General features: G+C 45.7%; 58 protein-coding genes (1 of these 58 running past the window's edge). 31 read left to right on the top strand and 27 right to left on the bottom strand.

Features of this window, described 5'->3' with window-relative positions:
* The 4 genes from QUB37_RS19120 to QUB37_RS19105 form a co-directional block, all read left to right on the top strand.
* Positions 1-1,183 carry the 3' portion of a chloride channel protein gene (locus tag QUB37_RS19120; RefSeq protein WP_333164934.1) on the top strand. It extends 401 nt beyond the left edge of the window, so only the last 1,183 of its 1,584 coding nucleotides appear in the window; its start codon lies off the left edge, out of view; the stop codon is at positions 1,181-1,183.
* Between the two features lie 62 nt (positions 1,184-1,245).
* Positions 1,246-2,109, top strand: coding sequence for an Rpn family recombination-promoting nuclease/putative transposase (locus QUB37_RS19115; RefSeq protein ID WP_333164945.1), 864 nt, complete (start codon positions 1,246-1,248; stop codon positions 2,107-2,109).
* 131 nt (positions 2,110-2,240) lie between these two features.
* Positions 2,241-2,720 carry a J domain-containing protein gene (locus QUB37_RS19110; RefSeq protein WP_333164933.1) on the top strand — a complete coding sequence of 160 codons (480 nt, stop codon included), beginning with the start codon at positions 2,241-2,243 and terminating at the stop codon, positions 2,718-2,720.
* Between the two features lie 90 nt (positions 2,721-2,810).
* Positions 2,811-3,083 carry a DUF3143 domain-containing protein gene (locus tag QUB37_RS19105; RefSeq protein ID WP_333039717.1) on the top strand — a complete coding sequence of 91 codons (273 nt, stop codon included), beginning with the start codon at positions 2,811-2,813 and terminating at the stop codon, positions 3,081-3,083.
* A 138-nt stretch (positions 3,084-3,221) separates the two neighbouring features.
* Here QUB37_RS19105 and QUB37_RS19100 read toward each other — a convergent pair whose 3' ends face one another.
* From QUB37_RS19100 to lysA, 3 genes are all read right to left on the bottom strand, one after another.
* Positions 3,222-3,968, bottom strand: a complete 747-nt coding sequence (locus QUB37_RS19100; RefSeq protein WP_333164931.1) for an isoprenyl transferase — start codon at positions 3,966-3,968, stop codon at positions 3,222-3,224.
* A 20-nt stretch (positions 3,969-3,988) separates the two neighbouring features.
* Complete coding sequence (gene cdaA / locus QUB37_RS19095) at positions 3,989-4,882, bottom strand: diadenylate cyclase CdaA (RefSeq protein ID WP_333164929.1); 894 nt, start codon at positions 4,880-4,882, stop codon at positions 3,989-3,991.
* Positions 4,883-5,112: 230 nt separating this feature from the next.
* Positions 5,113-6,531, bottom strand: a complete 1,419-nt coding sequence (lysA, locus tag QUB37_RS19090; RefSeq protein ID WP_333164926.1) for a diaminopimelate decarboxylase — start codon at positions 6,529-6,531, stop codon at positions 5,113-5,115.
* Positions 6,532-6,689: 158 nt separating this feature from the next.
* On the opposite strand from lysA, the gene rimI reads away from it, so the two are divergent.
* The 4 genes from rimI (at position 6,690) to QUB37_RS19070 (ending at position 12,159) form a co-directional block, all read left to right on the top strand.
* Positions 6,690-7,331: a ribosomal protein S18-alanine N-acetyltransferase gene (rimI, locus tag QUB37_RS19085; RefSeq protein ID WP_333164923.1), complete on the top strand. Its 642-nt coding sequence runs from the start codon at positions 6,690-6,692 to the stop codon at positions 7,329-7,331.
* Positions 7,332-8,072: 741 nt separating this feature from the next.
* On the top strand, positions 8,073-10,550 hold the full coding sequence (locus QUB37_RS19080; RefSeq protein ID WP_006632591.1) for an ATP-dependent Clp protease ATP-binding subunit: 2,478 nt from the start codon (positions 8,073-8,075) through the stop codon (positions 10,548-10,550).
* 397 nt (positions 10,551-10,947) lie between these two features.
* Positions 10,948-11,541: a signal peptidase I gene (gene lepB, locus QUB37_RS19075; RefSeq protein WP_333164919.1), complete on the top strand. Its 594-nt coding sequence runs from the start codon at positions 10,948-10,950 to the stop codon at positions 11,539-11,541.
* Between the two features lie 294 nt (positions 11,542-11,835).
* Positions 11,836-12,159 carry a DUF1825 family protein gene (locus QUB37_RS19070; RefSeq protein WP_006632589.1) on the top strand — a complete coding sequence of 108 codons (324 nt, stop codon included), beginning with the start codon at positions 11,836-11,838 and terminating at the stop codon, positions 12,157-12,159.
* A 91-nt stretch (positions 12,160-12,250) separates the two neighbouring features.
* Here the strand turns inward: QUB37_RS19070 and QUB37_RS19065 are convergent, their stop codons facing one another.
* Positions 12,251-14,170 (bottom strand): transglycosylase domain-containing protein, encoded by a 1,920-nt coding sequence (locus tag QUB37_RS19065; protein ID WP_333164917.1) that lies wholly within the window; start codon positions 14,168-14,170, stop codon positions 12,251-12,253.
* 307 nt (positions 14,171-14,477) lie between these two features.
* On the opposite strand from QUB37_RS19065, the gene tyrS reads away from it, so the two are divergent.
* The 3 genes from tyrS to QUB37_RS19050 are packed head-to-tail and all read left to right on the top strand — an operon-like array spanning position 14,478 to position 17,082.
* Positions 14,478-15,710 carry a tyrosine--tRNA ligase gene (tyrS, locus tag QUB37_RS19060; protein ID WP_333164943.1) on the top strand — a complete coding sequence of 411 codons (1,233 nt, stop codon included), beginning with the start codon at positions 14,478-14,480 and terminating at the stop codon, positions 15,708-15,710.
* 42 nt (positions 15,711-15,752) lie between these two features.
* Complete coding sequence (gene pyrF, locus QUB37_RS19055; RefSeq protein WP_333164915.1) at positions 15,753-16,463, top strand: orotidine-5'-phosphate decarboxylase; 711 nt, start codon at positions 15,753-15,755, stop codon at positions 16,461-16,463.
* A 37-nt stretch (positions 16,464-16,500) separates the two neighbouring features.
* Positions 16,501-17,082, top strand: a complete 582-nt coding sequence (locus tag QUB37_RS19050) for a hypothetical protein (RefSeq protein ID WP_333164913.1) — start codon at positions 16,501-16,503, stop codon at positions 17,080-17,082.
* A gap of 31 nt (positions 17,083-17,113) precedes the next feature.
* Here the strand turns inward: QUB37_RS19050 and QUB37_RS19045 are convergent, their stop codons facing one another.
* The 3 genes from QUB37_RS19045 to QUB37_RS19035 form a co-directional block, all read right to left on the bottom strand.
* Positions 17,114-18,031, bottom strand: a complete 918-nt coding sequence (locus QUB37_RS19045) for a Bpu10I family restriction endonuclease (RefSeq protein ID WP_333164911.1) — start codon at positions 18,029-18,031, stop codon at positions 17,114-17,116.
* Complete coding sequence (locus QUB37_RS19040) at positions 18,024-19,292, bottom strand: DNA methyltransferase (protein WP_333164909.1); 1,269 nt, start codon at positions 19,290-19,292, stop codon at positions 18,024-18,026. Before QUB37_RS19040 ends, QUB37_RS19045 begins: the two co-directional genes overlap by 8 nt.
* A 231-nt stretch (positions 19,293-19,523) precedes the next feature.
* Entirely contained in the window at positions 19,524-20,201 is a 678-nt protein-coding gene (locus tag QUB37_RS19035) for a uracil-DNA glycosylase (protein ID WP_333164907.1), read from the bottom strand.
* Positions 20,202-20,394: 193 nt separating this feature from the next.
* Between QUB37_RS19035 and QUB37_RS19030 the strand changes: the two genes are divergently transcribed.
* Entirely contained in the window at positions 20,395-21,066 is a 672-nt protein-coding gene (locus tag QUB37_RS19030; RefSeq protein ID WP_333164904.1) for a phosphoribosyltransferase family protein, read from the top strand.
* A gap of 63 nt (positions 21,067-21,129) precedes the next feature.
* Complete coding sequence (locus QUB37_RS19025; protein ID WP_445251099.1) at positions 21,130-21,399, top strand: hypothetical protein; 270 nt, start codon at positions 21,130-21,132, stop codon at positions 21,397-21,399.
* Between the two features lie 172 nt (positions 21,400-21,571).
* Here the strand turns inward: QUB37_RS19025 and QUB37_RS19020 are convergent, their stop codons facing one another.
* On the bottom strand, positions 21,572-21,955 hold the full coding sequence (locus QUB37_RS19020) for a VOC family protein (RefSeq protein WP_333164900.1): 384 nt from the start codon (positions 21,953-21,955) through the stop codon (positions 21,572-21,574).
* A 60-nt stretch (positions 21,956-22,015) separates the two neighbouring features.
* Positions 22,016-22,636: a histidine phosphatase family protein gene (locus QUB37_RS19015; protein WP_333164897.1), complete on the bottom strand. Its 621-nt coding sequence runs from the start codon at positions 22,634-22,636 to the stop codon at positions 22,016-22,018.
* A gap of 55 nt (positions 22,637-22,691) precedes the next feature.
* On the opposite strand from QUB37_RS19015, the gene QUB37_RS19010 reads away from it, so the two are divergent.
* On the top strand, positions 22,692-23,159 hold the full coding sequence (locus tag QUB37_RS19010) for a hypothetical protein (RefSeq protein ID WP_333164894.1): 468 nt from the start codon (positions 22,692-22,694) through the stop codon (positions 23,157-23,159).
* Between the two features lie 146 nt (positions 23,160-23,305).
* On the opposite strand, the gene QUB37_RS19005 is transcribed toward QUB37_RS19010, so the two are convergent.
* The gene (locus QUB37_RS19005; RefSeq protein ID WP_333164891.1) at positions 23,306-23,632 is read right to left on the bottom strand and encodes a hypothetical protein; all 327 of its coding nucleotides are present in this window, start codon (positions 23,630-23,632) and stop codon (positions 23,306-23,308) included.
* Positions 23,633-23,786: 154 nt separating this feature from the next.
* Between QUB37_RS19005 and QUB37_RS19000 the strand changes: the two genes are divergently transcribed.
* The 7 genes from QUB37_RS19000 (at position 23,787) to QUB37_RS18970 (ending at position 31,952) form a co-directional block, all read left to right on the top strand.
* Entirely contained in the window at positions 23,787-24,065 is a 279-nt protein-coding gene (locus QUB37_RS19000; RefSeq protein ID WP_333164888.1) for a hypothetical protein, read from the top strand.
* Positions 24,066-24,103: 38 nt separating this feature from the next.
* Positions 24,104-24,385, top strand: a complete 282-nt coding sequence (locus tag QUB37_RS18995; protein WP_333164886.1) for a hypothetical protein — start codon at positions 24,104-24,106, stop codon at positions 24,383-24,385.
* Positions 24,386-24,732: 347 nt separating this feature from the next.
* Entirely contained in the window at positions 24,733-25,560 is an 828-nt protein-coding gene (locus QUB37_RS18990; protein ID WP_333164884.1) for a PHP domain-containing protein, read from the top strand.
* Positions 25,561-25,760: 200 nt separating this feature from the next.
* Positions 25,761-25,970, top strand: coding sequence for a CsbD family protein (locus QUB37_RS18985; protein WP_333164882.1), 210 nt, complete (start codon positions 25,761-25,763; stop codon positions 25,968-25,970).
* A gap of 294 nt (positions 25,971-26,264) precedes the next feature.
* The gene (locus QUB37_RS18980) at positions 26,265-27,233 is read left to right on the top strand and encodes a hypothetical protein (RefSeq protein WP_333164879.1); all 969 of its coding nucleotides are present in this window, start codon (positions 26,265-26,267) and stop codon (positions 27,231-27,233) included.
* Positions 27,233-28,096 (top strand): DUF1822 family protein, encoded by an 864-nt coding sequence (locus QUB37_RS18975; protein WP_333164877.1) that lies wholly within the window; start codon positions 27,233-27,235, stop codon positions 28,094-28,096. Before QUB37_RS18980 ends, QUB37_RS18975 begins: the two co-directional genes overlap by 1 nt.
* 319 nt (positions 28,097-28,415) lie before the next feature.
* On the top strand, positions 28,416-31,952 hold the full coding sequence (locus tag QUB37_RS18970) for a CHAT domain-containing protein (protein WP_333164875.1): 3,537 nt from the start codon (positions 28,416-28,418) through the stop codon (positions 31,950-31,952).
* 225 nt (positions 31,953-32,177) lie between these two features.
* Here the strand turns inward: QUB37_RS18970 and xseB are convergent, their stop codons facing one another.
* Both xseB and xseA read right to left on the bottom strand, forming a co-directional pair.
* Complete coding sequence (xseB, locus tag QUB37_RS18965) at positions 32,178-32,405, bottom strand: exodeoxyribonuclease VII small subunit (RefSeq protein WP_333046043.1); 228 nt, start codon at positions 32,403-32,405, stop codon at positions 32,178-32,180.
* Entirely contained in the window at positions 32,402-33,571 is a 1,170-nt protein-coding gene (xseA, locus tag QUB37_RS18960) for an exodeoxyribonuclease VII large subunit (RefSeq protein ID WP_333164873.1), read from the bottom strand. The genes xseB and xseA overlap by 4 nt, the downstream gene beginning before the upstream one ends.
* A 236-nt stretch (positions 33,572-33,807) precedes the next feature.
* Here xseA and QUB37_RS18955 point away from each other — a divergent pair, with 236 nt between their 5' ends.
* Positions 33,808-34,542, top strand: a complete 735-nt coding sequence (locus QUB37_RS18955) for a hypothetical protein (RefSeq protein ID WP_333164871.1) — start codon at positions 33,808-33,810, stop codon at positions 34,540-34,542.
* A gap of 45 nt (positions 34,543-34,587) precedes the next feature.
* On the opposite strand, the gene gmk is transcribed toward QUB37_RS18955, so the two are convergent.
* The 4 genes from gmk to QUB37_RS18935 form a co-directional block, all read right to left on the bottom strand.
* Positions 34,588-35,157, bottom strand: coding sequence for a guanylate kinase (gene gmk, locus QUB37_RS18950; RefSeq protein ID WP_333164868.1), 570 nt, complete (start codon positions 35,155-35,157; stop codon positions 34,588-34,590).
* A gap of 78 nt (positions 35,158-35,235) precedes the next feature.
* Complete coding sequence (remA, locus tag QUB37_RS18945; RefSeq protein ID WP_333046047.1) at positions 35,236-35,502, bottom strand: extracellular matrix/biofilm regulator RemA; 267 nt, start codon at positions 35,500-35,502, stop codon at positions 35,236-35,238.
* A gap of 1,017 nt (positions 35,503-36,519) precedes the next feature.
* Positions 36,520-38,622 carry a M3 family metallopeptidase gene (locus tag QUB37_RS18940; RefSeq protein WP_333164865.1) on the bottom strand — a complete coding sequence of 701 codons (2,103 nt, stop codon included), beginning with the start codon at positions 38,620-38,622 and terminating at the stop codon, positions 36,520-36,522.
* A gap of 534 nt (positions 38,623-39,156) precedes the next feature.
* Entirely contained in the window at positions 39,157-39,993 is an 837-nt protein-coding gene (locus tag QUB37_RS18935; protein WP_333164863.1) for a hypothetical protein, read from the bottom strand.
* Positions 39,994-40,136: 143 nt separating this feature from the next.
* Between QUB37_RS18935 and QUB37_RS18930 the strand changes: the two genes are divergently transcribed.
* The gene (locus QUB37_RS18930) at positions 40,137-40,304 is read left to right on the top strand and encodes a hypothetical protein (protein WP_333164860.1); all 168 of its coding nucleotides are present in this window, start codon (positions 40,137-40,139) and stop codon (positions 40,302-40,304) included.
* A gap of 488 nt (positions 40,305-40,792) precedes the next feature.
* Here QUB37_RS18930 and QUB37_RS18925 read toward each other — a convergent pair whose 3' ends face one another.
* Together QUB37_RS18925 and QUB37_RS18920 are read right to left on the bottom strand one after the other, a co-directional pair.
* On the bottom strand, positions 40,793-41,227 hold the full coding sequence (locus QUB37_RS18925; protein WP_333142406.1) for a hypothetical protein: 435 nt from the start codon (positions 41,225-41,227) through the stop codon (positions 40,793-40,795).
* Entirely contained in the window at positions 41,208-41,684 is a 477-nt protein-coding gene (locus QUB37_RS18920; RefSeq protein ID WP_333164858.1) for a type II toxin-antitoxin system antitoxin SocA domain-containing protein, read from the bottom strand. Before QUB37_RS18920 ends, QUB37_RS18925 begins: the two co-directional genes overlap by 20 nt.
* Before the next feature lie 114 nt (positions 41,685-41,798).
* Between QUB37_RS18920 and QUB37_RS18915 the strand changes: the two genes are divergently transcribed.
* Positions 41,799-42,179: a hypothetical protein gene (locus QUB37_RS18915; protein ID WP_333164855.1), complete on the top strand. Its 381-nt coding sequence runs from the start codon at positions 41,799-41,801 to the stop codon at positions 42,177-42,179.
* Complete coding sequence (locus QUB37_RS18910) at positions 42,176-42,502, top strand: hypothetical protein (protein WP_333164853.1); 327 nt, start codon at positions 42,176-42,178, stop codon at positions 42,500-42,502. Before QUB37_RS18915 ends, QUB37_RS18910 begins: the two co-directional genes overlap by 4 nt.
* A gap of 5 nt (positions 42,503-42,507) precedes the next feature.
* On the opposite strand, the gene QUB37_RS18905 is transcribed toward QUB37_RS18910, so the two are convergent.
* The 7 genes from QUB37_RS18905 to QUB37_RS18875 all read right to left on the bottom strand — a co-directional run bounded on the left by QUB37_RS18905 (position 42,508) and on the right by QUB37_RS18875 (position 49,363).
* Positions 42,508-42,855 (bottom strand): hypothetical protein, encoded by a 348-nt coding sequence (locus QUB37_RS18905; protein ID WP_333164850.1) that lies wholly within the window; start codon positions 42,853-42,855, stop codon positions 42,508-42,510.
* A 291-nt stretch (positions 42,856-43,146) separates the two neighbouring features.
* Positions 43,147-43,314, bottom strand: coding sequence for a hypothetical protein (locus QUB37_RS18900; RefSeq protein ID WP_333164847.1), 168 nt, complete (start codon positions 43,312-43,314; stop codon positions 43,147-43,149).
* 121 nt (positions 43,315-43,435) lie between these two features.
* Entirely contained in the window at positions 43,436-43,729 is a 294-nt protein-coding gene (locus QUB37_RS18895; RefSeq protein ID WP_333164845.1) for a TIGR03792 family protein, read from the bottom strand.
* Positions 43,730-43,755: 26 nt separating this feature from the next.
* Positions 43,756-45,966 carry a PAS domain S-box protein gene (locus QUB37_RS18890; RefSeq protein WP_333164842.1) on the bottom strand — a complete coding sequence of 737 codons (2,211 nt, stop codon included), beginning with the start codon at positions 45,964-45,966 and terminating at the stop codon, positions 43,756-43,758.
* A 566-nt stretch (positions 45,967-46,532) separates the two neighbouring features.
* Complete coding sequence (locus QUB37_RS18885) at positions 46,533-47,741, bottom strand: AAA family ATPase (RefSeq protein WP_333164839.1); 1,209 nt, start codon at positions 47,739-47,741, stop codon at positions 46,533-46,535.
* A 71-nt stretch (positions 47,742-47,812) separates the two neighbouring features.
* On the bottom strand, positions 47,813-48,358 hold the full coding sequence (locus QUB37_RS18880) for an RNA 2'-phosphotransferase (protein ID WP_333164836.1): 546 nt from the start codon (positions 48,356-48,358) through the stop codon (positions 47,813-47,815).
* Between the two features lie 321 nt (positions 48,359-48,679).
* Positions 48,680-49,363 carry a methyltransferase domain-containing protein gene (locus QUB37_RS18875; RefSeq protein WP_333164833.1) on the bottom strand — a complete coding sequence of 228 codons (684 nt, stop codon included), beginning with the start codon at positions 49,361-49,363 and terminating at the stop codon, positions 48,680-48,682.
* 613 nt (positions 49,364-49,976) lie between these two features.
* On the opposite strand from QUB37_RS18875, the gene QUB37_RS18870 reads away from it, so the two are divergent.
* The 3 genes from QUB37_RS18870 (at position 49,977) to QUB37_RS18860 (ending at position 55,383) form a co-directional block, all read left to right on the top strand.
* A complete protein-coding gene (locus QUB37_RS18870) occupies positions 49,977-52,751 on the top strand; it encodes a diguanylate cyclase (RefSeq protein ID WP_333164831.1) in 2,775 nt (924 codons plus the stop codon).
* 146 nt (positions 52,752-52,897) lie between these two features.
* Entirely contained in the window at positions 52,898-53,479 is a 582-nt protein-coding gene (locus QUB37_RS18865) for a Uma2 family endonuclease (RefSeq protein WP_333164828.1), read from the top strand.
* A gap of 188 nt (positions 53,480-53,667) precedes the next feature.
* Positions 53,668-55,383, top strand: coding sequence for a leucine-rich repeat domain-containing protein (locus QUB37_RS18860; protein ID WP_333164826.1), 1,716 nt, complete (start codon positions 53,668-53,670; stop codon positions 55,381-55,383).
* Positions 55,384-55,513: 130 nt separating this feature from the next.
* Here the strand turns inward: QUB37_RS18860 and QUB37_RS18855 are convergent, their stop codons facing one another.
* Together QUB37_RS18855 and QUB37_RS18850 are read right to left on the bottom strand one after the other, a co-directional pair.
* Entirely contained in the window at positions 55,514-55,720 is a 207-nt protein-coding gene (locus tag QUB37_RS18855; RefSeq protein WP_333164824.1) for a DUF6887 family protein, read from the bottom strand.
* Entirely contained in the window at positions 55,720-55,896 is a 177-nt protein-coding gene (locus tag QUB37_RS18850; protein WP_445300040.1) for a DUF6888 family protein, read from the bottom strand. Before QUB37_RS18850 ends, QUB37_RS18855 begins: the two co-directional genes overlap by 1 nt.
* Positions 55,897-56,093: 197 nt before the next feature.
* Between QUB37_RS18850 and QUB37_RS18845 the strand changes: the two genes are divergently transcribed.
* The 3 genes from QUB37_RS18845 to QUB37_RS18840 are packed head-to-tail and all read left to right on the top strand — an operon-like array spanning position 56,094 to position 57,166.
* A complete protein-coding gene (locus QUB37_RS18845) occupies positions 56,094-56,402 on the top strand; it encodes a hypothetical protein (protein WP_445251257.1) in 309 nt (102 codons plus the stop codon).
* Positions 56,389-56,598, top strand: coding sequence for a hypothetical protein (locus QUB37_RS29870; protein WP_445300039.1), 210 nt, complete (start codon positions 56,389-56,391; stop codon positions 56,596-56,598). The genes QUB37_RS18845 and QUB37_RS29870 overlap by 14 nt, the downstream gene beginning before the upstream one ends.
* A 28-nt stretch (positions 56,599-56,626) precedes the next feature.
* Entirely contained in the window at positions 56,627-57,166 is a 540-nt protein-coding gene (locus QUB37_RS18840; protein ID WP_445300038.1) for a DUF6745 domain-containing protein, read from the top strand.
* Positions 57,167-57,434 lie beyond the last annotated feature (268 nt).

The following is a 57,434-nucleotide window of genomic DNA, read 5'->3' as shown; positions in this document are numbered from 1 at the left end:
CTCAGTTTCCCTCGGCACCGGGGCCTCCCTCGGCCCGGAAGCCCCCAGCGTCGAAATCGGCGCTAACTTCGGAATGCTGCTGGCTCAAGTCTTACAGCTCTCCCCTGAACGGCAGCGCTTGCTCCTCGGCGCGGGAGCAGCAGCAGGTTTATCCGCCGGGTTTAACTCTCCCATCGCCGGAGTCTTCTTTGCCTTAGAAGTCGTGCTCGGCAGCACCTTCGCCACTTCGTCAGTCAGCGTTGTCTTGCTCTCCGCCGTAGTTTCCGCGCTCATCGCTCAAATCTGCTTGGGAGCTCAGCCGGCGTTTGCTTTGCCGATATACGATGTCCGCAGCCCCCTAGAACTGCCTCTGTACATGGGATTGGGACTTTTGGCGAGCGGAGTGTCTCTAGCTTACACAGAAGCAATTCAATTAGCCGAGGGCTGTTTTCAAGGAAAAGTCCGGGGATTTGCTTGGCTCGGACGACTGCCCCGGCCGCTTCACCCGATCATCGGCGGGGCCGGAGTCGGCTTAGTCGCCCTGCAATTTCCTCAAATTTTGGGTGTCGGCTACGAAACAGTCCAAGCAATGCTCCAAGATGTTAAATTTTCCTTGCCTTTGCTGTTGCTGCTGCTGTTTGTCAAACTGGCAATGACTGCAATCAGCCTCGGCAGCGGTTTAGTGGGCGGCATCTTCGCTCCGGCGATGTTTTTGGGAGCTTCCCTGGGTTCGGCTTACGGACTCTTTTTGGAAATGCTGCCGGCAATGAGCGATCGAGTCGCTGGCCCTGCCGCCTACGCAATGGTGGGAATGGCCGCCGTACTCGCCGGCAGCGCCAGAGCACCGCTGACAGCCATCCTGTTGATGTTTGAATTAACCCGCGATTATCGGATTGTCTTGCCTTTGATGGCAGCAGTCGGATTGAGCGTTTGGCTGGTGGAGTGGGTCAACCGCCGATCAACAGCCCACAGCCTCAACCTTCAGCAAATGGGCGTAGATGTGGCTGTCAATACACCGATTAAAGCCAGAGAACAGTTGCAAGATTGGGAAGATGTTCTGGGCGATCGCATCGTCACAGAGTTGATTTCTTGCCAACTTCCGATCGACGGCGAACACAGGGACGATGAGCCTGTGCTGGCGATCGCCAATGCACATTTGCCGGAAAATGTCAAACCCTTGCCTGAAACAAAATCAGCCGTTTGACCAATCTCAAATCCGGTTATTTCGCCACCAAACAGATCGCCTTAAAGCTAAATCTGACAACCATGATATTTATCAACCCTAAAACGGATTATGCCTTCAAAAAAATATTCGCTTCCTCAGAAAGCAAAGAGATTCTAATTAGCTTTCTCAACGCCTTGATTTATGAAGGAAATCCCACCATTCAAGACTTAGAAATTATCAACCAGAATCTGCCGAGGCAACTTGAAAGTTTAAAAGATACTTACCTCGATGTCACAGCCAAACTAGACGATGGCACTTTAGTCATTATTGAAATTCTAGTTCTCAACGTTCAATATTCTGGCAATCGGGTGTTGTACAATGCAGCCACAACCTACGCATTTCAATTGCAAAGAGGAGAAGGCTATCGAATGCTCAAGCCATTAATAGCTTTAACCATTACAGATTTTGAAATGTTTCGCAACAGCCCTAACTTAATTTCGAGATTTGTGTATAAAGAAGTTAAAAGCAATTTAAACTATCCCGAAGATGCCATGAATTTAGTCTTTATAGAATTACCTAAATTCCATAAAGAAGCAAGTCAACTAGAAACTTTGACAGATAAATGGATATATTTCATGAAATATGCCAGAATTCTCTCAGAAGTTCCCGAAACAATCGATAGCGTACCGGAAATCCACAAAGCATTCGATCTTGCCAATCAAGCCCGGTTAAGTCGGGAAGAAGTAGAAGTTTTGGAACGCAGGGAACAGTTTATTCACGATCAACAGGGGGTAATTATTAAAGCTGTTGAAGAAGCAAGACAGGCAGCAAGACAGGAAAGAATACGAAAAGAAACGCTAGCGATCGCCCGACAATTACTTTCACAGCTAGATAATGCCACGATCGCCCAAGTTACGGGGCTTAGCGTTGAAGATGTCCAAAATTTGCGATCGACCAATTCATAGTTTAAAGTGGGCGATCGTACCTTGAGCCGATCGCCCACCCTCAACCCCTCGACATCGCAGATAGTGGCGCTACCCTCAAATCTGCTCTAAAATAATCAAAAATTATAAACAACAAGCCCAGAGGCGCTGAGGTGACTCCTAACGAGGGAACGGCAAACAGCGAAAGTCAGAAAATACCCGGCAAAACCCCCTTGGGTTATAGTTACTACGGCTTGTTAGGGCTGCATCCTTCAGCCTCAGCGATCGAAATTCGGCGATCGTACCGGGAACTGAGCAAACTCTACCATCCCGATACCACCGACCTGCCACCCGCAGTCGCCACCGCCAAATTTCAGCAGCTCAACAACGCCTACGCCACCCTCAGCAACCCAGAACGTCGCCTCGCCTACGACCTCAAAATAGGCTATTCTCGCCTGAACGTGATTGCGCCACCCCCAGGCTTCAATACTCCGGTTTCGGGATCGGGCAAAAAAACTTCCAACTCCGCTTACCTAGATCCCACGGATCGACCTCTTTCCCCCGGAGAAATGTTCGCTCTGTTTATCATGGGAGCTAGCTTAATCGGATGTTTGGTACTGGCGATCGCGATCGGCTTAATTCGCGGCAATTAAAGCCTCAAATCCGACATCCCCAATCTAAAATCGGAAATCTCCAATCCGAGATCCCCAATCTAAAATCTAAAATCTAAAATCTAAAATCCCATGACTCTTCCTTCCGCTGACACTCCTTTGTACAACCATCCACTCCCGGAAATCGAGCAGTGGCTAAAAAGCCGCGGCTGCCAGCAAGATCGGCGAGAACTCCACTGCTGGCAGATCGAGCAACTTACATGGAAAGCAGAACTCTCCCTCGATATCGACCAACTCACCGTCCGCTACATCGATGCTGGAGCCGACGGCCAAGACATTCAGCGAGCATTCAAATACTCCCTCTCACGTCAGGACATTGAAGCGGCCGTTTTCTCCGGCCCCTAATTTGATTTTAGATTTTAGATTTTAGATTTTAGATTTGTCCTCCAATCTAAAATCTAAAATCGTTATGTTGAACAGGAGATGACCTACTTGGAAACTGAAAAATCAACCAAAAAATCTAAAATCCCAAATCCAAAATCGTTAGACTTTGCCAAATCGGCGGTTGCGTTGCTGATAAGTAGACAAAGCGCGGTGAAACTCCGATCGATCAAAATCCGGCCACAGCGTCTCAGTAATGTAAATTTCCGAATAAGCCATTTGCCATAGTAGAAAATTGCTCAACCGCATTTCCCCGCTCGTCCGGATCAGCAAATCCGGGTCACAAATATCAGCAGTATACAAATAGCGTTTAAATAAAACCTCATCAATCTCCTCCGGCTGCAACTTGCCCTCTTTCACCTGAGTGGCGATCGCCCGACAAGCTTGTACAATCTCCTGACGCCCCCCGTAATTTGTCGCCACCGTAAACAAAATGCCCTGATTATGCTGAGTGGCCGTCACAGAACGCTCGATTTCCGCCTGCAAAGACTTCGGCAAAGCCTGCAAATTCCCCATAAATTGAATTTGCACGTCCTCGTCCACCATCTCCCGCAATTCTTGCCGCAACTTTCCCTCAAACAAACTCATTAAAAAATCTACTTCCCCGGCCGGTCGCCCCCAATTCTCCGTCGAAAAAGCATAGGCCGTTAAAGCTGGAATCCCCCAATCTTTGCAGCAGCGCAGCAGTTCCTTCAGAGTGCTAGCTCCTCGGCGGTGCCCCGCAATCCGCGGCAACCCCTTCTTCTTCGCCCAGCGCCCGTTCCCGTCCATAATCACTGCTATGTGCTTAGGCAGTAGTTCCTGTTGCAGATCCTCCGGCAACTTTTCCAAGCAAATTCCTTGACTCATGGTTTCTCCCGATTACCCGACTAACGGCGCAGTATCCGTTTTAATAGCGTCACTCCCTTCAATCCTATCTGGCGTCCGAGATTGCCGATCGGAATTGGAGCCACAACTCTTTCTCCCTCGGACGGGAACAGCTTTGCTTCCAGCAATTCCTTAAGTTTGTTGCTAGTCAAAGGTCGATTTAAAAGTCCCATCTGGGCTAAAGAAATAGAACCCGTTTCCTCGGACACCACCACGCACACGCAAGCTTGCACCCGTTCCGTAATCCCCATTGCCGCCCGATGGCGGGTTCCCAACTGCCGCGACGCAGTGCGATCGGACAAAGGCAAAATTACCCCCGCCGACACGATCCGCGAACCTCGAATCAAAACAGCTCCGTCGTGCAGCAAAGTTTGCGGCTGAAAGATAGTCTGCAACAATTCTTTAGAAACTTCAGCATTTAGCTTTAATCCCGGCACAGAAAAATCCCGATCGTCGATCGGAGAATCTGTTTCTATAATTAGTAAAGCGCCCGTGCGGTTTTGCGAAAGTTCTTTTACGGCGTCCACAATTTCATCTATTACGCTGTCCGGTTCGGGAGTTGGTCGGCGATCGCGTCCAAACAATTGCCGAAATTCCCCCCGACCCAATTGTTCCAGAAATCGGCGAAACTCCGACTGCAATATTACCGCCATTGCCACAGCCGAACCAGTCACCAAGCTGTTGAGGGCAACGTGCAACAGCCTCAATCCAGCCCAGTTGCTCAGCGCCGCCGCCAGCATCAAAATAATAAATCCCCGTACCATCCACAGCGTTCTGCGCTCGCCAACAATGACGAGCACCAAATACGCAAGGGCAAAAACCAGTCCAATATCGATCCCTTGAATCAATAAGGACTGAACCAGGGCCAAGTCAAAGCCAGATTGTTGATTGTTCATGGTTCATCGAACGCTACCGCCTGTGAACCGCGAACCGTGATGCACTCGAACCCATGAACCATGAACAGTTGTTATAAGGAATATGCTGAAAATCCCCGTGTTTTTAGATCGGGAAGTGTCAATCCAATCGTGTGACTGAACAAGGCAAAAGTTAAAAGTGAAAAAACAATCATCACTAAGTAAACATGGATTGTTTTTCTTTTAACTTTTAACTTTTAACTTCTAAGTTTTTACTTTGGAGCTCCGAGTCGTTCAGGAAGGCGGTCAAGCCTCAGCAAATCCTGGTAAGTTTCCCGCTGTATAATCGTGTTAACTTCCCCATTTCTCACTAAAACCGCGGCCGGTCGGGGTACTCGGTTGTAGTTAGAAGCCATACTGTAATTGTATGCCCCTGTGGCCGTAACCGCGAGGACATCTCCGGCATGACACTCTGGCAATTTGGCATCTTTAATCAGAACATCGCCTGACTCGCAGTGTTTCCCAGCAATTGTCACTGTTTCCGTTAAGGCAGCAGACATTTTACCGGCTGCGAGAACTCGATAAACTGATTGGTAGGTAATTGGACGCGGATTGTCCGACATACCTCCATCCACAGCTAAATAAGTCCGCATTCCCGGAATGACTTTTTGAGAGCCAACGGTGTAAGCAGTGACACAGGCTGTACCGACGAGCGATCGACCCGGTTCGCAAAGCAATTTTGGTAATGGCAATTGCTGCCGCTCGCAAGCTGCTACCACTGCGGAGCAAATTGTACGAGCCCAATCTTCAATGCTAGGAGGATCGTCCGCTTCAGTATAGCGAATGCCTAACCCACCGCCAATATTAATTTCTGTTGCTGGCAAACCATAACTCTGTGCTTTTGTCAAGGCCTGAACAATGACTTCGGCTAAATCGTCATGGGGTTGCAGTTCAAAAATCTGAGAGCCGATGTGAGCGTGCACTCCGACGCAAAATAAGGACGGGTGTTGGCTGATGAATTTAAATACTCGATCGAGTGAGTTGGGATCAAAGCCAAATTTACTGTCGATTTGACCCGTCTGAATGTACTCGTGGGTGTGACACTCAATTCCCGGAGTAAACCGCACCATAACTCGTGTCGGCCCACCTGTGAGGCTGCGGACACCCAATTCTCCCAACTCTGCTAGAGTCTCTAAATCCCGCCAATTGTCGGCTACGGTAATGCAGCCGTTTTCGACAGCTAGCTGGAGTTCCTCGCGGGACTTGTTGTTACCGTGGAAGTAGATTTTGTCGGGGCCCACGCCGGCTTGCAGTGCAGTGTAGATTTCTCCGGCGGATACGACATCTATCCCTAAACCTTCGGAAGCTGCGATCGCGCAAACTGCCAAACAACTCCAAGCTTTAGAAGCATAGAGCACTTGAGATTCGCCCGGATAGTAACGCTTAAAAGCATCCCGGTACTGGGTGCAAGCCGCCCGCAGCGTTTCTTCGTCTAAAATATACAACGGCGAGCCAAATTGCTCCACCAAAGCTGTCACCTCGCAGCCTCCGATTTCCAACCGATCGCTGCTGTTAACACTGGCTGTCAGCGGTAACAGTTCTTGATTTGGCGATCGAGTTTGCAGGGCTTGTTGAGACTCAGACAGATACTTAAGTCCCGATTCCACCCCGAAAGATTGAGTTGATACCATCGCGCAATAACTATCCTAGGTTATTAGTCAGCAGTCATTAATCAGCAGTCAGCAGTCGGCAGTCATTAATCAGCAGTCATTGGTCGTTGGCAGTAGACTAATGTCTGGAGACTTGTGAGTCATGACTCAAAACTAGCAACAAACAGCTAATCGCTACTGTGTTTTCCAGTGTACAATTTACAGCCGTGCGTTTTCTACAAATTAAACATCTCGCCGCAGAACACCTCAACAGTGCAGTCGAACTCGATCGGCTCTGTTTTGGCGGACTTTGGACTTTAGAAGGCTATGGGCGTGAGTTAGGCAGTCCTAACAGCGATTTACTGGGTTTGTGGGCATCGGAAACCGAGGTCGGCGAATCAGCTCAAAACCTCGCGCGCACGGGGGCACCGCCCCTACAGATTCCCCCAACCCTGATCGGTTTGGGCTGCCTGTGGGCAATTTTAGAAGAAGCTCATATTACAATTTTGGCAATTCATCCTCGCTTTCAAGGTCAGGGTTTAGGACAAGCTCTGCTTTGGGTTTTACTAAACAAGGCTCACTATAGACAATTAGAACGGGCAACTTTAGAAGTGCGGGAGTCTAATTTAGCCGCCGTCTCACTGTACAAAAAATTTGGTTTTAAAGAGGCAGGGCGGCGGAAAAGGTACTACGAAGACACCCGAGAAGATGCTCTGGTAATGTGGCGCAGTGGCCTAGAGAAACCAGAATTTCAGCAATATTTGGCGGTTGAAAAAGTGCAAATTTGCGATCGACTGCATCAGAAAAACTGGCATTTGGCGATCGATATTTTTGAGTTTTAAATGTAATTTATTGAGTCTTTTACTTGCATTGACCAATAATGGGTCACTCAATATAAATTTAGTCCAAAATCCTCATAGGCAATCAACTTCAGCATGGGAAGAAACCTCTGCCTGCATGATCGTACTTACCGCTTTGCTTCGCGCTCGTTTGAACCGTGCAGAGTATAGTTTGAGCCAAACCCCTCGGAGTGTAGCAACACTCACTAATTGCTCAGGATCGATCGCACAACTGACAACAGGAAGAATAACCAAATCTTCAACGGATCTGAGACAAAATTTTAGATAAAAAAAGCCCAGCTCGCTCTTTCCCTCGCAAACCAAAAGATTCTTGAGATGGACAACAGCTTAAGAGCGAGTTTAGGGGATCGATCGTGCATCAAACTAATAAGTTTTGTGCAAAACCCGGCCTGTACTTCGAGAATTATCACTTTTGCACCTACATGACAGCCAAAAAGATTATGCTAGAATCCATCAATACGCAGTCGTAGGTTGGGCACGGGCCGAGAAGAGCAATCTTCTTGCAGTCTAGGGGAGGTTGTAGGTCAGCCACCATTTGGGTCTTCCCAGTTGAAAGCCACCCTGCAACATGAGCCTGGAATCTGCAACCGCAGCCGAGTGCGGCAGATAGGTTGGGAGTGTCGCGCTAGAATAAGCAGTACGAGTTAACACTCGAACACAAACGCTCGTTGTGCGAGCGTGACCTCGAAACGGGCACATAGCAGCAGGTGATGGGAATAAATCATGTTTGAACGCTTCACAGAAAAAGCAATAAAAGTAATCATGTTGGCCCAGGAAGAAGCTCGCCGCCTGGGTCACAACTTCGTAGGGACAGAACAGATCCTCCTGGGTCTGATCGGTGAAGGAACCGGGGTTGCAGCGAAAGTCCTCAAATCAATGGGCGTCAACCTGAAAGACGCTCGGATTGAGGTGGAAAAAATTATCGGGCGCGGTTCCGGCTTCGTAGCAGTCGAAATTCCGTTCACTCCCCGCGCCAAGCGGGTTCTAGAACTATCCCTAGAAGAAGCTCGCCAACTCGGACACAACTATATAGGTACTGAACACCTGCTGCTCGGTCTGATCCGCGAAGGTGAAGGAGTAGCGGCCAGAGTCTTAGAAAACCTGGGAGTAGACTTGTCGAAAGTCCGCACCCAAGTGATTCGGATGCTGGGAGAAACCGCAGAAGTCGCAGCCACTGGCGGCGGCGCCCGCACCAAAACCCCAACCCTCGATGAATTCGGCGCCAACCTCACTCAAATGGCGGTCGATGGCAAACTAGACCCAGTAGTCGGACGCCAAAAAGAAATCGAACGGGTAATTCAAATCCTCGGTCGCCGCACCAAAAATAACCCGGTGCTAATCGGCGAACCCGGAGTCGGTAAAACCGCCATCGCCGAAGGTCTCGCCCAGCGCATTGCTAACAACGATATCCCAGATATCCTTGAAGAAAAGCGCGTCGTTACCCTCGACATCGGCTTGCTGGTTGCCGGTACCAAATACCGGGGCGAATTTGAAGAACGCCTCAAAAAAATCATGGACGAAATCCGCACAGCGGGTAACGTGATTTTGGTGATTGACGAAGTTCACACCTTGATCGGTGCAGGTGCGGCTGAAGGGGCGATCGACGCGGCGAACATTCTCAAGCCGGCTTTGGCTAGAGGCGAGCTCCAGTGTATCGGTGCTACGACCCTCGACGAGTACCGCAAGCACATCGAGCGCGATGCAGCCCTAGAACGGCGCTTCCAGCCCGTGATGGTCGGCGAACCCACCGTTGACGAGACGATCGAGATTCTCTTCGGCTTGCGAGAACGCTACGAACAGCACCACAAGCTGAAAATCTTGGACACGGCCTTGGAAGCTGCAGCCAAACTCTCACATCGGTACATCTCCGATCGCTTCCTCCCAGACAAAGCAATTGACTTGGTAGACGAAGCTGGTTCTAGAGTTCGCCTGATCAACTCCCAACTGCCCCCCGCAGCCAAAGAACTTGACAAAGAACTGCGCCAAGTCCTCAAAGATAAAGACGAAGCGGTGCGTTCTCAAGACTTTGACAAAGCCGGCGAATTGCGCGATCGGGAAATGACCATCAAAGCCGAAATTCGCGCTATTTCCCAAGCCAAAAAAACCGACTCGGCCCGCACCGGCGAAACCGACCCATCGCCAGTTGTCACCGAAGAAGATATCGCTCAAATCGTGGCAAGCTGGACGGGCGTACCGGTCAACAAACTGACCGAATCCGAATCCGAAAAGCTGCTGCACATGGAAGATACCTTGCACCAGCGCTTGATCGGCCAGGAAGAAGCAGTGAAAGCCGTTTCCCGCGCCATCCGCCGCGCCCGCGTCGGTTTGAAAAATCCGAATCGCCCGATCGCCAGTTTCATCTTCTCCGGGCCCACAGGCGTCGGCAAAACCGAACTCACCAAAGCCCTAGCAGGCTACTTCTTCGGTTCCGAAGATGCGATGATTCGGCTGGATATGTCGGAGTACATGGAACGGCACACCGTCTCCAAACTCATCGGTTCTCCTCCAGGCTACGTCGGCTACAACGAAGGCGGTCAACTCACAGAAGCAGTCCGCCGCCGTCCTTACACCGTCGTGCTGTTCGACGAAATCGAAAAAGCCCACCCCGATGTCTTCAATATGCTGTTGCAAATATTGGAAGACGGTCGCTTAACAGATGCCAAAGGTCGCACCGTGGACTTCAAAAACACGCTGCTGATTATGACCTCAAACATCGGTTCTAAGGTGATTGAAAAAGGCGGCGGTGGCCTCGGCTTCGAGTTCAGCGACAACCAAGCCGATGCTAATTACAACCGCATTCGTTCTTTGGTTAACGAAGAACTCAAAAACTACTTCCGCCCTGAATTCCTCAACCGACTCGACGAAATTATCGTCTTCCGTCAGTTGAACAAGGAAGAAGTCAAGGAAATCGCGGTCATCATGCTCAAAGAAGTGTTCGGTCGTTTGACAGAACAGGGAATCACCCTGGAAGTGACCGAAAAATTCAAAGAACGGTTGGTAGAAGAAGGCTACAACCCCAGCTACGGAGCTCGACCCCTGCGCCGCGCCATTATGCGCTTGTTGGAAGACAGCTTGGCTGAGGAAATCCTTTCTGGCCGCATCAAAGACGGCGACACCGCTGTTGTGGATGTGGGCGAGGACGGAATTGTTAAGGTGCTGCAAGGTCAAAAGCGGGAATTGCTGCCCCAAGGCGCTGAGTAAGTTTGAGTAAGTGCGATCGCGAGTTAAGTTGGGAAATAACCAATCTCGCGATCGCAAAAAACTCAAAAACCTCACATAAAAAAGGTAGAGAATTTAAATTCTCTGCCTTTTTTATGAGTTAATATCAAGAGTAGACTTATTGCATAAATCTTTGATTGATAGGGAAACCGTAGATGCAACGCAGAAGCATTTGTAGATTTTTTGCCAATGCCTGCACTTCAAGTCTAGTAATTAACAGCAACCTTCTTCAAGGGTAAGCTAATCAGCATTTAAATTGTATATTTGGGGCGGGTTCGCGTGCCCAGCTCGCTCATTGTTGAATTATTTATTGAGATGCAATTTAAATGCTGATGAGCTTAATCAGATAATTAGTGGCAACTATATAGCGAGGATTTTCATGACATCTGAAAAAAATAATTTGGGTACAAAAGTAGCAGAAAATCCGCCTGAAAGCTGGTGGCAGAAAGCGTGGAAGTCGCAGCGAGAAAATCTTCAGATAGTGATTATTGCTTTGAGTTTAGCAATAGTGATTCGAGCGTTGGTCGCCGAACCGCGCTACATACCCTCAGATTCTATGGTACCAACTCTGCACGTGGGCGATCGCGTCGTAGTCGAAAAAATTTCCTACTACCTCGAACCTCCAAAAACTGGCGACATCGTAGTATTTGCTCCTCCCGAAAAGTTGCAAGAAGAAGGCTTTACCCAAGACCAAGCATTCATCAAGCGGATAATTGGCTTACCGGGTCAAACCGTCGCCGTTAAAAAAGGTTTAGTTTATCTCAACGACAAACCCCTCGTCGAAAAATATATTGCCGAACCTCCTAAGTACCAGTGGGGGCCTTACCGCGTCCCAGACAATGAATACTTTGTGATGGGAGACAACCGCAACAACAGCAACGACTCCAGCAGGTGGGGATTTTTACCTAAGCAGAATATCATCGGCCGCGCTGTAGTGCGGTTTTGGCCTCTAGAACGCATCGGGGAAGTTTGAAGAAGTCATTAGTCATTAGTCATCAGTCATTAGTTATTGGTTATTGGTTGGTTGTTAGTTTTAATAACCAATAACCAATGCTTTTAGGGCCCGATGCCCGATGCCCGATGCCCGATGCCCGATGCCGAATGTCCAATGCCCAATGCCCATGCCTTATCCTGTACGGAAATTTCTACTTATTCTTGCGCCTTAAGGGGTAGGGACTTCCTCCGGCAACTGATAAAATAGTAGAAAAAGCAGCGGGATTTCTCGCCTAGATCAAAATTAGTAGAATATTAAAAAATTAGGAAAGCTATGGGATTTTTTGATTCAGAAATTGTTCAGCAAGAAGCCAAGCTGTTGTTTGAAGACTATCAATCTCTCATCAAACTAGGCGGGAATTACGGCAAATTCGATCGCGAAGGCAAGAAAATGTTCATCGCTCAGATGGAATCAATGATGGAGCGCTACCGTATTTTTATGAAGCGCTTCGAGCTGTCTGAAGACTTCATGGCTCAGATGACTGTAGAGCAGTTAAAAACACAGCTCAATCAATTTGGCATCACGCCCCAGCAGATGTTTGAGCAAATGAACTCAACGCTGGAGCGGATGAAATCTGAGCTGGAAAAACAATCCTAGTGTCAGAAAGAAGAAGGAAGAAGGAAGAGGGAAGAAGGAAGAAAAAGAAAGTATTCCCAATGCCCAATGCCCAATGCCCAATGACTGATAATTAAGGCCGCTCAAAAGATGAAGCAGGTTTGAAACTTTCTGCGGGAACTCCCTGCAAAGCTTGGCTCATAAAATCGCGCCAAACAGGGGCGACAATCCCACCGCCAGTAGCACCGTAGCTCATCGGTCTGTAATTGTCGTTGCCCATCCAAACAGCCACCGACAACTGCGGCACGTAACCCACAAACCAGATATCCCGTTCTGAGGAAGTTGTACCAGTTTTCCCAGCAGCCGGCCGCCCAAGTTGAGCCGCCCTTGCTGTTCCGCTGCTAATTACCCCTTGCAGGGCGCTGTTGACAGATGCCGCCGCCCAGGAATTGAGAACTAATTTGGGTTTGGGCGTATTGTCGAGCAAGACGTTGCCACTGCTGTCAGTGACTTGCACGATAAATGTGGTGTCAGAATGCCAGCCGTTGTTGGCGAAGGTAGCAAAAGCTCCGGCCATTTCTAAAGGAGTGAGGTCAACGGCACCCAAGGGCAAAGAAATCACCGGTTCCATCGGACTTCTGATGCCGAGCACGCGGCAAATCTCAATCACTTTATTCAATCCGACTTCTTGACCAAGCTTGACGGCGGGAATATTTAGAGATACTTCCAAAGCTCTGCGGATGCTGACGGCACCGGAGAAGCCACCGCCGTAGTTTTGAGGGTAGTAATAGCCGTCGCCGTCCCGGTAGCCGACAGGGGAGTCGTAGACAACTGAATCCGGGGTGTATTTGCCACTAGCAAAGGCAGCGTAGTAGACAAAAGGCTTAAAAGAAGATCCGGGCTGACGGCGTGCTTGAATGGCGCGGTTGAACTGACTCTTTTCGTAATCGACGCCGCCAACCATTGCTTTGACGAAGTGGGTGCGGGGATCGACGGCGGCTAGGGCAATTTGACCTTCCTCGCGATCGTAAAAAAGGCCTTGGTAGTAAAGCCGATTGTGCCACGCTTTGACGGTTTCTTCGGCTATGCGCTGCATTTTGAGGTCGATCGTGGTTTGAACGCGCATTCCTCCCTTAACCACGGCATCTCGCCCAAAACGCCTTGTCAGTTCCTGAACTACGGCTTGTGTTACGTAAGGAACTTGAGATCCTCCAAAAGAGGTAATTTTGCCTAGCTTAATTTTTTCCTGGCGGGCAGCAGTCTCTTGGGCAGGCGTAATCCATTTAAGATCCTTCATGCGGCCTAAAACGATTGTTTGCCGCTCTTTTGCCAACTTGTAATTGACGAAAGGACTGTATTCTTCGGGGGCAGAAATTAAGCCGGCCAGCATCGCTGCTTCTGCAAGAGTCAAATTGCTTGCTGACTTGTTGAAATAGCTTCGAGAGGCTGTCTCTACGCCGTACAAGTTGTGACCTAAGTAGATTTGATTCAGGTATAGTTGCAGAATTTGGTCTTTGTTGAGAATTTGCTCCAAGCGGATAGACATTACCGCTTCAGCTACCTTGCGACTAAATTTTGACTGGGGAGAAAGAAATAGGTTTTTGACTAGCTGCATAGTCATAGTCGAGCCACCTTCAACGGTTCTACCTTTCTCTAGGTTGACTATTAGAGCGCGGGCTATCCCACCAGGGTTGATGCCTTTGTGGGTGAAAAAGTTGCTATCTTCGATCGCCAGAACAGCTCGTTTCAGGTTCGGGGAGATTTGGTCAAGGGGTACGACATCCCGGTTGGCTTCGTCGTGGATGCTGGCTAGCGGCTTGCCGTTGATGTCGTAAATGTGGGTAGTTTCTGTGGGAGAGTAGGTTTGCAAGATCCGAACATCTGGCAAATTGCGGAAGCTGATCGCTAAGCCAACCAGTCCACCAGCGACTACGGAACTGGCAAGCATTGTTATGCTGAGTATGGTTCCGGCGGTCACTTTACTGACTGACTGAACAAACTCAAATACGGGGGCTGAGTTTTCCGTGTTATTGCGGACTGCGTTGGTTGACACGTGGATTTCACTTCCTCACTCGATTTGGTGTTTAAGACTTTTAATTTTAGATGCGAACCCTAGAGACTGTCAGTCGATTTTAGATTTTAGATTTTAGATTTTAGATTTATTCCACAGATGAATCTGGGAGTTTGAACAAGAGTCTAAAATTTGGGGATCTCCACGACTGTTGTCGGGGGCTGGTATCCGTTTTTGGGCGGGGTCAGCTAATGAAAGCCGGTCAGCTTTCGGATTATAGTAGCGTGATAGTTATGTTTTTATGCGTCAACCAGTGAGTGTAACTAATTCTGCTGCACTTTGGCAAAATATGATGGACGATCGCTCCCCGATGATAACTCCTAACCTTTCAGCGCTTTACCGCGGCGTCAGCGAGATTTTTCCAGATCGACCTGATTCTAGCAACCCTGACGAAAATTTAGCCCAACTGCTGGCAAAAGTCGATCGACCCTTGCGCGTCAAACTGGGAATTGACCCGACAGGGAGTGACATTCACTTGGGACACAGCATTTGCGTCCGCAAGCTGCGGGCTTTTCAGGATGCCGGTCACACAGCCATACTGCTGATCGGAGATTTTACCGCCAGAATTGGCGATCCGACAGGGAAGTCGGAGATGCGTAGCCAGTTGACGGCCGAACAAGTGGCGGAAAATGCCAAGACTTATTTAGACCAAGTGCGTCCGATTCTAGATTTTGACACGCCCGGGCGTTTGGAAATTCGCTATAACTCCGAGTGGTTGTCGAAATTGGACTTGGCGAAGATTTTGGAACTGCTGAAGACGATGACGGTGCAGCAGATGCTCGCTAAAGAGGGATTTGATAACAGGATGCAGCAGGAGAATGCGATTTATCTGCATGAGTTTCTGTATCCAGTAATGCAGGGTTACGATTCGGTGGCTTTGGAAGCGGATGTGGAGTTGGGGGGAACCGACCAAAAGTTTAATATTGCGGTGGGAAGAGATTTGCAGCGGCATTTTGGGATGAAACCGCAGTTTGGTTTGCTGATGCCGATTTTAATCGGGACTGACGGCGTACAGAAGATGTCGAAGTCTTTGGGCAATTATGTGGGTTTGTCGGAAGACCCGCTGACGATGTATTCTAAGTTGGAGAAAATTGCTGATAGTTCGATCGCCCAGTATTTTGAACTATTGACAGATTTGCCACTTGATGAAGTGCCCGAAAATCCGCGAGAAAAACAGAAACTTTTGGCTTTGGATGTGGTGCGCCAGTATCGCGGTTCGGAAGCGGCCGATCGCGCACAACAAGATGCAATGGCGCTGGTTAAAGGTGCTGCAGGACAAGCTGATGCTGTGGCGGAGTTTTCTTTGGCAAGTGTGCAGTTTCCGGCTAAGTTGTTTTATATTCTGAGTGCTAGCGGGCTTTGTAAAAGCAGCGGTGATGCCAGGAAGTTGATGCAGGGCGGCGGGGTGAAGTTGGAGGGCGATCGGGTTTCTGATGTTAACCTTAGTTTTGAATCACCGGCTGATTTAGGCGGTAAGGTTTTGCAGGTTGGGAAGAATAAGTTTGTGCGATTGGTGTCTTGAATCTCTTTTTTAACCGCAGATGAATACTGAAGATGAACGCTGATGAACGCTGATAATCGAATTATTGTTGCTTTGGATGTTTCGAGTCAAGAAGAGGCGATCGCACTTCTTGACAAACTGCCGCAAGTATCTTTCTGGAAAGTGGGTTTGGAACTGTTTGTGAGTTCCGGGCCGGGGATTTTGGAAATTTTAAAACAGCGGGAAAAGCGGATTTTTCTCGATTTGAAGTTTCACGATATCCCGAATACTGTGGCTGGTGCTTGTCGGGCTGCTGCTAAGTACAATGTGGATTTATTGACTATCCATTCTACTTGCGGTAAAGATGCTTTGAAAGCGGCACAGTTGGCTTTGACTGAAGGGGCGGCGACTGTGGATAAACCGAGTCCTAAGTTGATTGCAATTACGCTGTTAACGAGTTTGAATTCCAGACAGTTGGCTTTTGAGTTGAAAATACCTTTGGAGTTGCCGGAATTTGCTTTGCACATGGCATTGTTGGCTAAGGAAACGGGTTTAGCTGGTGCTGTTTGTTCTCCGCAAGAAGTGGAACAGTTAAGAATGAGTTGCGGGGATGATTTTCTGTTAGTTTGTCCCGGTGTGCGTCCGAAATGGGCTGATGGAGGCGATCAAAAGCGATCGATGACTCCGAAGGCGGCTTTGAAAGCTGGTGCGGATTATCTGGTGATTGGGCGGCCAATTACTGCTTCGGACGATCCGGTGGCGGCTTTTGCGCGTATTTGTGAAGAGATTGAATAACAATATGAATGTTGTTTTTTACCGCCGATGAACGCCGATGAACGCCAATAGAATTTTATCTGCGTTCATCTGTGTTTATCTGCTGATATCTGCGGTTGCAACCCCGACTTTGGCAGTTAATTTTGTGACAAATCATGCTAACAGTATAAATGCCAGTCGGTATGGTTTGTTAGCGCGATCGCCCTGTCCCGCTGATTTAGAAACTTTGGTCGATCGCCTGTTGCAAGATTTGCCGAGTTATGCTAATCGTGTAATTGTGCGATCGCACTTTTCTCCTAACACTAATACACCGCCCGGTTACGCGCTGCCGCAAATAATTTTAGCGGGTCGCCCGGAGTTTGAACCGTTACCTTTAAATTTTGAAGATGCACTTCCTGAAAATGCTAGTCAAGTTTTCATTACTACTTTGGAACGGCAGTATCGCGGGGAAAAAGCAGTCGAGATTGAGCAATATCATTGGTTATTTTTCACTGAAACTGAGAACGGCTGGGAGTTGGCAAAAATCGTTTCTCGGTTTGGTACTGGGGCAGAGATTCGTCCTTTATTAGGTCAAGATAGTGAAAGCGAAATTGCTGAGGCTATTCGTTTGTGGTTGCGCGATTGTCGTGCAAAGCCATAAATTTCGCTGGTTCCGATAATTTTTTTTCCACTTAAAAATAGCCTCTTGAAAGCACGTCATCTTCGTCTAGTTCATCTTTACCAATCATCCCTTCAATCTCCCTTAAAAATCTCATAAAAACTTCCGGTGCAAAGGGGTTGGTATCAAGATGGTTGACAAAATAATCTTTATTTTTCTTTCTTCCCTCTACCGTACTAAAAGCACTTCTTATATTAGACGATAAGCGTTTTGCTTTTCTCAAAATTAGTATCTCATCAATAGCTGTGAGTGATGAGCTAATCGGCGACATATCAAGCCACTCACATAGCAAGAAATACTTGGCTCCTGGTACACTCAATTTTACATCCAGGGCAGTTGCTGCGCCCTCTTGAAACATGGTTTTATCAAGATTTGTTTTACACTCAGCCGCAACATAAGCAATATTTGCCTCGCGGGAGGTAGTCTCCTTAAAATCTTGGGTATGAGAGGCTTTTAGAAATATTTTTCTACTAATCGCAAAATCTTGATCCTTGGCTCGAATACTCATCCCACCGCCTTTTGGACTGAGTTTTAAACTTGACTCAAATCGTAGTGATGAAAAACACTGTGTTGGGCCAAAGGATAATTCTTTGTCTTTTAATGAATCTGCAAAGACGGTTGTAACTAAGATAGGTATAAATTCTTCAATAATTGAGTTGTCAAGTTTTAATTGCCCTTTTTGACGGTACAAAAAATCATTGTCACTGTCAAAAATTAGTTCAACGTCAATGTATCGCTTATAGGAGGTTAGATGGGATACCATCTCTGGAACAACTTTCAGATCATCCCCCCTAATGTTTTTAAGCGTTTCCAACCATTTTTTGTAGTATTCGATTGCTTGATTAACACGCCGTTTATCTGTAGGAGGTAATTTCACGTTATCAAGTAAGGCTGCTAGTTTGTCCCCATGTGGTTGAGCTAAATTAAACATAATTTTCTTTTTTTGGGTTGAGTATTTCAAGGGTTTTCCGTGAACGCTGCAGATCGAAATAAGGTGAGGGCTGTACTGTGGCAACCTTATCGATAGCATCCTTGATTTCATCTTTTACTTGTTCATTCGCTACGGAATAAGCAGATATTAAAGCTTCTATAGAAAGAGTTCTGGCTTGATGTATGGCAAAATAATACTGTAAGTCTTCTCTTTTTGTAAAGTGTAGTATATCTTCTTTGATAATTTTTCCATAACGATTTACAAAACTTCTTTCTTGACGGATATTTAAGCTAATCCCCAATACTTGACGAGCAACTTCTGCAACTAACTCCCCGTTAAAAAAAGGCGTTCCTCTAATATTTGATTCTTTACCTACTACAAATATTATTCTACTATTAGGGCTGCATATTCTTAACAATTCTTGCAAAGAATATGCGATGTCTAAGCAATATTGAATGACAGTTAGAAATCTATTACTTCTATGCTTGCGATTAGAACCAAACTCTGATTTTGCCACCTCTAAAATTTTCCAATTTAGTGCTTCAGTAGAACCACGATACTGCTGATGATAGTTAAATACATTGATATAAGGGGGGGACGTAATCACAAGATTGACGCTGGAGTTGTGTAAGGGAACGTGTCTTGCATCGGCATTGTAGGCATTTATCGGCTTTTTACTATAGGGTAGTTTAAGGACAAAAGTAGCGATATTTTCCGCAATTGTAAAAACTCTTGATTTGGTAAGTTTTTTGTTTTCTAAGTCTAGCAATACCACTAATGCTTCATGTAGAATATTAAGGAATATTTCTTCCTCATCAACGGCTACGTCTACAATTTTATCTATTAAATCATTGGGTGTAAGTTCTTTTTGTATGGTTTGGAAGAGTGGCATTCTATCCCATATCTCTGTTTTTAGTTGAGTGAGAAAACAATTGATACATTTTTCACGCTTTCTTGGTGAGATAGTGATGAATTTATAAGTGTTAGCTAGGATTAAAGCTGCTGGATTGATTTCTGTTCCGCAGGCTTCCAGTCCGAATCTTCCTGCCTCATATAAAACAGTTCCGCTACCTAAAAATGGATCAAAAATCACACTATTTTTATTGGCATATTTATCAATCAAAGTTTCGACGAACTGGGGTGAAAATTGCCCTTTCCAAGGAAGTGGATTAGTACGTTGTTTATCTTCAATGTCTAATAGTTCTTGAGGAATTTCTTGTCTATTGATAGGAGTTTCACTAAAAATACTAAAGACAACCATAATTCGGATTTTTACTACGGGGCGTGAATTTATGAATGGAAAGCGGGAACTTGTTTTGTAGATGGCAGGTAAAAATCAGAGATTGTTGGTGAAACCAGCCCCCTACCAATGGCAAATGAAAATTAATTATAATTTTTTGGTGGGTCGGGGCTGGTTTTAAGATTGTGGGTAAAAATCAGAGATTGTTGGTGAAACCAGCCCCGACAAATCAACAAAAATTGATTAGAATTGCTATTTTAATTCATCCAATTTAGCTTTTATGGCCTGCATATCTTGCCACATAAACCATTTCGGAGTCTCCGGTTCACGGGAGGGATTTCGCAACAAGTATGATGGGTGAAAGATTGGCATACACAAACGATTTTCCCATTCAATCCATTGACCTCTAATTTTACTAATGGGCCGCTTGTCGCTTAGCAAAGCTTTGAGGGCTGTTGCACCGGTTAATAAAATAATTTTGGGGTCTAAGATGCGAATTTGTTCGAGCAAGTAAGGTTTGCAAGCTTCGATTTCTTTTGCTGTTGGAGGGCGGTTGTTGGGAGGGCGACATTTGATGACGTTGGCAATGAATACGTCGGTTTCTGCACTCAATCCCACGGATTCTAAAATCTTATCTAACAGTTTGCCCGATCGCCCGACGAAGGGCAATCCGGTTTCGTCTTCGTTTTGTCCGGGCGCTTCTCCCACAATCAAAATTGAGGCTTGAGGATTGCCGCGCCCGATGACGGCGTGAGTGCGGCTGTTGCCCAATTCGCAGCGGTAGCAGCGGTTGCAGTGCTCGCCGATTTGTTCCATATTTTGATAAGTGCCGGGAGGGATGGGAATTTTGGCATTTGCTGGTATTGAATCTGTTTGGAAAGTGGCACTTTGATTGTTATCAAAAAGGCTCAGTTGCAAGTCGCTGGACATAAATTTTACAATTAGGGAGATTTTTTTGAGTCTAGAGTTTATAGTTTAGATCGGGTTTGGTGATTTGAGATTGGCTAGAAGCTTGTGTGCGATGTTGTCGATTCCCTACGGGATAGCTACGCACGGGCGTACAATCTCCAATTAAGACTGGCACAATCTCCAATTGTTTGGTTGAGCTCGTACAGGCAAAAATATGTTCTCTAACCCGTTTTTTGACGATCGCGCCGATGCAGGCGAAAAACTGGCCGAGGCAGTTGTGGACGAGCTCGGCAAGTTGAGTTTAATGACACAGAAGGCGGTGCAACCGATTGTTTACGCCTTGCCGCGCGGGGGTTTGCCCGTTGCGGTGCCGATTGCGCGCCGCTTGGGCTGTCCTTTGGATGTGGTTGTTGCGAAGAAAATTACTCGCCCAGATAATTTAGAATTGGCGATCGGCGCTGCAACTGCTGACGGTCACGTCCTCTGGGAAAAGCAAAAGCAGCACAATTTACGCTTGCAAAAATTAGCATTGCCCGTGGCTCAAAATAATGCTCAATCTCTGCTGGCCGATTTGTCTCCGGGACGCCCAAATATCAGCGCGGCTGGGGCTTTGGCGATTTTGGTAGATGACGGCATTGCTACGGGGATGACGATGGCTGTGGCGGCTAAGGCTTTGGAGTCGCAGCAACCGCTGGCTTTGTGGATTTGCGCGCCTGTCGCCCCGGCAGATTTGATGGGATTTTTGGCCCAAATGGGCGATAAGTTGATCGTTCTGGAGACTCCTCACCCTTTTTACAGTGTCAGTCGCTTTTATGGGCAATTTCCGCAGGTTGAGACGGCGGAGGCTTTAAGGTGTTTGCAGCAACAAACTGAATGGCGATCGTAGGTTAAGCTAGAAGGCTAAATCTAAAAGCTCGATCGCTAACACATGAGACCTTGGCAATATTGGTTGGACACTTTGATTCTGTCTACTCAGCACAATCCGCCTCGCTTTGTTGAGTTGGTGATGTTGACTTTGGCGATGATGTTGCTGGGGCTGTGGAGTGTAACATTGCAGTGGCAGTATTTAACGTTGTCTTTGAGTTATATAATTGGTTCGTCTTTTTCAATTTTGGTGCGGGAATCCATCGGCCCACGGCCTCAATTTCAGCTAACTCACCTGACAGCGTTGCTGTTATTAATCATCAGTTTTTATAGTTTTGCTGAACTGATTAGGTAGTTAAGGCCGTTTTGAGTTGTAGAGGCGGGTTTGACAATGTGATTGCGAAGGTGGTGAAGCAATTGCATAAGTTATATAGCAATCCTCAGCGGGTTGTGAACTCGATGTTTTTTTGAACTAACCGCGAAGAGGCGAAGGAAGAGAAGATCGAGAGTTCATCAATAATTAGCCATCATCCTATATTCTCATTAGATTGATGTAAAATTATGCGGTTCCCGGCAGGATCAAAGGCATAGATTTCTAGACCGTGAGAAGCTTTGATAATTTCTCCACTGGGCGGATAACCTAAAGCCCAAATTCGGGCGATCGCAGTTTCGATATCGCTGACTTCCAAACACAGACTCATGCCTGTTTTTGCTCGATTTGCAAATTCCGATTTGTGGGAATCTTTGGGTTTGAATATACCGAGTCTTAAGCCTGGGAGTTGAAATTCCGCATAAGTATTGGGAATATAAGGGTTTGGCTCTATGTCGAGAAATTTTGTGTAAAATTTAACTAGAACTTCTTTATCAAGGTCGGCTAAAGTCACTAGGGCAGCGCTGTATTGGAAACTCATATAAATTGGTAAGGGGTAATTGGTAATGGGAAATTGATAATATTATAACTTTCTATCTATTTAAAATCCTCCAATTCGTCCGACTATTTGAATTTTACCCTGTCTATCGCTTTTGAGAATCACAGCTTCGCCGCTTTGCGGTACAATATCAGTAATCGCGGTAATATTTACTTGATGCGTTACCATAATAATCGCGCCTTGTGTGTTGCGGTTGTCAACAATTAATTTGCGAATAGTCGCTGTTTGTCTGGCTTCTTTGCTGCTGTCCCTAAAGAACGAGCTCAGCGCTGGAAACGGTTCGACTTTGCCTAAATTTATCAATTTGGCTGTTTCCAAACATCGGCACCACTGACTCGATAAAACTCTGGCAACTTTGATGTTGCGGTTGCGAAATTCTGCTCCAATTTGCTTGGCTTGGGTTCTTCCTTGTGCTGATAAATTCCGCTGGGTGGAACAGTCACCCAACTTAAAGTTAGCAGGATCTCCCGTGCCTGGGGCGATCGCGTGTCGCATTGCTACCACCAACCCTGTCTCACCCCGCTGCAACAATTGCCACCCTGCTTGAGTTTGCGCGTTGGTTGCTGCGTCAGAACTTGCAGTTGCAATCATTAAGCCGATCGACAATACTAAAGCTAGCGACCCGAAAAACCATTTCCAGTTGAGGTCAATTCGCGCAGCCATTGTTGCAGAAGTTAGGAATTAACTTATCATATTATAATACAACAAATATTGCTCTATGGAACTCACCAATTTTATTGCTCTGTCTGTCATTGTTGCCCTCGTGCTGGGGATTGGGTTTGGAACAATGACTTGGGCTTACTTCGGCAAGGGCAGCATTTCTGTACTCTTTAAAGAACCAATTTTAACTTACCCAGAATTTCCCGATACCGACAGCGGCAGCAAAGCTTCCGTTTATTTTCAACAAGGAATTGAGGCTTATCAGTCGGGAAAGTACCGCAAAGCCAAAGATAAATTTACCAGCGCTGTAGAACAAGTTTCAACTTTAGCAGAAGCTTACCACAATCGCGCCTTGGCTTGTGCAAATTTGCGATCGGATGACGAGGCTGTTGCAGATTTGATCCGTGCCAGCGAATTATACCAACAGCAGGAGGCTGGATTTGCGATCGACACAATTAAACAAAATCTGGCCGCATTGAAGCAGCGCAAATTAGAACGAGAAAAACAAAAAGCAGTAGCGAGATAAATTATTATTTTCTGCCCGTGGAACTAAACCCAAACCTAGAGCTTTGGTCTTAAAAACCCGGTTTCTTTAAGGCCTTAAAGAAACCGGGTTAGTTTACAGAAATTTTATTAAAGTTGAACATCAAGATTTAACGTTGTCCCTAACAGTTAAACTTTTCTAGCATCTTCTATTTGGTCAATTTTAGAAATCAGCATTTCTCGGCTAGATGCCACGACTCGATAATTAGTAATTGGATCGTAAGCTTCCCACTCTTGAGTCACTTCGCTGTCTTGCCAAAAAAACCATTCCCGGTAAATTTCGCCGTCATCAATGTCGCCGCACAAGGGAAGCCAATCATCTCCTCCCAAGCTCTCAAAATCTCCTCCTACTAAGTCAATCCAAGCTGCAAAGATACAAGAGTCAATAGCATTATTATTAACAGTGACTGCGTTAGAGTGAAGAGAAGTTTCGGGAAAACAAAGTGTGGATTTCATAAGCTGTACCTGAATGTTATGTTATTAATTTATAAAAAAATCCTCTACGGCAGTGACAGCAGAATGCCACTATCCTAACCTCCACAGTTCCCCCCTCGAAAAATCTTGACACCCAAAGCGCTCAAACGCCTCTGCTGTATGACTTGAGACCGCTTTGAGTCAAGTGGCTACAGAGGCTAAATTGAGCCACTTTGCCAACTGGCATAGAAGAAAGCCCGATCGACCAAATATTGCTGGCGAGGGCGATCGCGCATTAAGGAGCAAAGACAGCGCGACTGGCAATTGTATACTGGGTAAGTTGGCGAGTTTCCGTACAGTTTTTGTGATAAAATTAGCAGTAACCGGACTTTCGTACCGACAGCCTGGTCTTGTCAAAAGCTTTCCAACGAGCTTTCCAACGGTGGTGCGATCGCCAGTTTTGATTTATTGTTAATTTTGCCAAGTCCCGATCAACTGTTAGGGAAAAAAATTATGCAAGCAACCAACCAAGAAGGAATTATCAATCTGACAATCCACTATACCAACGGCAAACAGCAACACTTCCAGTTCATTGCGCCAGAGGGAACAGTAGGAGAGCAAGCAACTTTAGGCACTCGCCTACACAAAATGTTGACAGCAGACCCGATAATTCTCGAATTGGCAGATAAACTGGTAGTTATCCCAGTTCACAACATACAAAGTATGGAAATATCGCCGGTTCCTCCCAAATTGCCAGAGGGGGTCATTCACCCAATGCGAGAAATCAAGAAATAAGGTGTTCTGCATTTGAATTCAACTGAAAATGCGAACAGGATGCTCAACATACGCAAAGTTTTAATAAACAGAAAGGTACAAAATTAAGGCAGGAAAAATTATTACAGCTAACAGATTTAAATTACAAAAAACTTTTGCTTGCAGTGAAATTAGTTACGAAAAAAAAGGCAATTGTCGATAACAGCCAACCGTTATAGCATCACTAATTCAATCTAAAATCGTTCTCCTATAGCGCTCGCGCCGAAGTCTAAAATCTAAAATCTAAAATCTAAAATAGTATGACGTTATATCTCACATGAGTGAGGGGAATAATTGCAGGTTTTACAGACTTTAACTTACCAGAAAAAATGCTAGAGCTCCACTGTCACACTACTTATTCCGACGGCACTCTCACCCCTGCCGAACTCGTAGCCGCCGCCGCTTCATCGGGGGTTCGCGCCTTGGCCGTCACGGATCACGATACGATGTCGGGTTGGGATGAAGCCTTCGCTGCCGCTGCTTTGCACGGTATAGAAATCGTACCTGGACTCGAACTCAGTACAGTTCACAACGGCCGATCGCTGCACATTTTAGGTTTTTATCCCGATGCAAATAAGTTGCGCGTTCCTTTGAACGATCGCCTGGAAGGGAGGTTTCGCCGATCGCAGGAAATGGTCGAAAAATTAGCAGCAATGGGATATGCGATCGAACTGCCAAAAACATCCCCAGGAATGGCACCGGGAAGGCCTCACATTGCCTCTGCACTTGTAAAAGCCGGTCACGCCAAATCATCGCGGGAAGCATTCGATCGCTGGCTGGGAGATGACGGCCCGGCTTATGTGCATTACGAGAAATTCTCGATCGTCGAAGGCATTGATTTATTGCGAAGTTGCGGTGCAGTACCAGTTTGGGCTCACCCTTATTTGTTTCGCGGCGGCGCTGTTGAGGAAGTCTTAAAAGAATTAGTAGATGCTGGTTTAATGGGAGTTGAAGTATACCATCCCAGCCACAGTTCTAGCCAAATCCAAAAATTGAAAGATTTGTGTCTTCATTATGGTTTGCTGGCAACTGGTGGCAGCGATTATCACGGCCCCGATCCGGAAAGGAAAGCAGCAGATAGCACCCAATTGAATATGCTGCATTTGCCGTTAGAATTGCTCGAACCGATTAAAGTTGCTGCGGCGAGTTTGAAATAGTTTTTTAGGACGAATTTTGGCGACGTATTCAGTGGTCAAAAAAAGGAATCCTTCGCTTTTTGAGTGAGTAATTTGTACTAAGTAAGTCATCAGAAGAAGACCGAGGTCAAGCAGAATATAAATTAATATGAAGTTAAAGGCAATTGCAGGCGAGTTGATTTTACAATGTTACTATAGCAACTTGCCAAACGGAGCTTATCATGAGTACAGAAGACAGAGCGAAAGCGATCGGCAAAAATTTAGAAGGCAAAGCTCAGGAAATTTTCGGTAATATTACGGGCAACAGAAAAGACCAGGTTGAAGGTAAAGCCAAACAAGCCGAAGCCTCCGCCCGCCACGCAGCAGAAGATGCAAAAAATGCGGTGAAAAATCTGGCAGATAAAGCCAAAAAGTCGATCGACAAATTGTAGAAACTGCGTTATACCAAATCCTGGCTAATAGAATTCGCTTCATATCAAATCCTTTGGTATCAATAGGGTTTGATATGATTTATTTTTGGAATGTGCATAAACTGGGTGACTCCTGCGACATCTCTTCAAAAGCGCAGTGGAGAAGTCCCTACGATTGTTAATTTTACACCGGATTAATTTCGTAGTAAGGACTTCAGTCCTTATCGCATTGCCTTTACGAAAAATTTTTGCTCAATTCTGCATAAAGCCGCCAAAACCTGCGATATCAGAGTATCAACACGCAAAAACTGGACTATGACGAGACATGATACCCCCGTCGAACCCTTAGCAGGTTTAGTTCCTGTAGCGGCAAGTTTCAGCTTGTTGCTTCCACCCACGGGTTGGGAACTCAAACCGATTTCGTTGACTTTGTTACTGTTGGCACGTTACAGCGCTATTTTCCCTGGGAAAATCGAATTATCTCGATGTCATCCGAACGTGCCTGTGAACACCGACGAACAGTTACGCCAACTTCTACAACTCTTGAAAGACTCGCAAGAGGGGAGTAAGGAAAAAGAAAGACTCAAAAATCAATTGTGCCAACTCATTCCCCATTTGCCCGGAATTCGCAAGCATCCTTATCCTAATATTGATTTAGACGAAATGATGCAGGAAGCTTATTGCGGTTTTATCAAAACGCTTTCGGCATTTTTGCGGGGACTTGACCTCGACAATCTCGCTGCTGATGTGTTGCGAACCCGAGTAGTTCAGCGGTTCAATAAAACTCTCAAGAACAAAGTCTATGACCAATATCGCCGGATGCAGCAACAGATTTTTACTGTTAGTTTTGATGCTCCGATTACGAGCAACCCAGGTGAAAAAATTGAGGCTCAAGAACCGATAGACGATACCACTAGAAATGGGATTGAGCAACTCATCGAGAGAGAACAATCTCAAAATAAGCAGGGCATCGGCCGCAAACTATGGCAGTGTATTGAAGACGATCCGACGGGAGAACTGCGAAACAGTTATCCCAATGAAAAAATAGATAAGACTCAGCCAAACACTCCCGAAAATCGTCGCCCTCGACCGGATGCCAATTGTCACATACTGGCAGTGCGATTGCTGCTGAAAGACCCTCCTGATAAATTATCGGTAATTGCCAGAGAGTTAAATATTGACTATCAAACTCTCAACTCTCACTGGAAAAGAACAGGTTTTGAACTCGTCAAAGAGATTGGCAATAGAATTGCTAAAGAATGTGGATATCAACCGGAGGAATAATGGTGAATAGCATGGATACTTATTTGTTACAAATTCCTCTGGAGCAAACTGCCCGCAATTTAGCTCTGCAATTTGCTTCAGAGCAAGCTAATCCGCAAAAAGGCAAGCGGGTTTATTTCAATACCCTGGCGGTTTGGGCAGTTAACTATTTTTTGGAATGGATGGAAATGGAAACCGATATTAATGGCGGTGATAGTTGGAATCCAGCAATGCGGGCGGTTTTGGATGTCGGCGATTTGGTTTTGCCGGGGATTGGCAAGATAGAATGCTGTCCGGTTCAGCTTGGAGAATCGGCGATTTCTCTGCCGGAAGTGCGAGGAAACCGCATTGCATATATCGTCGTTCAGTTTGCCGAACCTTTCGATAAAGTGAAACTTTTGGGCTTTATTCCGGCTGTGGAAATTCATGATGAAATTCAAGAGATTTCTCTAACTAATCTCAAACCCCTTGAGGAATTGTGGGATTATTTGGATCGAATTGAGTTGGCGATTCCGCTGTTGCAAGGTGAAATTGAAGAGTTGCTATCTGATTTGGGAGAAGATGACCCCGTACAAGCAAAAGTTCGGGAGAATTTGCAAAACAAATCTATTTCGGAAATTGTGGCAATTTTGAATAAAGTTTTGCACAGTAGTGAGAAATCTGACTGGGGATATGAAGGGGGGAAGGCTTTAGCGGGAAGTGGTTCTAGCAGTGGAGGTTTGGGAAATAGAGATATATCTTTCTCTCGTGATAAATCTTCACCTGTTGAGAAAGCTTCAGATATTGAGGAGGATGTGAAAGCGGAACTGAATCTGATCGCTGAAGATTTGTTGGAGAAGTTAGCTGAGATTTGGGGAGATGGTGATGATTTTGCCTTGTCATAAATCGGCAATCTCCCAGAAATATGGATAAATTTCCATGACTTGTAGAGGCGGCTTCACTAACCATATCTGATAAAAATCAAAAATTAAAAAAAACCGCCCCTACAAGTCATCAATACGAAAAAAAAATTAAAATATTGCGTTTTTGGGTTTTTTGCATGGGGTGGGGGCGGGTTTTCGAGTTTGTTTGTTTTGGGCGCTGATGGTTGGTGAACCCGCCCCTACAACATTCCCAAGACAAATATCTATAATTTTTCAGGAATCTGCATAATTCTCCCCCAAATTGCCGATCGATATATATACAGAATAAAAGGAAACTCCCATGAACGAACAACGCCTCGCGGCCTATCTCGAACTGATTCAAGCCCTGCTTGAGTGCCTTAGCGGTGAAGAGGATGATATTCTCAACGCCAATCTAGAGTTAGTTGATGCCAATTTTGTGCAAGTCATGGAAGCGGAAGCGGAGAAGATGGCAACAGAGGACAACTCCCAGGCCGCTTGGTTGCAAAATCTAGCTGCACAATTGGCACACTTTGTCGGCAGTACAGCAACTCGTGAAGAGTATTTATCTTTCTTGATGGAGGTGTTGCAAGCAACGTCAGACAGTGACGGAAATCCTCAAGTCGTTTATCCTATTTTACAACAAAAATTCGATAAATTGGATTTAAACTTTGCTCGAATATTACAAGCTTGGGCTACATCCACATTCACAGAATTTACCTCAGAAGAAGCTGCATATTTAGCAGGAGTTATTGTCAATTTGGGCAATTTAATTAATCAGTTTCCTCTAGGGCGGCGGGCATGGAATTTAGAAATAGGTATTGTTTGTTATACCGCTGCATTAAAAGTCGATACCCGCGAGGATTATCCCGAAAATTGGGCAGGGACTCAAAACAATTTGGGAAATTCCTATACTCAGAGAATAGAAGGTGTCAGGGCGGCAAATATAGAAGAGGCTATCGCCTGTTTTCGGGAAGCATTAGAAGTCTATACCCGCGAGGATTATCCCGAACAATGGGCAACGATTCAAAACAATTTGGGGAATGCCTATAATGACAGAATAGAAGGTGTCAGGGCGGCGAATATAGAAGAGGCTATCGCCTGTTTTCGGGAAGCATCAGAAGTCTATACCCGCGAGGATTATCCCGAACAATGGGCAATGACTCAAAACAATTTGGGGACTGCCTATAGTGACAGAATGGAAGGAGTCAGGGCGGCGAATATAGAAGAGGCTATCGCCTGTTATCGGGAAGCATCAGAAGTCTATACCCGCGAGGATTATCCCGAAAATTGGGCAGCGACTCAAAACAATTTGGGGACTGCCTATAGTGGCAGAATAGAGAGAGTCAGGGCGGCGAATATAGAAGAGGCGATCGCCTGTTATCGGGAAGCTTTAAAAGTCTATACCCGCAAGGATTATCCCGAAAATTGGGCAATGACTCAAAACAATTTGGGGACTGCCTATAGAAACAGAATAGAAGGTGTCAGGGCGGCGAATATAGAAGAGGCGATCGCCTGTTATCGGGAAGCTTTAAAAGTCCGTACCCCCGATAATTATCCCGAAGATTGGGCAGCGACTCAAAACAATTTGGGGGCTGCCTATAGTTACAGAAGAGAAGGAGTCAGGGTGGCGAATATAGAAGAGGCGATCGCTTGTTATCGGGAAGCTTTAAAAGTCTATACCCGCAAGGATTATCCCGAAAATTGGGCAAGGACTCAAAACAATTTGGGGGGTGCCTATAGTTACAGAATAGAAGGAGTCATGGATGCGAATATAGAAGAGGCTATCGACTGTTATCGGGAAGCTTTAAAAGTCTATACCCGCAAGGATTATCCCGAAAATTGGGCAATGACTCAAAACAATTTGGGGACTGCCTATAGAAACAGAATAGAAGGAGTCAGGGCGGCGAATATAGAAGAGGCGATCGCCTGTTTGCGCTTAGCATTAGAAATTAGCACTCCTACTGCTTTCCCTTTAGACTGCTTGCAATCAGGTAGAAACCTCGGAAATACCGCTTTCACTGCTGGTTTTTGGGATATCGCCCTGGAAGGATTCGAGAAAGCAATTCAAGCAGTAGAAAAAAGCAGAAGTTGGGCAACTTCCGACGATATCCGCCAGCAGATTTTAGCTGAATCTATAGGTGTGTACGAAAAGGCAATTCAAGCTTGCGTCAACAGCAACCAACTGGAGAAAGCCATAGAATACTGCGACAGAACCCGTGCTCAGCGGTTAGTCGATTTAATGCACAGCAATGATTTGTATGCTAGCGGCGAAATTCCGCCCGCAGTGCAAAAGTATTTGCAGGAATTTGAGGTGAAGCAGCGGGAAATTGACGCAGAAGTTGAACAACTCCGCAAACCTTCTGAAGGCAATAAAGAATTAGCAGGTGTGGGGAGTCAGTCGCGCAGTCGGGCGGATTTGTCTGCTTACACCGAGAAGATTCAAGAATTGGAAGGGGAGAAACAGCAAATCTGGGAAAATATTCGCAGTTTAGATCCTGTTTTAGCTGGACAAGTTCAAGTCGATCCGATGCAGTTTGCGGCGATGCAGAAACTCATTGACAATTCACAGACGGCGATTCTCTGTTTTTATACCACGACTGATGACACTCATGTTTTTGTGATTTACAAGGATAAAGCGCCGCAGATTCACACTTGTCAGGGAGAGGGTTGGGAAAATTTTCAGAATTGGATTAGCGAGAGTTGGTTGTCGCCTTATTTGCACGATAGGAAAATTTGGCAACAGGGGATGGGTGAGTTTTTGTCTCAGTTGTCGCAGCGGTTGAAAGTTGATGAGTTGATTGGTAATTGTTTGGAGGGGATTGAGGAATTGATTGTGATTTCGCATCTGTTTTTGCATCAGATTCCGCTGGCGGCATTGCCGATAGAACCCCCTCAACCGAGGGCGGGCACGGGGGCACGGCCCCTACGAAGGGTGTTCCTTGGTGACAAATTCCTAATTCGTTACGTGCCCAGTTGCCGAATCTTGGAGTATTGCAATCAACGCCCAACCATCGAATCGCCGAAATACGGGATTGTGGAAAATGCCACGGATGACTTGTACTTCACTCCTTTTGAGTGCGAACAAATTGCCGAAATTGTGACCAAACCTGAGCGCTTAAAAGGAAGTCAAGAAGCAACAGTCGCCGCCTATCGAAACCTCGCTCAAAATGTGAATGTAATCCACTCCAGTCACCACGCTGTCTCGCGTTTGGACAATCCTTTAGAATCGCGATTGTTTTTAGGAGACGGGAGTATCACATTAGGGGAATTGATGACACCTGGTTGGCGCTTGCCGCAGTTATCCGATGTGTTTATGTCCTGCTGCGAAACTAATTTAGGAGGGACGGAAATTACCGATAATCTGCTCAGTTTGGGAACGGGAATTTTGTGTGCGGGGGCGCGGAGTGTGGTCAGCACTTTGTGGGCGGTGGATGATTTTGCTACTTCGTTGTTTGCGATTTTTTACTATCAGTATCGTCGGCAAGGTTTGAGTCGTCCAGAGGCTTTGCGACGGGCACAAGTGAGGTTACGGACAATTTCGGGGGCGGACTTGAAAGAGCTTTATCAACCGCAAATCGATCCGTTGCTTCAGAGAATTATTGGGGATTTAAAGTCAAAATTGGCGGTGGTTCAAAAGGAAAAACAGGAGTTAAAATTGCGGCAGAAATCTTACCACAAGGAGACGGATGAGTTTAATAAGTTGGGGGCGCAGTTGAAGAAAATAACGAAGCGGGAGAATCAGATTCAGAAACAGAAGAAAGGATATGAAAGTTTGAAAGAAAATATTTACACTCGGTCAAATCCTTTTGATGGTTTGAGTTATTGGTCGGGGTTTATTTGTCAGGGTTTGCATTGACTAGACTTACGCACTCCGGCTGAATAAACCTGGTTTTTTACCGAATCTTTCGGCTGCAACGCGTCTTTTCGTAGAAAAACCCGCTTTCTGGGCCCCTATGCTAAATCCTATGAATTTAACACTCCTTTTAGCGAGGACTTTCGCTATGCAACAGGGAATTAATTCCCTATCGGACTTTCGGTAAAACGCGCTATTTCATCCACATTAATCCGAGTTTATCTCCGCTTAAAAATCGGGTTCTGCGGCTAAAAGCTCGATCGACAAATCCATCTGTTCCTTCCCCCGCGCCAAAAATCTTTCGCACTCCTGCCAACACTCTACAGCCACCCCAAACTGCTCGAAAACCTCTTCTAGAGGCAACTCTCCCGATTCCACCCGATCGATAATTGCTTCAATTCGATCGACCGTTTCCTCATAATTCCAGTCAGACTGGCGCAACTGTGAATCAATCATAACTTTTCTTCCGCATCCAATACTTCTACAATCTTAACTTTCAGCACGCCCCGACTCAACCTCACAGTCAATTCCTCTCCCAATTCCAAACCGTCAGTTGTGCGAACGATCGTACCGTCATTTTGGATTACCGCCGCATAACCCCTTTGCAAAACCGCAGCCGGATTCAGTGCAGATAACTTTTCTTGCAATACCTCCAGTTTACCAGTTGCTTGCCGCAAAGTTCGGGATGTCGCAGGCAAACGTTTTAATCGATTTTGTAACAGTTGCAAATGCTTTTCTTCTGTCTGAAATCTTGCCCGCACAGCACTTGCTAAATTGACCATTCGCTGCTTGTGTTCAAAGTAAATATCTGCCAAAATTGGTACAGCTTGAGCCGCCGCCGCAGTCGGAGTATGGGCTCGTTTATCTGCTACTAAATCGGCGAGAGATTCATCTCTTTCGTGCCCGATACCTGTAATAATTGGAATCGCACAATTCGCGATCGCCCTGACAACTCTCTCATCATTAAAACAAGCCAAATCTTCCGCAGAACCACCGCCGCGCCCTAAAACGATCACATCAGCCCTACCGTCCAATTCTACCCGGGCGATCGCCCTAGCGATCGCAGCAGCAGCCAATTCTCCCTGCACTCCTGTCGGCGACAGCAATACCCGCAAACCCGGATATCTTTGGGCGAGAGTGCGCTGAATGTCTCCCCAAGCAGCGCCAGTATCGGATGTCACCACGGCCACAATTTGCGGGTGTGCGGGAATCGGGCGCTTTCTGGCGGGATCGAAGAAACCCTCAGCATCCAAGCGCGATCGCAATTGCTGCAACCGCAAAGCCTGTAATCCTTCCCCAGCCGGTAGCGATTGCACAACAGTCAACTGGTACTCGCCGCGATTTTTGTAAACCCGGATGCTTCCCAAAACCAGCAACTGTTCGCCTTTTTCCGGGATTTGCACCAATTTTTGCCGCTGAGAATTCCACACCACGCAGCGAATCGCAGCGCTTTTGTCGGTGTCGCACAAAGTGAAAAAGCAGCCGCTGGGGTGGTGCGAAACGTTGGACACCTCGCCTGTCAGCCAAACTGATTGCAGGTTGCGATCGCCCTCCAACAAGTCTTGCAGGTAAGATGTTAGTCCGGCAACAGATAAAGCTGTATCGGGAAGAATTGAAGTCATCCAATTTTAGATTTTAGATTTTAGATTTTAGATTTAGGCTACTATCAATACTTCGGACAGTGTGCGATTGCCAAGCGTAAAATAAGGGTGTCAGGACGATTGCAGCATCGACTTCCTAACGAAAAATCAAGGGTTTCCGACTAGGATCTCAAAATAGTCCGGACTATTGTAGTATATCTAAGGTAATTTATTTGTAGGCTGAGCGGGCGATCGTAAATTTAACTGCAAACAAACTAATGATATCAGATACAATGACTTCGATGAATGTGCTGCGCCAAGAGGCTGCGGCGATCGGCATTACTGAGGAAGAAGCCAGAAAATATGGCGACCTCCGACATAAAAGAACTTGGTCTTTGGCGATCGAACATCACCTCTCAATGCAAGATTTTGCTGATCGCATAGAACAATCCTTCACAACTTCCGAACCCGATTCCTCCAGCGCACTCAACCACTCTCAGACTGCGGAGTCGAAAGACTATGGTATTCAGCTAACTGCGAATCTAGGCGAATCTAGAGTAACCAGGGAGAACCAAACAGCCTCTGTTGCTTCGCCACAACAGCAAGCAGTAGCAATCGGGCGATCGCACGGCAATTCCGACCACCCCAGCAACCAAAACCGAGGTTTTAAACAAGTAGTTCAAAATCATATTAAAGCATTAACAATTGCATCCGCCTCACGCACAAATCTGCCCCATTCACAACAGGGCAATTGGGTGTGCCCTGAGTGTGGACAGGAGGGCGAATTGGATTGTTACCTTTGCGCCGGAGAAGGCAATGTAGGGGACATTGCAGTTATTGGCTGGACGCTAGCTTATATGGAAATGTTGGGCTGTTCTGCTCGCGAAATTGAACCGTTGAGAAAAATTTCGCCTTCATTGAATATTCTGGAATTGAATTTAAAAGTTTGTGTTGCTATCAAACAAAGTAGCGAAGTTTTAGCCAGGACGGAGAAATGGGTAATTAGTCATTAGTCATTAGTCATTAGTTATTAGTCATTGGTCATTAGTTATCAGTCATTAATTTCCTGAAAGCTCAACCAAATTAAGTAGTGATTCTAGCTTTTTCAAAGCAACTTCCAAGTCGTCATTAACAACTTGGAAATCGAATTCCCCAGCAGCTTCAATTTCCTCTTTAGCCCGCACCAACCGACGGGCGATCGCACTTTCGGAATCTTGACCCCGACTCCGCAAGCGCCGTTCCAATTCTTCCCAAGAAGGAGGTAAAATAAAAATTCGCAGCGCCTCTGGAAACTTATTTCTAATTTGCCTTGCTCCTTCGAGTTCAATTTCGAGCAATACCCATTTTCCCTCACTGGTACCCTGCTGGAGAGCAAAATAAGGAGTACCGTAAAAATTGCCGGCAAACTCGGCCCATTCCGCCAAATCTCCAGCCTCAACCATTTGTTCAAAACGGCTGCGGCTGACAAAATAGTAATGCTTTCCCTCAATTTCTCCCTCACGGGGCGATCGAGTTGTCACCGATACCGAAAGATATAATTCGGGATGGCGATTGAGGAGCGATCGTACTAAGGTGCCTTTCCCCACACCGCTAGGCCCCGTCAGAACAATTAATTTACCAGATTTCATTTTTAGAATAGAAACGTGTAACAATTTAAGTTTCCGCTTACTTTAGACTGTAAACGCTCAAATTGCAACTGACAAACCTCAATCATCCCGACCTTGACCGTCTTTGCTCACCACAAAACGATTAGCAACCGTTTCCGGCTGAATCGCCGACAGGATGACGTGACTCGAATCTGTAATAATGACCGCTCTCGTGCGGCGGCCATAAGTTGCGTCAACCAGTTGTCCCCGCTCCCGCGCATCAGTAATAATCCGCTTAATTGGCGCTGACTCGGGACTGACAATGGCAATCACTCGATTAGCAGACACAATGTTACCAAAACCGATATTAATTAATTGAATATCCATGAAAATCTTAATCTGTAGGTGAACTATTAACTATCAATCCTTACTTTTTATTATATACAAATATTTTTTATTACACTCCTAAAATTAATCTCAACTAAGTTTTTTAGTTGAGATTAATTTTTTACCCTTTTGACGCCGAGTCCCCCGTTCTTTATCAAAAATTTAAAAAACACTCGCTGTTGCCGCTCTATTTTAAAGATTCGGTAAACTCCTCGATTTTTAGTTGCAAATAAAAGCATTAGCTGTATCGAGAAAACGGTTCGGAAATGTTGCGAAATATAAATTTAATTTCCAAGACAGGGAATTCAAGTATAATCAGTGCTCAATGACAGCAAATATTCGCAAATGCTGGTTTTATCAGCCTTCAACCTAAACTAAAAGCTGCTGGCGATCCTCATCGTTGGCGTAGCCCCCGTAGGGGCGGGCTTCGCTAACGCACTTTCTGCGCGATTTTCCACCAAAAGATGGGGGATGATGTGCCAAACTACAGATGTTTATTGCATGATCTTCTACAATAAAATGGGTTGGTAGTAAAAATTTTAGTCCTATTAATACCAATAAAAAAGTATTGCTATAATTATCAATTTTCTAACTATTATCAAAATTTTCCGAGTCCCGCACCGGACAAGGCATTGCCGTTTCCCTACAGATGGGAACACGATTATATGTAGCAATAGTTTTTGGGATTAGTATAAAAATCTGAGCGCTTTAGTTTTTACTACAAACATTTTAAATTCAGCACAAGTTAGGCAAAAAGTGGTTTTACGGATGATATGAATTCCTGTTGCATTGGAATGGAATGATTAAACCGCAGAGGGCACAGAGAACACAGAGGAAGAAGAGAGATATAATTCCGATGCTACCGGATTTGATATGTATTATAGCGGTAATAATTCATGCACACCGCACCGTACAGATACAGGATATGTGTAAATCTTATTCAACAAAAAACAGGGATTAATGCAGATAAATTCATCCGCATTAATCCCCAGTAATTCCACAGTAGATTAAGCCAGATTAAGCTGCAACTAAACCGCTGTGTTTCAACAAAGCTTTAGTGCTCGGTTCGCGTCCCCGGAAAGTTTTAAACACTTCCATCGGGTGCAAACTGCCGCCCAATCCTAATACTGTATCTCGGAAGCGCTTGCCTGTAGAGGCGATCGCACTTTCATCTTCCAAACCCGCTTCCTCAAACGCCGCAAAAGCATCAGCGCTGAGCACTTCCGCCCATTTATAACTGTAATACCCCGCCGCATAGCCGCCCGCAAAAATGTGTCCGAAAGCGCACAAAAATGCGTCTTCTTCCAGAGGAGGCAAAACGGTCGTAGTTTTAGCGATACGGTTGCGGACATCGGCCACAGTTTCGCTGCCGCCCGATCGATAGCAGTGGTGCAATTCGATGTCAACGCTGCTAAAATGTACTTGCCTGAGCATGACGGTGCCGCTCATGTAGTGGCGCGCTGCTAGCAGTTTTTGGTAGTAGTGTTCCGGCAAAGTTTCCCCGGTTTCGTAATGCTTTGCCATCCCGAACAAAGTAGCGCGGTCGTAACACCAATTTTCCATAAATTGACTGGGCAATTCCACTGCATCCCACTCAACATTATTGATGCCCGAAGCCCCCGGATAGTCTACCGTTGTCAGCATATGCTGCAAACCGTGACCGAATTCGTGAAACAAAGTTTCGACTTCCAAGAAAGTCATTAAACTCGGTTTGCCGTCAACCGGAGGACTTTGGTTGCACACCAAATAAGCCACCGGCAACCGCGTGGTTGTTTTTCCCGCTTCCACAAATTTAGCGCGCACTACGCACTCGTCCATCCAAGCACCGCCGCGCTTTTCCTCGGGGCGACTGTAGGGGTCTAAATAGAAATTGGCGATCGTATTTCCGGCTTCGTCATCTATTTGGAAATAGCGCACATCTTTGTGCCACACAGGAGTTTGACCGTCCGCCGCAGTTACTGTCACGCCAAATAGCCGATTGACTAATCCAAATAACCCCTCTAATACCTGTGGCAAAGCAAAATAAGGTCGCAATTCTTCGGCACTAAAAGCAAACTTTTCTTCCCTGCGCCGTTCCGACCAAAAACCAATATCCCAGTGCTTCAAATCTCCAGCTTCCGCCGCGCCTTTTTCGGCTGCAAAAGCTTTCAATTCTTCTAAATCTTTGACAGCAGCATCATAACTAGCCTGACGCAATTCTTCTAACAAAGCTTCCACTGCTGTAACGTCGGGAGCCATTTTGCTCGCCAAGCTCAATTCGGCATAACTACTAAACCCGAGCAAAGCAGCTTTTTCCTGGCGCAAAGCTAAAATGCGATCGGTCAACGGCCAGTTATTCAATTCTCCGCTACTTGCTCTGCCGATAAAAGCTTTGTACAACTTTTCGCGCAAGTCGCCGCGGGTGCTGTGCTGCATGAAAGGGCCGTAACTCGGAAAGTCTAAAGTAATCCGCCAAGGGCCGTTTTCAGCATCCGCATTTTCTTCGCCAGCGCTGCGAGCGGCTTGAGCTGCTAAACTTAACAAACTCGGCGGCAAACCGTCAATTTCGTCTTTGTTTGTGAGGGTGATGCTGAATGCTTTGGTAGCGTCGAGGACGTGATTGGAAAATTGGGTAGTAATTTCGGCCAATTCTAATTGAATGGCATTAAAACGCTCTTTTTGCTCGCCTTCTAAACCGACGCCGGAAAGTTGGGCGTCTCGGAGAGCGGCTTCGACAATTCGCTTTTGAGCTGACTCTAAGCTATCCCAATTTTCGCTAGCCCGCAGCGCTTTAAAAGCTTCATAAAGCGGTTTGCTTTGACTGAGCTTGCTCCAAAATTTTACTACTTCCGGCTGCACTGTTTCGTGAGCCGATCGCAGTTCCGGGCTATTTTTCACCCCCATCAAATGTCCGACAATGCTCCAGCTCCAATTTAAACGCTCTCCGAGTCGCTGCAATGGTTCTACTAAGCCGCTCCAAGTCGGTTCTACAGACGATTCTAAGGCAGCTAGCGAGGCTTCTAGTTCGGTCAGCAGTTGGGTAACAGCGGGGACTACGTGTTCTGGTTTAATCGCATCAAATGGAGGCAATCCTTGACCGATTAGTAACGGGTTATCAGCAATAGTTACGGTTGCAGTCATTGATTTTTCTTGTAACAGGTTGAAAACAGTTGACACTCTCCGGGCTAAAGCCACGGAGATTCTTAAGACCACAATTTGAGTCTTAAAGGCGCTGACAAATCGCCTCTACACGCTCAAAACAACTACTAATACCAGAAGTATTGCAATTGCGCTTACTTTTGTCTTTTTATACTTTCAGAGTCCATCACCAAGCCAGTTAGGTACGCTCAACAATTCACTATTGCTTGTTTAACCAGACTACGATAGAGTCGAGGCGAGCTAAATCAGGAGTTACACCTTTTGAGATTGTTTCAACACGTAGATGGTTGTTCTTACTTGCCTTTCTAAATGTTCTAACACAAAGCCGTCAAGCGAAGGACGGGGCTTCAGACTCATTTTGTTGGTGAACTAGACAGATTAGCTTTTAATCTTTTAACACAGTTGTCGAAAAAGTAGGACTCGATCGGACGTGAGTCGGAGAGTCGGAGAATGTCGAGCGTGTCCGATGGAAAAAGTATTCCTTCTGACTGATGACTAATGACTGATGACTAATGACTAATGACGGTTCTCTGGCGTGTGCTGCAACTCCTTGACAACCGAGATTAAGCGCTTGAGGTGAGGTTTGACAACTTCTTGCTGCTCGTGTTCCAAACGGTGGATTTGAGCTTGGACGATCGACAAATCGGCCGTCGATTGGTGCGCGGGAGCTAGCAGTTGGCTTTGCAAATTCGCCATGACTTTCTGGATTTCCAAAAATCGAGTATTTACTACTTCCCAGTCGTCTCGGCTGATAGAAGTTTCTGCCAAGCCTTGCGTGGCGATTTGCAGTTGCTCTATAGCCTGTTCCACAGCTTGGAGATTCGCCGATTGGCCAACCGATAAATCTTGCAGTTGTTGGCTCACCTGCTGGCGGACATCGAGCACAGCAGAGGCCACGATTTCTTGCAAAGAAGCTACCGACTCTCCTAAACTCAGCAACTGCCGCTGGATGTCGATCGACTCCTCAAAGCCCTCAGCCCTAGGCATTGCAGCCATTTGCTGACGCAGCGCTGCAATATCTGCAGACAACTGCTTGCGTAATTTAACAATTACCGTCACCGCCGTTTTTTCGACTTTATTGACAGACTTTTGGACTTGGGCCATTTCCGAATTTTGATGCACCCGCACTTGCTGCTCGAACCGATACCGGTTAGCAACATTCAGCGACAAAGCCAAGGTTAGGGGAGCCACCCCGTAAAAAGCTTGACCCGACACAGCCACCGCCAGGGAACCCACACCAGAGGCAGCCAGAGAGGCGTACTCTGCCATCTCCAGCCAGTGCCTTTGAGGAAAACTTGGTCTCAAGTGGTTTGCAACAGAGGGTTTTGGCTTCCGCACGGCTCTTTGGGTCATAGTATTTGCTCGTTGTTGGTAAGGTTGCGAGACTGGGTGGAGCATCGATTTCTATCCTTTTTCAGTTATATGTTTTAGATTATTTCTTGGCACTCTTCTATTTTTACCTTTGTGAGTAAGTTAAGGATGACTGCCATATTATTATGTATTTGGGAGCCTGTGACGATCGCGCCCAATTCCGGCTGTTAAAAGGTTCGCCCCAACGCGCCCTCTATTTTACAGGAGTTAGCGCGATCGGGTTCGGGCGATCGACAATAGCTGCCCAGGCTAACCGAACAATGCCTAAGACTATTTTAGATTTTAGATTTTAGATTAAAAGTTAAAAAAATGCGACCTACTGAGGGCGATCGTCGTTTGGAGCTTGTCGGGAGTTGCCTTGTTGTTCGCGCATTGGTATAATCTACTCTTTCTCGATTGCACCGCTCAAATTTACTGCAAAAATTGACCAATGAACTCAGAAAAACCCGGAATTGGCGATCGGCTAAAGTCTATTTTCAGTATCGCAATCTTTATCATTCTCGTACTAGGAGTAGGCTTTTTAAGCGTGAATTTTATTTCAGCTCTCTATGCAAAATTTTCTTAAAATTAGTCCTGGACGCATGGGGTTCAGAAACCAAGTTTCTTTACAAAAATACTTCGTCGCAGCCTCCTGATAAGGTAAAAAACCCGGTTTCTTTAGTCGGAGTGAGTCCCAGACTGTTTGAGATTCCCAACTTCTTCAAGAAGTCTCGCATCTTAAGCACGAGATCAGTTGTTTGGATTGCATTCTCCCTTCTTCCTTCTTCCTTCGGTTATAATTTCAACTGTAAAGATTGTGGTCTGGGTCTAGCCAGACAATATAAAAAACATTTTCACTAAAAAAGCCATGCACCCTGCCGTATTCATTAGCAGATATTTGAAACTGGTAGGGGATATTGATTAGGATATCTTCATTGGGAATCCCAAAGCCATTAGGTTCAGTAGTATTTTTCCAAACTATGCCATGACAGCGCAGACTTTTACTTTGATTATTGATAATTTCTTGAGCGTTCAATTGTGACAAATCGCGCAGCCTTCTCAGTAAAGACGCTAGATACTTAGCATCTCTACCGCCAATTGAAAACTTATCTTTGTCATCCTGATAATACCTGAAAGAAAAACTAATTCCTTCCGGTATTTTTACATCAAGACGATTGATGCTAGATAAAGATTCCTGGCGGCGTATATCTGCTTTCTTAATTTTCTTCGATGACACGGCTTTTGTAAAATTCTCTCATTGATTCCTTGGTAATAATAGCATGAGAAGGTTCATCTTTTGGCAAATCACCTCTAGCATTAATCCAAGGGTCTTCGCGGCGCACCATCAATTCTAACTCATAGGCATCGCAAAAGAAATATTCGTCGGATAACTCGTCTAAAAACTCTTGTACTTCTTCGGGAAATTCGGGTTTTTCGACTTCTTTCAGAATTGGCTTCCAGTCAAATTGTTCTTTGTATTCATAAAATAAAGCCGGGATAGTCGGCCCGTGCACCCAAGCTTCAAAATCTTCATCAAAAAGCGGTGTATCTTCAAAGGCTAAATACCATGCTTGGGCGTAGTACAAGAGTTTTTGTAGCTTGTGGTTGCTGAGATAGGAGCCTACGTCATTCGCGAACCAGATGTAGTAATCAGCGAGTTTTGAGGCTGTTGTGACTGTAGTTATTGTGGTCATATAACTCGACTCAATAAGTTTTGTATTCTATGATAGCACAGACTGTTAACAGTTAACTATTATAGGTTATAATATGTTTGTTTGCAGTTCAGTTTTTCTCAGATAAGGTTAAAGTTGATTTTTGATGAAGGTAGGCAATTAGAGATTGTGCAGGCAATTGAGCGGGTGAGAGACGGAATTTTCTGGAAACCAGGAAAAGCAATGTCTCATTTACTCAAAAGGATTAATTTAGGTCATTTAGGGCCGGATGCGACCCTTGAAGAATATAATGGAGTTATCAGTTTTATTGTTAGGGATGCTGATGCTCAAGTTTATGTGTATGTCTACGGAAAAACGTTTTATCCGACAGTTACCAGCAGTGTAAATAACACAATAGGGCTGGTAATGATGGGCTTGGATGGAGTTTTAGAAACGGCTTTTCCTCCAAAGGAACCGGAAAGCTACCTGGCTAATTCAATGTTTATTTATGTAGGTTTAGTTAAGGATTTGTTATGAATACTTTGGTAAAAAACTATTGTGTAATGGTTGAATTTCCTGATGTGAGTGGGGCTGAACATTTAGAAATGTTGCAACTTAGAGATGAGTTGGCAAAAGTTGAATCTCAACTGAGTGAGGAAGAGAAAGGTTTATTAGCAAATGCCGATCGACGGTTAGTTGAACAAGCAATGGAGTTTTATGAGGAGTTGTCGAGATTTGTGGATTTAACCCAGAAGCGCAAATTTGAGGAGATTATACCTCAGCGTTGGTGGTGGTATTTGGATGTTTTGGCATTGTTGCCGAATTTGAGGAAACAAGAGTTGACAAGCGGTGTTGTTTGAAATGTTTATTCACTGTCGATGTTTGTTAAGTGCGATCGTCTAGTTTTGATATACTGCTTTAGTACAGGTGACAAAGTGTAAAGACTTGCTTCTTTTTCAATCAAGCAGCGCCGCGATAGAGATTGCAATGCGTTTAGCAAATCGGATGATGATATTTGTGCATTTTGTAGCAATTTAGCGAAGTTGACTGGCTGGTTTTCTGTCGCCAACAATGACATAACTTGTTTTTCTAGTTCGGAAGTGCGATCGTACTGCTGCTGTAAAACATCTTTCAAATCTTCGGGTAACAATATAGTATCATCTATTAATAACTCACTCGCGCCGATTCCCAACTCTTGAATCAAAGTCGCCACGCTTTTTAACCATAAGGGATTGCCTTGGTAGCAGTGAATGAGTGCTTCGCAGTCATCGATTTCTGTTAATCCTTTATCTCTGAGAATTTCGGCGTTGCTGATTCACGGTATGAATCAACTTTTCGCTTGATGTTAAAAAACTCACCATACTTGGCTTATAGCAATTGGGAAATCTGAATTCCTACCTGTATTCAGCAACGCCAAAATCCCATCTCTTCTTCTCATCACAATCTTATCAATAGCCACCCTTCCACTGCGACGATTGTACCGAGATTGATCGCCCCTCACGCATCAAGAGCGATCGCCTCTCACAGCAAATACCAAACACTGCGATGATTCTACGAATTGCGATCGCCCTTCGCCCATAAAGATCGATCGCCCTTTCTTGTTTCTGATGAGCGATCGATCGCATAAAATGAAAGATCGATCGCCCTTCACACCAAATACCAAACACTGCAATGATTTTACTGAGATCGATCGCCCTTCACACCAAATACCAAATCGATGTCTGCGGTACAATCAAGATAAAACTTATGATTAATTGTTCAAAATTTCACACGCTCAACTGACTGCTGACTAACTAATGCAAAAACTTGCGGACTTGATATTCGCGACTTTCGGCGATCGCAATTTGCAAATCCCCCATTTGAGCATCCAACTCATCTATTGTGCTTTGTGGCACAGACTTCCACTTCTCCCTAGTTTCCCAGCGAATCAACATCACCACCTCATTTTCCACCGGATCTACCCAAATTTCTTTGCCTAAAAAACCGTCCAAACTTTTTAGTCCCGCCGTCCAAACTTCCTGATCTCGCTGAATAAACTGCTCCCACTTTTCTTGAGGTACTTTAAATTTTAGCCACTCAATTACCATCTTATTTCCTATTTGTAAATAGCTAATTAATCGTTGCCGATCGCAATTTTAATGATCAACTCCGTTCCCTCTCCCGGACGCGAAACACAGTGCAACTTACCGCCGTGCTTTTCTACTACTAAATGCTGGGATATTGCTAGACCCAAACCTGTGCTCGTGTCCTGACCTTTAGTGGTAAACAAAGGGTCAAAGATGCAGTCGAGGACTTCTTCAGTCATGCCAGGGCCGTTGTCACTAATGGCGATCGCAACTTCGTTTTCCCCTACCACGGAGGTCCGAATCCGAATTTCGGGATTGAATATTTCAGAGTTCGGCTTAGCTGAAGACAAGTAAGACTGATTTTGAATTTTACCATAATTTTCGGCATTTCTCCCCCCTTCTTCCAAAGCGTCGATCGCATTTGTCAACAAGTGCATGAACACTTGGTTTAAGTGCCCCGGATAGCAGTGAACTCGCGGCAACTCTCCGTACTCTTTAACTAGAGAAATCCCCGGCCTTCCCCCTTTAGCTTGCAGGCGATTTTGCAATATCAGCAAAGTGCTGTCCAAACCTTCGTGGATATCAGCCGGCTTCATTTGGGCTTCGTCGGTACGCGAGAACAAGCGGAGCGATCGCACGACATCGCGAATCCTTTCAGAACCGACTTTCATTGAATTTAGCAGTTTTGGCAAGTCTTTTTTGATGAAGTCTAAGTCTAATTCTTCTATCAAATCTTGAATTTCCGGCACGGGATGGGGATAATACTTTTGGTAAAGGTCGATCGTTCGCAGCAGTTCTTGAATGTAGCCGGTGGCGTGGCTGACATTGCCCGAAATAAAACTAACTGGATTGTTAATTTCGTGCGCTATTCCTGCTACCAACTGCCCCAGGGATGACATCTTTTCTGTTTGAATCAGTTGAGTTTGAGTTTGCTGCAAAATTAACAGCGTCTGCTCTAATTTAGCCGCTTGTTGTCGCAGGCGTTCTTCGGATTCTTGCAAAGCCACAAGAGACTGTTTGCTGTCTGTAATGTCCAATCCCACAAATACCGCCGCCGTATTGTTATGGTATTTTTGAGCTACTATTAGATAAGTTTTATTTTCTCCTCTGATGCTCGCTGTTACTTCTTGAGATGTTTTCTTTTTATGGTTGGCAAAGAAATCGTATACTAAATCGTTAAATTTGGGACTTGTATCTAAAAAACCTACTTTTTGACCTATAAATAGTTCGGCAGGCATTTTGTAAGCGCTAGCTAAATGTCGATTTACTCCCAAGTAGCGCAAATCGGAACTTACCCAAGAAACTAATCCCGGCACCGCGTCCAAAACAGCTTGAAGTTGCTCTTTTGCCTCTACGAGCGCTGATTCTGCTGCAAGGCGAGCGGAAATGTCGCGGGCGATCGCGCAGCGGTATTCGCAGCCACCGTATTCTAAATAATTGACCTTAACTTCGACGGAAAAACTGACGCCGTCTTTGGTTTTGTAACTGGTTTCAAAAGTGAGGTTGGTTTGCTGCTTGAGTTGGGCCCAGTGTTCTCGCCAATCCGATGCTGGCAACTGCGAATCGATGTCGCTAACTCTCATGTTTAGCAGTTCCGATTGCGAGTAGCCGAAAAGATGGCAAGCGGCTTTATTCGCGTAGCAAATTTGACCGTCGGAGGTACTAAAAAAGATTGTATCAGCAGCATTTTCGAGGGCAATTTGAGTTAGTTGTGGTATTGTTTCTAACTGCTTGCTTTTGACCTCTGACTGAAATTTATTATAGCAATTCGTTTGAGCGGGAGCCTCACCTATCTTAGATGTCAACAAAATCAAACCGCCGATCGCACCTTCGTTATTTTTCCAAGGCTGAAATACCCATCTTACCGACTCGCTGACAGAGCCACTTGCGGTTTTTCCTGATACAGATGCGATCGATCGCCCTGCCACAAACTCGCTGTATTCCAAAACTCCCGTCAAACAAGCCTGGGCATTTTGCTCCCAATATTCCGGGAGATTCGGGAACAGTTCCCAATGAGATCGGCCGAGTGCCTCGCCGTCGCCCCACCCGCAATCTGTTTCCCAGCGACGGGAAACCGACAGATAGCGCATTTCACAATCTACCATTGCCACGGCTTCGGCGGAGCGCTCCACAAACCGCCGAAATCGCTCTTTACTCTCGGACACGGTTGCCTCTGCGGGTTGTTGGGCGATCGGGAAAGTCCCGTCAACGTACCTTCCCAGTCCCTGACTTTTTTGCTGAACTGGCTTAGTGTGCACGGTTTGGGATTTCCTCCATAGCTGTCAAGTTTGAAAAATTCTGTTTGAGACCAAAAATGCTGTTTTTCCCTGATTTCCTCTCTCGGACAATACCCTTAGAGGGTATCACCCATCATTGATATCATTTTTGATGGGGATATGTCTATAGGCATTAGTGTCAGTTTAAGACCAAAGCTAGTGCCCGGTTGCTGTTTGACGATTAGGCATAGATCGCCCTGGCGCCCCCAAATAGTCGGAAGGGACTGGAGTGAGATCTTGTCTCCCCCGACTATTCCAGGGCGCCAGAGGGCAGCGAAACTAGGCAAAAAACGAGAGAGACAAAGGGTTTTAGGCGATTGTTGACACCAATGTTCTATAGGTACTCAAGAAAGTTTCCCCAAACTTTGATATTCAGAAGATTTCCTAATGATTGTTCGGTATTTTATACAAGTTCCCAAAAGAATGCAACTGTAGGCCCGCGATCCAAACCTTGAGCTTCATCAGTCATTCGCAATCGAAAATCGAACATGGTATGAGATCGTGTAGTCAGTGCGATCGCCAGATAGCTTGAGAATGCAAGAGAGCGCTCAAACAAATTTGTGCGTAAATTCACTGGTAAAATCCACTCTCCCTTTCCGTAACATTGCAGGATCTAATCTTTCAGTCGTGTTGCAAGTCATCAAAACTACGAGTTTTTGCTGAAATTGAATGCCTTGATCGTCGATGACGCTTTGATACAAAGTTCCGTCCAGCAAACTCAAAATATGTTCAGTTTTGTTAGTGCGTTGGGCCTCTGCAGTCGATCGATCTTGAGCCAAATTATCAGCCTCATTGATAATAATACAAATCCGCTCTAAATAACTCGGTGGCACAAAATTTTCCACAGCATCATGGTCTAAGATAAAAATCACATAACCCAGAGGCACTAAAATTTCCTTTGCTACCGCTTGCGTCCAAGCAGTTTTGCCCGTCCCCGGTTCGCCACTAACCAAAACAGCCAACTGATTTTGATCCAAAATTGCCTGCTGAACTGTATCGGTAAAACTTTGAACCTCCGCAGAAAACGTGCGAATTGGGAACTGGCTGTGAACCTGTCCGACGCGGCTTTTGTACCCGCCCAGAATCACCGCTAAATTATAAGTTGCCTTGCTAACTAGCGGCGCCATATCTTGGCAAATTAGAGTGTAACAGCGTCTTCCCCTGTCGTAACTGTCAATTTGCAGCCAGCAGCCGAATCGAGTCCAAGAAGCATAAACAGTACCCAAAACTTCCAAGCGTTCCCAGCTAATAAATCGTTCCGGGGGATAAGAAAAATGTCTATCCATAAAAGACTGGGTAATTGCATCGGGTTTCCCTAGCAAATCCAGAACTTTGAAAACAGTAATCTCTTGGAGTTTGTTGAGAACGTAGTCGATGGGAATGCTAGCGCGGCTGACCAATTGCACCACCGGCGTTTCGGTAACTAAAACATCTTTGTAGCGGTAATCCGGGTAAACAGGCTGCGGAGTAATGTAATCCCAAAATTCATCAATTTCGTAGCGAGTATTTTCCGAGAATACATTTAAAATATTTGCCCACCAAGTATATTGGTGTCGTCCCATTGCGTCGGCAATGTCGCTAGCTGCCCCTAAAGTTTTTTGAGCTAGTTCTAATGGGTCGCTAGACGCTAAATGTACCAAGTGTTCCAAATCAAGTTGACGGTAAAAAGGTCGCCAACCCGATCCTAGCAGACCTCTATTTTGAGAATTGTTTTGATAAAAATTGTTTTCGCGATCGCCCATATCTGCCGCACTCATTTTGCAAAACTCCTACTTACTCTTATTTTACAGTTTTTGTGGTACACATTCTACAAAAAAAGTGAAAATTATCAACTTATTTTGAGATAAGCGGGCGGCACAAAATCTACTAGCCAAACTTTGTTTTCCGAGCAGTAAAATGTATGACCATCGCGTTGCATGGCTGCGGCATCTACAGTAAAGACTACCGGGATGCCATGTCTTGCACCTACTTGGCGCGCCGTCTGGATATTCACGGACAAATGAACATGATGTCGCGACATTTTCCTAATTCCTTGACTGAGAATAGACTCGACGGCTGTGCTACCTGTTCCGTGATATAAAATATCCGGGGGAATAGCGGGTTCTAACTGCAAGTCAACCTCTACGCTGTGTCCTTGGTTGGCACGAATTAGAGTGCCTGTGGAGTCAAAGGAAAAGCGCTGCTTGTCGTTTTGCGCGACTACTTTTTTGAGTTCTGCAAGCTGAAGGGTAAAGTTATTTTTTTGGCACGCATCGAGGAGTTCGCTAACAGGAACCCAGCCACCGGGAGCGAGTTCAATGCCGATGCGCGAGGGGGCGTGACGCAGGTGTTTGCTGAGATATCTGCTGATTTTTTCTAATCGAGAATCGTTCATAGTTTTACTTTATTTATTGAGCTTTTAAATCACCTTTTACAAAATCTCAATAGCGGGTTATCTTGTTGATGGGGTGCGGGTTTGTTGAATCTGTTTGCACTGCCAGAGGGCGCTTGAGTGAACCCGCCTCTACAGGTTTCCGGAAAATGCTTCCCGGACGTAAAAAATGGTCTTACGCGCGAATTATAGCGGTAAGGTGCGGCCTTACGCACCTACATAATTAGGTTAGGCGACCGGGAACCAGAAACTGTTCTGGGTGCAATTTTCACGAGTTTTATCTTTTGATAATTATCAAAAAATTTGCCTTCTGCCGAATGCCTTCTACCTTGGAATAACTCCGCCAAAAATAGCAAAATTTAGATAGCGCCAGTGACATCCTACTTCGGCAAAACCTGCTTCTGCAAGCCAGTTTGTCTGCTCTTCCACAGAGGAGGGAATATCTTCTTCTCGATATTTTTGAAACCAGGCTGCATCGTCTTCTCCGTTAGCTTTCATGTACTGCCGCCACAACTGTTCGTATTGCTCAGTCAGCCGGGGAGTAGCACCTGTCACAATATCTCGAATTAGCAAAATTCCCCCTGGATTCATCGAGTGGAAAAGTTTGTGAAATAGCTGTTGTTTACCTGCGCTGTCGAGGTGGTGGATTGCCAAGCCTGAAACTACCAAATCGTAACCGCTGCCAAAATCATCTTCGGCAAAGTTTCCTTGCTGCAAGGTCAGCCGTTCTCGGAAAGCAGACAAGTTAGTTTGGCAAGTTTTCAGCATATTTTGGGCCATGTCAAAGGCTAGGACTTTTGCTTGAGGAAATGCTTGCAGAATCATAGCCGACAGTATGCCAGTTCCCGCGCCTAAATCCAGAACTTTTATGTTAGCATTAGTTTCAGAAGGGATGAGCTGCAATATTACATCGTGTTGCTCGCCATAGCGCGGAATGAGGCGGGGAATTAAGCCGTCATAATCAAAGGCTCTTTGTTCAAAATGGTCGCGTACAGCGTCTAAATTCACAGACGATTTTCCTCAAATTGTTAATAGTTGAGTGCGTCAAGCCAGTTGAGCGGTTTTCTTCTCTGAAGGCATATTACATTTGATAATACAAAAAATATACAAACCTGTCAAGATGTTGAAGAAAATAATTTAAAAGAAGTTACGGACGATCGCCAGACAGGAACTTTGTGCGCCAAAACCCGCCCGTGATTTGGGAACTGTCTAGCCCTGCACATATATCTCCTTCAGTGCAGATGAGGCAGAATGCCACACACCCGCAAGCCTGCCGAAGACGAGACTTTGTGCCAGATACTAGGAGTAATTGTGAGAAAAGATTTGACAGTTATGATATCCGTTTTAAACAAAAATGTAACTGTCGGTGTGTGCTCCCCACTATCAATTCCTCAGTAATTCCCCCTAGTAAAATATAAAAGATAACAAGATAAAAAGGAATGAGCCAGCAGCCGATGATCGGCTATATCTGAAAAAATCAGTCCTCAGATTGACAAACTTTAGCCAACTATAAACAAAAATTGAGTTGACTTCCGAGTGGATGTGATACCTACCAATTTTTCAGGAAAATGAAGAGATACAAAATATTACACCAGTCGGTGCGGGAAAGAAAATTGTGATAATGAATCAGGATGCGAGTAGATTAGGTGTCAGCCGTCAGGGGAAGATAGAAGCAATGGAAATCCAACAACGGAGTAAGGATAAGCCCGATCGCCCGCAACAAAACGCGTCCGATCGGCTAGGTCAATTTTCTACGACCAAAGAACTAGATTGGTCGCTACAAGAATGTTTAGATTTTAAAAGAGCGATCGACCGATCGGCACTTGCGATGAGGACGGACGGGCGAGGAATTATCAACTATGTCAGCGAACGAGTTTGCTCAATCTCCAACTATTCGCAAGCCGAACTAATCGGCTGCCACTTCGGCATCCTCCATTCGGAATATAAATCTTCGGAAATCATCAAAAATCTGCTATTAACTGTTGCCAAAGGTGAAATTTGGCAAGGAGACATTCAGAATAAAGCCAAGAATGGAAGTGATTATTGGGTGTACGCAGCAGTAGTTCCACTGTTGGACTCTAAGGGAAAACCCTATCAGTATTTGGCGATCGGATTCGACATCACCGATCGCAAAGCCGTTGAAGCAGCCCAAGCCGAAGCCAACCGGGCAAAAGACGAATTTCTGGCGATCGCATCCCACGAACTGCGATCGCCCCTGAGCGCGATTTTGGGATGGGCGCAGCTAGCTCGATCGCGCAATTTCAACGAAGCCACCACCAGCCGGGCTTTGGAAATCATCGAGCGCAACGCCAAATTACAAAACCGACAAATAGACAATCTCCTCGACCTCTCGCGGTTGCTGCGAGGGAAAGTGTGCCTGAACATCGGCCAAGTTCACCTCCCATCTATCATAGAATCTGCGATCAACACCCTCCGTCCCGCCGCCGATGCCAAAAACCTTCGCGTAGAAAAACATTTCGACCCCGCCGTCAGCTACGTTTTGGCAGATGCAGAACGCTTGCAGCAAGTAGTCTGGAACCTCCTTGCCAACGCCATAAAATTCACCCCAGAATCGACACCATACCCAGTTCAAGTGCGGATCGAGTCTACTGAGTCGGGCGTCTTGATTCGGGTCAGCGACAGCGGTTGTGGCATTGACCCCAAATTGTTGCCGCACATCTTTGACTACTTCCGCCCTGCAGACAGCTTCCAGAACAAGGAACAAAATCGGCTTGGGCTCGGGCTCTCAATTGTGCAGCAGTTAGTGGAACTGCACGGGGGAAGTGTTTGGGCTTCGAGTCCCGGTCTCGGTCAGGGGGCGACCTTTGGGGTGCGGCTACCGATTGCCAAGGAAAATGCACAGGACGATCGCACTGCTGCGATCGCCCAAAGGGAAAGCAGACCCGGATCGGTTTCCAAACCCCTAGCGGGAAAGCAAGTCCTGGTTGTCGAAAGCAGCGCCGAAATCCGCCAATTTCTCAAAACAGGCCTCGAAGCATTTGGAGCCAAGGTAACAGCGGTGGGTAGCGCCGCCGAAGCGATGGCCGAGTTGCAACAGTCGCGACCCGACGTGTTGGTGAGCGATATGACGGTATCGGGAGACGACGGCTGCGATTTGATCCGCCGCATCAGAGCAATGGAAATGTCCGAGCACAGGGAACTGCTGCCGGCTGTGGCGCTGACGGGAGGCATCGAGGAAGAAGATTCGGCATCGGCGCTGGAGGCGGGGTTTCAGAGGCATTTGTCGAAGCCGGTGGAAGCGAATCAGTTGGTGAGCGCGATCGCCCAATTGGCTGGACTGACTGGATTCGGCTCCGGAGAGTGGGGTTCGGCAAATGTCCGGGCGACCACACCCCAGGCCCCGCTGCCGGAACCTAACAATTTTGACGACAAAAATCATTGGGAACAATTAACAAGTGACAGCCGAGAATTACCGCTGTTGCTGGTAGTAGAAGACAACAATTTTCTGCAGGCTTACCTCCAAACTTTATTAAGTCCGTACTATCGAGTCGCCGTGGCAAGTGACGGGGTGGAAGGTTTAGAAAAAGCCAAAAGTTTGCAGCCAAATTTGATTGTTAGCGACCAAATTATGCCCAGACAAAACGGACTAGATTTGCTTAAGGAGATTCGGAACACGCCAGAATTGAAATCGACTCCGGTAATCTTTTTGACAGCGCGAGCGGGGATGGAATCTCGGATCGAAAGTTTGGATGCGGGTGCTGACGATTATATCTCTAAGCCTTTTGACGAGAGGGAATTGCTCGCGAGGGTGAGAAATTTGTTGCGATCGCACTCAGCCGAACAGCAGTTGGCGGAACTCAACCGTCAGTTGCAGCAGCAGAAACAGCAGCTAGAAACAGTGAATCGAGCCTTGCATTATTTGGCAAATTACGACAGTTTGACTGAGGTAAGAAACCGCCACTCTTTTAATGAATATCTCGATACGGAATGGCGACGTTTGGCGAGGGAAGAAGCACCGCTGTCTTTGATTATGTGCGACATTGATTATTTCAAACTTTACAACGACACTTATGGTCACCAAGCGGGGGATGAATGTTTGCGGCAAGTGGCGGCGGTGATCCAGCATTCGGTAAAGCGAGCGGCAGATTTAGTAGCGCGTTACGGTGGAGAAGAATTTGTAGTAGTTTTGCCGAATACGGATATTGAAGGTGCCACTTGCGTAGCTGAAATGATCGCACAACAGGTGCGGGGTTTGCACATAGCTCACGCTAAGTCTGCTGTCAGCGAATATGTGACGCTGAGTTTGGGTGTAGCTTGCTGCATTCCGGGGGCGAAGTCGCAGCCGGGGGATCTAATTGCGATGGCCGATGAGTCGCTTTATCGGGCGAAAGAAGCAGGGCGCGATCGGGTTTCGGTTGCCACATTTCAAGGATAATATAATAGTTAAATCAACTTGTATGGTGCGTCTGACATCGATCGTTTCAATTTAAACAAGTTTTTTGGATCAGACGCACCATACCAATGTGATTCCAAAGTTGGGCGAATTCAAATTACTATAAAATAGTTAAACGAGGTCGTGCCATGACAGCAAGCTTAGACAAACCAAAAGACCAGCGCCTAATTCACTCCGGGATTGATTGGCAACAATTCAAGCTAATCGAGCAGGGGTTTTCTGATTCCCCCGGCATCCGACTTTTTTATCTCAAAGGTGAGGTAGAAATCTTCGCAGTTTCGCAAGAACATGAAGTCTTTAGCGGTGTCATCGCCCTGTTGCTGGGTACGTATTTTGTAGAAAAAGAAATCGATTTTACTACCACAGGAAGCTTTACCCAGGAAAAAGAAGGAAAAGCCTCCGCACAAGCAGACCAATCTTACTTAATTGGCAAAGCATCGGGAGGCATTGCAGACCTCTCGATCGAAGTTGTATTTACTAGCGGTAACGAAAGCAAGTTGAATCGTTACCAAGCCTTGGGAGTCCCCGAAGTTTGGTTTTGGGAGGATGGAGTATTTGGCCTGTATCATTTGCGATCGCACGGATATGAAAAAATTGACCAAAGCGAAATATTGCCTGATTTAGATATTAATTTATTGTCTCGCTGTCTGCTGATTGCTTCAAGGGTGGAAGCGGTTAAAGAATGGAGGCGAGGCATTTCGGGAGATTAGATGAAAAGTGTTTTGTGAGTGCGACACCGCCTGCAATCCGAGTTACAAATTGCAATACTGGCGATCGCGATCGGGTGGTTAATAAGTGCGTGCGATCGCTGGCATAATCCCCAAAACGCCAGAGATATTTTATTTAAGGTAGATACCGACATCAGATTTTAGCAACTTTTCTAGGAGGTTATTGCCCTATGTCCTCTCAACAACCAAACCCTACGACCACTTCTGACTGGCGCTTGCACTTTGGCAGCCTTTCACAAGAAGCGAAGCATACAGTTAACGTGCTGTTGTTAATAGCACGAAATTCTGGCTTTTATAAATTGGAACAAATACTGTCAAATTTGACTAATCTGAATCTGGAAAACAATCAAATATCAGACCTAACACCCTTGCAATCTCTGACCAATTTGACTAATCTGAATCTGGGAAACAATCAAATATCAGACCTCACACCCCTGCAATCTCTGACCAATTTGATAGAGCTGAATCTGGAAAACAATCAAATATCAGACCTAACACCCCTGCAATCTCTAACCAGTTTGAAATATCTGAATCTGGACAACAATCAAATATCAGACCTAACACCTCTGAAATTTCTGACCTGTTTGACATATCTGAATCTGGACAACAATCAAATATCAGACCTAACACCCCTACAATCTCTGACCTGTTTGACATATCTGAATCTGGACAACAATCAAATATCAGACCTAACGCCCCTGAAATCTCTGACGATTTTGACATATCTGAATCTGGACAACAATCAAATATCAAACTTAACACCGCTGAAGTCTCTGGTCACCAATTTGATTAATCTGAATCTGGACAACAATCAAATATCAGACCTCAAACCCCTGCAATCTCTAACCAGTTTGAAATATCTGAATCTGGAAAACAATCAAATATCAGACCTAACACCCCTGCAATCTCTGACCAATTTGACCGATCTGAATCTGCTGGAAAACAATCAAATATCAGACTTAACACCCCTGCAATGTCTGACCAATTTGAAAAAGCTGTCTCTGCCTAACAATCTTTTATCAGACCTAACACCCCTCCAATATCTGTGGAAAGCTATCGCCAATTCCACAGAGCGAGTCGATCGCACCCGTGCCACAGCAGCGATCGAATTTGCCTACGCAGCTCTCGGCAAGACTTGCCCGAAAATTATTTTTTGTTCTAGTCCCCACTCCGCCCTAACACAGTTAAAACAATTGAATGATCCCACTAATAAAAATGATTTTTTTCAGCGTATTTACAAACAGCTAGAACCAGCCTGTCTGCCGTTTAGGTATATATATTTTTTGTGCGTGTATTATTTCGCACTAACAAGTGAGCAACCACAGCCAAAAACAGCTTTTTTCCAGCTTATTTACGAACAGCTAGAATCGGCATATAAGCCTTTTAACTTAATAAGATATAGTAGTTCGTATTTGCCACAATTAATAGAATGGGAGCGGCAGATCACACAAGAATTGCAACGTGATTTTTGGGAATATTGTAGAGACAACTCAACGTCGATCGTTAATCGGGCATTCCTGTGGGATACAATCTGTGTGGCTGACTTCTGTGTCTCTGTACTTAGAATTGTTCTCAACCCAGATGCACAAAAAGCTTTTGAATGCTTGAAGCACCTTTTAGTTGAATGTGGCTGGATTTTTGCGTTTGACAAGGTTTGCTATGTGTGCGATCGCCCTTTAAAACTCTCCCTCGACAGCGAACATCGACTGCACGCAGAAGGAGAAAGCGCGCTCGAATTTAGTGACGGCTACAAACTCTACTCCTATCACGGCGTCACCTTGCCCGAAAAATACGGAGAAATTCACCCCAATCAGTGGGAATCTACCTGGATTTTAGAAGAAGAAAATGCCGAATTAAGGCGAGCGTTAATTCAGGGAATTGGTTAAGCCAGAATTTGCCAATAATTGCAAGCCACAGAATTAGATTGCTGGCAAGAATACACGCTGCTGATAATTGATGTTGATATTGATGGCTTCTATCCTGATGATGATGTTCCTGAAAACGCGAGACAGAAAACTAACCTTTGTATTCTTTCATTTGCTGGCGAATGGCTGCCTCAATCTTAGTATCAAAATCCGAATCTCCCACTTTTGTTATAATTGAATTCGATCGCTTTTTCCGCCGATCTAAGTAGGCTTGCAGTGCAGCTTTATCCCCGCGATTTTTAAGAAAATAACGTTTCAATTCTCCATCTGACATTGCAGTATAATCTACTTGGCTCATTAAAATACCTCCCCATTTGGAGCAATTTCAATCTCAATTTCCTCGTCATATCCAGCCAATACGAACAAGTTTTTGCTTCTCTCGTCAATACAGATGAGGTGAATAGGTTGTAATGCCAAATATGTCAAGTAGTAACTAACTCGATACAAACCCTCTAGCTGCGCGTAGGTAGGCATCCAAACCAAAAACTTTCTCGAAACTGGCATCTATTGTAGCATTCCTGTTTGCGATCGCACTTTCACCCTCGAAGATAACGTCTATCAGTGCAGCAAAGAGTTATGGAATTTGGTTTGTGGCTCTTGACAGCCATGTATTACGAATGTAGTGTAAAGTGGCGGTAGAAAAGCTCGATCGACCGACACCAGCAAACAAAATGGATAAAAAACCTATGCAACCTATCCGACAAGGCGACGTAATTCTCACCCCCGTACCGAAAATCGAAGGAGAAAAAAAATCTCACCTAACTCTCGCCGAAGGTGAAGTCACCGGACATTGTCACCAGATTATTGAGGGACAAGCTGAACTTTACGAAAAAGACGGCACTCTGTACTTGCGGGTGCTTTCACCGACAGCTTTATTGAGTCACGAAGAACACCATGCGATCGCAATTCCCGAAGGTAATTGGATGGTGCGAATTCAGCGGGAATATGAGCCACAAGGTTGGAGGTATGTCGCAGACTAAGGTTAAAAAACTAACGCAAGAACAAACAGCTTTGATTCCAGTTTATCGGGAAAAGTGGAGAGCGATCGCGCTTTCCACTGGCCCGATAAATCGCTCTCAAGCGGAGGAAACAATTAAATTGGCTTACAGTGCGATCGGCAAAAAAGCACCGGAAATCATTTGGCAGTTTGTGGGATTTTTGCATTTTGGTTCTTAATTTACCTCATTCCTACGGCAGAAATTGGATGGTTTTTCAATACATTGTCCGGGATTGCGGCTTGATTTATCCCTATGACAAAGTTTGCATTGTCTACGAAAAGCCGATCGCACTTTCTGCAGACAGCAACCACCGCTTGCACGCCGAAGGAACACCAGCGGTACAATTTGCCGACGGTTTTTCGATTTACGCCTATCACGGCGTGATTTTGCCCGAATGGTACGGCAGGCTGCACCCGCACGAGTGGCAGTCTAAGTGGGTGTTGAAGGAACAGAATGCAGAAGTTCGGCGGGGATTAATTCAGGGCATTGGTTACGATCGCATTTGTCAAGAATTAGCGGTGACAGAATTAGATTGTTGGCAGGAATACACTTTATTAACCATCGAGTTTGAGGATGATTTTGATCAAATGGGTAATGCAAAGCCAGTTTATTTGTTAAAAATGACTTGTCCGAGTACGGGACACATTCACGCTTTGCGAGTGCCGCCTGATGTAACATCTGCTAAAGAGGCAATTCGCTGGGTAAATTGGGATATTGACCCAGAGGAGTTTTCCGTGCAAACCTGAGTAATACAAATTTAAAAAAGTGTTGCTACAATCATTAGTCTTATACCAATTGTTAAAAGTCACAGATACCCGCGCCAGACTTAGGATCAGCCGTTTCCCTACCCGATATCTGTACCTCATTGAAATACTCACCGTCCTGAAGGAGCGGTGATTCTTGACGCTTCATAGGGTTCTGCTACCGAAGTAGTCTAACAATCCCTCTGCGCCCGTTTTGAGTCGTGGCGATTCCCCATCCCGACTTTTTCGATATTTTTGGATGCGTTTTGAT

The sequence above is a fragment of the Microcoleus sp. AT3-A2 genome (assembly GCF_036705685.1).
In the GTDB taxonomy this organism is placed as follows: domain Bacteria; phylum Cyanobacteriota; class Cyanobacteriia; order Cyanobacteriales; family Microcoleaceae; genus Microcoleus.
Note: the sequence above shows the minus strand (reverse complement) of the source record. Positions and strands in the feature narration are given on the sequence as shown.

Excerpts from the sequence above, each read along its gene's own strand:
- QUB37_RS19035 (WP_333164907.1), bottom strand. The coding sequence starts at position 20,201 with ATGTCCAGCGACTTGCAACTGAGCCTTTTTGATAACAATCAAAGTGCC.
- QUB37_RS29870 (WP_445300039.1), top strand. The coding sequence starts at position 56,389 with ATGTCGCAGACTAAGGTTAAAAAACTAACGCAAGAACAAACAGCTTTG.
- QUB37_RS18865 (WP_333164828.1), top strand. The coding sequence starts at position 52,898 with ATGACAGCAAGCTTAGACAAACCAAAAGACCAGCGCCTAATTCACTCC.
- QUB37_RS19080 (WP_006632591.1), top strand. The coding sequence starts at position 8,073 with ATGTTTGAACGCTTCACAGAAAAAGCAATAAAAGTAATCATGTTGGCC.
- pyrF (WP_333164915.1), top strand. The coding sequence starts at position 15,753 with ATGAACGCTGATAATCGAATTATTGTTGCTTTGGATGTTTCGAGTCAA.
- QUB37_RS19030 (WP_333164904.1), top strand. The coding sequence starts at position 20,395 with ATGTTCTCTAACCCGTTTTTTGACGATCGCGCCGATGCAGGCGAAAAA.
- lepB (WP_333164919.1), top strand. The coding sequence starts at position 10,948 with ATGACATCTGAAAAAAATAATTTGGGTACAAAAGTAGCAGAAAATCCG.
- QUB37_RS19050 (WP_333164913.1), top strand. The coding sequence starts at position 16,501 with ATGAACGCCAATAGAATTTTATCTGCGTTCATCTGTGTTTATCTGCTG.
- QUB37_RS18855 (WP_333164824.1), bottom strand. The coding sequence starts at position 55,720 with ATGAGCCAAGTAGATTATACTGCAATGTCAGATGGAGAATTGAAACGT.
- QUB37_RS18840 (WP_445300038.1), top strand. The coding sequence starts at position 56,627 with ATGGTTTTTCAATACATTGTCCGGGATTGCGGCTTGATTTATCCCTAT.
- QUB37_RS18910 (WP_333164853.1), top strand. The coding sequence starts at position 42,176 with ATGAATACTTTGGTAAAAAACTATTGTGTAATGGTTGAATTTCCTGAT.
- xseB (WP_333046043.1), bottom strand. The coding sequence starts at position 32,405 with ATGATTGATTCACAGTTGCGCCAGTCTGACTGGAATTATGAGGAAACG.
- QUB37_RS18975 (WP_333164877.1), top strand. The coding sequence starts at position 27,233 with ATGGTGAATAGCATGGATACTTATTTGTTACAAATTCCTCTGGAGCAA.
- QUB37_RS18955 (WP_333164871.1), top strand. The coding sequence starts at position 33,808 with ATGATATCAGATACAATGACTTCGATGAATGTGCTGCGCCAAGAGGCT.
- QUB37_RS19105 (WP_333039717.1), top strand. The coding sequence starts at position 2,811 with ATGACTCTTCCTTCCGCTGACACTCCTTTGTACAACCATCCACTCCCG.
- QUB37_RS18850 (WP_445300040.1), bottom strand. The coding sequence starts at position 55,896 with ATGCCTACCTACGCGCAGCTAGAGGGTTTGTATCGAGTTAGTTACTAC.
- QUB37_RS19015 (WP_333164897.1), bottom strand. The coding sequence starts at position 22,636 with ATGGCTGCGCGAATTGACCTCAACTGGAAATGGTTTTTCGGGTCGCTA.
- QUB37_RS18970 (WP_333164875.1), top strand. The coding sequence starts at position 28,416 with ATGAACGAACAACGCCTCGCGGCCTATCTCGAACTGATTCAAGCCCTG.
- QUB37_RS18930 (WP_333164860.1), top strand. The coding sequence starts at position 40,137 with ATGTATTTGGGAGCCTGTGACGATCGCGCCCAATTCCGGCTGTTAAAA.
- QUB37_RS18920 (WP_333164858.1), bottom strand. The coding sequence starts at position 41,684 with ATGACCACAATAACTACAGTCACAACAGCCTCAAAACTCGCTGATTAC.
- QUB37_RS19020 (WP_333164900.1), bottom strand. The coding sequence starts at position 21,955 with ATGAGTTTCCAATACAGCGCTGCCCTAGTGACTTTAGCCGACCTTGAT.
- QUB37_RS18995 (WP_333164886.1), top strand. The coding sequence starts at position 24,104 with ATGCAAGCAACCAACCAAGAAGGAATTATCAATCTGACAATCCACTAT.
- remA (WP_333046047.1), bottom strand. The coding sequence starts at position 35,502 with ATGGATATTCAATTAATTAATATCGGTTTTGGTAACATTGTGTCTGCT.
- tyrS (WP_333164943.1), top strand. The coding sequence starts at position 14,478 with ATGATGGACGATCGCTCCCCGATGATAACTCCTAACCTTTCAGCGCTT.
- QUB37_RS19010 (WP_333164894.1), top strand. The coding sequence starts at position 22,692 with ATGGAACTCACCAATTTTATTGCTCTGTCTGTCATTGTTGCCCTCGTG.
- QUB37_RS18880 (WP_333164836.1), bottom strand. The coding sequence starts at position 48,358 with ATGAACGATTCTCGATTAGAAAAAATCAGCAGATATCTCAGCAAACAC.
- QUB37_RS18985 (WP_333164882.1), top strand. The coding sequence starts at position 25,761 with ATGAGTACAGAAGACAGAGCGAAAGCGATCGGCAAAAATTTAGAAGGC.
- QUB37_RS18860 (WP_333164826.1), top strand. The coding sequence starts at position 53,668 with ATGTCCTCTCAACAACCAAACCCTACGACCACTTCTGACTGGCGCTTG.
- QUB37_RS19040 (WP_333164909.1), bottom strand. The coding sequence starts at position 19,292 with ATGGTTGTCTTTAGTATTTTTAGTGAAACTCCTATCAATAGACAAGAA.
- cdaA (WP_333164929.1), bottom strand. The coding sequence starts at position 4,882 with ATGAACAATCAACAATCTGGCTTTGACTTGGCCCTGGTTCAGTCCTTA.
- gmk (WP_333164868.1), bottom strand. The coding sequence starts at position 35,157 with ATGAAATCTGGTAAATTAATTGTTCTGACGGGGCCTAGCGGTGTGGGG.
- QUB37_RS18845 (WP_445251257.1), top strand. The coding sequence starts at position 56,094 with ATGGATAAAAAACCTATGCAACCTATCCGACAAGGCGACGTAATTCTC.
- QUB37_RS18885 (WP_333164839.1), bottom strand. The coding sequence starts at position 47,741 with ATGAGTGCGGCAGATATGGGCGATCGCGAAAACAATTTTTATCAAAAC.
- QUB37_RS19070 (WP_006632589.1), top strand. The coding sequence starts at position 11,836 with ATGGGATTTTTTGATTCAGAAATTGTTCAGCAAGAAGCCAAGCTGTTG.
- QUB37_RS18990 (WP_333164884.1), top strand. The coding sequence starts at position 24,733 with ATGCTAGAGCTCCACTGTCACACTACTTATTCCGACGGCACTCTCACC.
- xseA (WP_333164873.1), bottom strand. The coding sequence starts at position 33,571 with ATGACTTCAATTCTTCCCGATACAGCTTTATCTGTTGCCGGACTAACA.
- QUB37_RS18980 (WP_333164879.1), top strand. The coding sequence starts at position 26,265 with ATGACGAGACATGATACCCCCGTCGAACCCTTAGCAGGTTTAGTTCCT.
- QUB37_RS19045 (WP_333164911.1), bottom strand. The coding sequence starts at position 18,031 with ATGTTTAATTTAGCTCAACCACATGGGGACAAACTAGCAGCCTTACTT.
- QUB37_RS18895 (WP_333164845.1), bottom strand. The coding sequence starts at position 43,729 with ATGGTAATTGAGTGGCTAAAATTTAAAGTACCTCAAGAAAAGTGGGAG.
- QUB37_RS19115 (WP_333164945.1), top strand. The coding sequence starts at position 1,246 with ATGATATTTATCAACCCTAAAACGGATTATGCCTTCAAAAAAATATTC.
- QUB37_RS19005 (WP_333164891.1), bottom strand. The coding sequence starts at position 23,632 with ATGAAATCCACACTTTGTTTTCCCGAAACTTCTCTTCACTCTAACGCA.
- QUB37_RS18935 (WP_333164863.1), bottom strand. The coding sequence starts at position 39,993 with ATGACCCAAAGAGCCGTGCGGAAGCCAAAACCCTCTGTTGCAAACCAC.
- QUB37_RS19100 (WP_333164931.1), bottom strand. The coding sequence starts at position 3,968 with ATGAGTCAAGGAATTTGCTTGGAAAAGTTGCCGGAGGATCTGCAACAG.
- lysA (WP_333164926.1), bottom strand. The coding sequence starts at position 6,531 with ATGGTATCAACTCAATCTTTCGGGGTGGAATCGGGACTTAAGTATCTG.
- QUB37_RS18870 (WP_333164831.1), top strand. The coding sequence starts at position 49,977 with ATGAATCAGGATGCGAGTAGATTAGGTGTCAGCCGTCAGGGGAAGATA.
- QUB37_RS18940 (WP_333164865.1), bottom strand. The coding sequence starts at position 38,622 with ATGACTGCAACCGTAACTATTGCTGATAACCCGTTACTAATCGGTCAA.